Origin of the sequence: Methylosinus sp. RM1 (assembly GCF_011378635.1) — a bacterium.
Taxonomy (GTDB): Bacteria; Pseudomonadota; Alphaproteobacteria; order Rhizobiales; family Beijerinckiaceae; genus Methylosinus; species Methylosinus sporium.
In genome coordinates this window covers 1-55,179 of record NZ_WOVC01000005.1, presented here as the reverse complement: position 1 = coordinate 55,179, position 55,179 = coordinate 1, and the positions used below count along the sequence as shown (strand labels likewise).

General features: G+C 65.7%; 56 protein-coding genes, 1 tRNA gene and 1 riboswitch (1 of these 58 only partly in view). Of the genes, 31 read left to right on the top strand and 26 right to left on the bottom strand.

Translation table 11 applies throughout. The annotated features are described in order from the left end of the window. The 20 genes from FMZ75_RS04635 to FMZ75_RS04540 all read left to right on the top strand — a co-directional run. Positions 1–410, top strand: partial view of a phage major tail protein, TP901-1 family gene (locus FMZ75_RS04635; RefSeq protein ID WP_142863904.1) — the 3' portion only. The gene continues 1 nt to the left of window position 1, outside the view; 410 of the gene's 411 nt are visible here — the last part of the coding sequence; the start codon is cut by the window's left edge — 2 of its three bases fall inside, at positions 1–2; it ends in the stop codon at positions 408–410. 10 nt (positions 411–420) lie between these two features. Continuing rightward, positions 421–771 (top strand): gene transfer agent family protein, encoded by a 351-nt coding sequence (locus FMZ75_RS04630; RefSeq protein WP_142863903.1) that lies wholly within the window; start codon positions 421–423, stop codon positions 769–771. Continuing rightward, on the top strand, positions 768–971 hold the full coding sequence (locus tag FMZ75_RS04625) for a rcc01693 family protein (protein WP_142863902.1): 204 nt from the start codon (positions 768–770) through the stop codon (positions 969–971). The genes FMZ75_RS04630 and FMZ75_RS04625 overlap by 4 nt, the downstream gene beginning before the upstream one ends. Further along, positions 968–1,555: a phage tail tape measure protein gene (locus tag FMZ75_RS04620; RefSeq protein WP_370464667.1), complete on the top strand. Its 588-nt coding sequence runs from the start codon at positions 968–970 to the stop codon at positions 1,553–1,555. Before FMZ75_RS04625 ends, FMZ75_RS04620 begins: the two co-directional genes overlap by 4 nt. A 12-nt stretch (positions 1,556–1,567) precedes the next feature. Beyond that, positions 1,568–2,209, top strand: coding sequence for a DUF2460 domain-containing protein (locus tag FMZ75_RS04615; protein ID WP_166141503.1), 642 nt, complete (start codon positions 1,568–1,570; stop codon positions 2,207–2,209). 15 nt (positions 2,210–2,224) lie between these two features. After that, complete coding sequence (locus tag FMZ75_RS04610; RefSeq protein ID WP_166141502.1) at positions 2,225–3,130, top strand: DUF2163 domain-containing protein; 906 nt, start codon at positions 2,225–2,227, stop codon at positions 3,128–3,130. After that, positions 3,127–3,564 carry an NlpC/P60 family protein gene (locus FMZ75_RS04605; RefSeq protein WP_166141501.1) on the top strand — a complete coding sequence of 146 codons (438 nt, stop codon included), beginning with the start codon at positions 3,127–3,129 and terminating at the stop codon, positions 3,562–3,564. Before FMZ75_RS04610 ends, FMZ75_RS04605 begins: the two co-directional genes overlap by 4 nt. Positions 3,565–3,577: 13 nt before the next feature. Further along, a complete protein-coding gene (locus FMZ75_RS04600) occupies positions 3,578–7,444 on the top strand; it encodes a glycoside hydrolase/phage tail family protein (RefSeq protein ID WP_166141500.1) in 3,867 nt (1,288 codons plus the stop codon). Positions 7,445–7,449: 5 nt separating this feature from the next. Beyond that, positions 7,450–8,505 (top strand): DUF2793 domain-containing protein, encoded by a 1,056-nt coding sequence (locus FMZ75_RS04595; protein WP_166141499.1) that lies wholly within the window; start codon positions 7,450–7,452, stop codon positions 8,503–8,505. Positions 8,506–8,517: 12 nt separating this feature from the next. Further along, entirely contained in the window at positions 8,518–8,859 is a 342-nt protein-coding gene (locus FMZ75_RS04590) for a hypothetical protein (protein ID WP_166141498.1), read from the top strand. A gap of 5 nt (positions 8,860–8,864) precedes the next feature. Continuing rightward, a complete protein-coding gene (locus FMZ75_RS04585) occupies positions 8,865–9,389 on the top strand; it encodes a DUF4376 domain-containing protein (RefSeq protein WP_166141497.1) in 525 nt (174 codons plus the stop codon). Positions 9,390–9,547: 158 nt separating this feature from the next. Beyond that, positions 9,548–11,155: a hypothetical protein gene (locus tag FMZ75_RS04580; RefSeq protein ID WP_166141496.1), complete on the top strand. Its 1,608-nt coding sequence runs from the start codon at positions 9,548–9,550 to the stop codon at positions 11,153–11,155. An 8-nt stretch (positions 11,156–11,163) separates the two neighbouring features. Beyond that, positions 11,164–11,529, top strand: a complete 366-nt coding sequence (locus FMZ75_RS04575; protein WP_166141495.1) for a hypothetical protein — start codon at positions 11,164–11,166, stop codon at positions 11,527–11,529. Continuing rightward, positions 11,526–12,335 (top strand): hypothetical protein, encoded by an 810-nt coding sequence (locus FMZ75_RS04570; RefSeq protein WP_166141494.1) that lies wholly within the window; start codon positions 11,526–11,528, stop codon positions 12,333–12,335. Before FMZ75_RS04575 ends, FMZ75_RS04570 begins: the two co-directional genes overlap by 4 nt. A gap of 157 nt (positions 12,336–12,492) precedes the next feature. Beyond that, complete coding sequence (locus FMZ75_RS04565; RefSeq protein ID WP_166141493.1) at positions 12,493–13,296, top strand: TIGR02594 family protein; 804 nt, start codon at positions 12,493–12,495, stop codon at positions 13,294–13,296. An 80-nt stretch (positions 13,297–13,376) separates the two neighbouring features. Continuing rightward, entirely contained in the window at positions 13,377–13,568 is a 192-nt protein-coding gene (locus FMZ75_RS04560; RefSeq protein WP_166141492.1) for a hypothetical protein, read from the top strand. Positions 13,569–13,684: 116 nt separating this feature from the next. Next, positions 13,685–14,011: a PepSY domain-containing protein gene (locus FMZ75_RS04555; protein ID WP_108916317.1), complete on the top strand. Its 327-nt coding sequence runs from the start codon at positions 13,685–13,687 to the stop codon at positions 14,009–14,011. Positions 14,012–14,045: 34 nt separating this feature from the next. Next, positions 14,046–14,720 (top strand): response regulator transcription factor, encoded by a 675-nt coding sequence (locus tag FMZ75_RS04550; RefSeq protein ID WP_108916318.1) that lies wholly within the window; start codon positions 14,046–14,048, stop codon positions 14,718–14,720. A gap of 6 nt (positions 14,721–14,726) precedes the next feature. Further along, positions 14,727–16,109, top strand: a complete 1,383-nt coding sequence (locus tag FMZ75_RS04545) for a sensor histidine kinase (protein ID WP_166141491.1) — start codon at positions 14,727–14,729, stop codon at positions 16,107–16,109. A gap of 55 nt (positions 16,110–16,164) precedes the next feature. Beyond that, entirely contained in the window at positions 16,165–16,569 is a 405-nt protein-coding gene (locus FMZ75_RS04540; protein ID WP_108916320.1) for a hypothetical protein, read from the top strand. 43 nt (positions 16,570–16,612) lie between these two features. Here the strand turns inward: FMZ75_RS04540 and FMZ75_RS04535 are convergent. After that, positions 16,613–16,698, bottom strand: a tRNA-Leu gene (locus tag FMZ75_RS04535). 138 nt (positions 16,699–16,836) lie between these two features. On the opposite strand from FMZ75_RS04535, the gene FMZ75_RS04530 reads away from it, so the two are divergent. Then, on the top strand, positions 16,837–18,783 hold the full coding sequence (locus FMZ75_RS04530; RefSeq protein ID WP_166141490.1) for a hypothetical protein: 1,947 nt from the start codon (positions 16,837–16,839) through the stop codon (positions 18,781–18,783). Positions 18,784–18,789: 6 nt separating this feature from the next. On the opposite strand, the gene gpt is transcribed toward FMZ75_RS04530, so the two are convergent. Both gpt and FMZ75_RS04520 read right to left on the bottom strand, forming a co-directional pair. Continuing rightward, positions 18,790–19,275: a xanthine phosphoribosyltransferase gene (gene gpt, locus FMZ75_RS04525; protein ID WP_108916322.1), complete on the bottom strand. Its 486-nt coding sequence runs from the start codon at positions 19,273–19,275 to the stop codon at positions 18,790–18,792. Between the two features lie 31 nt (positions 19,276–19,306). Continuing rightward, entirely contained in the window at positions 19,307–20,059 is a 753-nt protein-coding gene (locus FMZ75_RS04520; RefSeq protein ID WP_166141489.1) for a molybdopterin-binding protein, read from the bottom strand. A 157-nt stretch (positions 20,060–20,216) separates the two neighbouring features. Between FMZ75_RS04520 and map the strand changes: the two genes are divergently transcribed. The 5 genes from map (at position 20,217) to FMZ75_RS04495 (ending at position 24,159) form a co-directional block, all read left to right on the top strand. After that, on the top strand, positions 20,217–21,068 hold the full coding sequence (gene map / locus FMZ75_RS04515; RefSeq protein WP_166141488.1) for a type I methionyl aminopeptidase: 852 nt from the start codon (positions 20,217–20,219) through the stop codon (positions 21,066–21,068). Next, positions 21,065–21,805, top strand: coding sequence for a DNA repair protein RadC (gene radC, locus FMZ75_RS04510; protein WP_166141487.1), 741 nt, complete (start codon positions 21,065–21,067; stop codon positions 21,803–21,805). Before map ends, radC begins: the two co-directional genes overlap by 4 nt. Positions 21,806–21,932: 127 nt before the next feature. Then, positions 21,933–22,211: a hypothetical protein gene (locus FMZ75_RS04505; protein ID WP_166141486.1), complete on the top strand. Its 279-nt coding sequence runs from the start codon at positions 21,933–21,935 to the stop codon at positions 22,209–22,211. After that, on the top strand, positions 22,204–22,623 hold the full coding sequence (locus FMZ75_RS04500) for a hypothetical protein (protein WP_166141485.1): 420 nt from the start codon (positions 22,204–22,206) through the stop codon (positions 22,621–22,623). Before FMZ75_RS04505 ends, FMZ75_RS04500 begins: the two co-directional genes overlap by 8 nt. Before the next feature lie 129 nt (positions 22,624–22,752). Next, positions 22,753–24,159 carry a DHA2 family efflux MFS transporter permease subunit gene (locus FMZ75_RS04495; protein WP_166141484.1) on the top strand — a complete coding sequence of 469 codons (1,407 nt, stop codon included), beginning with the start codon at positions 22,753–22,755 and terminating at the stop codon, positions 24,157–24,159. Here FMZ75_RS04495 and FMZ75_RS04490 read toward each other — a convergent pair. Both FMZ75_RS04490 and FMZ75_RS04485 read right to left on the bottom strand, forming a co-directional pair. Beyond that, complete coding sequence (locus FMZ75_RS04490; RefSeq protein WP_166141483.1) at positions 24,156–24,851, bottom strand: RlmE family RNA methyltransferase; 696 nt, start codon at positions 24,849–24,851, stop codon at positions 24,156–24,158. The two genes, FMZ75_RS04495 and FMZ75_RS04490, sit on opposite strands and share 4 nt — an antisense overlap. After that, complete coding sequence (locus FMZ75_RS04485; RefSeq protein WP_166141482.1) at positions 24,848–26,935, bottom strand: ABC transporter ATP-binding protein/permease; 2,088 nt, start codon at positions 26,933–26,935, stop codon at positions 24,848–24,850. The genes FMZ75_RS04490 and FMZ75_RS04485 overlap by 4 nt, the downstream gene beginning before the upstream one ends. Before the next feature lie 391 nt (positions 26,936–27,326). Here FMZ75_RS04485 and FMZ75_RS04480 point away from each other — a divergent pair, with 391 nt between their 5' ends. Both FMZ75_RS04480 and FMZ75_RS04475 read left to right on the top strand, forming a co-directional pair. Continuing rightward, positions 27,327–28,277: an acetyl-CoA carboxylase carboxyltransferase subunit alpha gene (locus tag FMZ75_RS04480; protein WP_108916327.1), complete on the top strand. Its 951-nt coding sequence runs from the start codon at positions 27,327–27,329 to the stop codon at positions 28,275–28,277. Positions 28,278–28,526: 249 nt separating this feature from the next. Continuing rightward, the gene (locus tag FMZ75_RS04475) at positions 28,527–30,080 is read left to right on the top strand and encodes a murein L,D-transpeptidase family protein (RefSeq protein ID WP_166141481.1); all 1,554 of its coding nucleotides are present in this window, start codon (positions 28,527–28,529) and stop codon (positions 30,078–30,080) included. Positions 30,081–30,367: 287 nt separating this feature from the next. Here FMZ75_RS04475 and FMZ75_RS04470 read toward each other — a convergent pair whose 3' ends face one another. The 12 genes from FMZ75_RS04470 to FMZ75_RS04415 are packed head-to-tail and all read right to left on the bottom strand — an operon-like array spanning position 30,368 to position 43,022. Further along, a complete protein-coding gene (locus tag FMZ75_RS04470) occupies positions 30,368–31,693 on the bottom strand; it encodes a cobyrinate a,c-diamide synthase (protein ID WP_166141591.1) in 1,326 nt (441 codons plus the stop codon). Next, positions 31,690–32,457, bottom strand: coding sequence for a precorrin-4 C(11)-methyltransferase (gene cobM, locus FMZ75_RS04465; RefSeq protein ID WP_142863878.1), 768 nt, complete (start codon positions 32,455–32,457; stop codon positions 31,690–31,692). Before cobM ends, FMZ75_RS04470 begins: the two co-directional genes overlap by 4 nt. Then, positions 32,454–33,008, bottom strand: a complete 555-nt coding sequence (locus FMZ75_RS04460) for a cobalamin biosynthesis protein (RefSeq protein WP_246728764.1) — start codon at positions 33,006–33,008, stop codon at positions 32,454–32,456. Before FMZ75_RS04460 ends, cobM begins: the two co-directional genes overlap by 4 nt. Next, complete coding sequence (gene cbiE, locus FMZ75_RS04455) at positions 33,005–34,213, bottom strand: precorrin-6y C5,15-methyltransferase (decarboxylating) subunit CbiE (protein WP_166141479.1); 1,209 nt, start codon at positions 34,211–34,213, stop codon at positions 33,005–33,007. The genes FMZ75_RS04460 and cbiE overlap by 4 nt, the downstream gene beginning before the upstream one ends. Further along, entirely contained in the window at positions 34,210–34,977 is a 768-nt protein-coding gene (gene cobJ, locus FMZ75_RS04450) for a precorrin-3B C(17)-methyltransferase (protein WP_166141478.1), read from the bottom strand. Before cobJ ends, cbiE begins: the two co-directional genes overlap by 4 nt. Beyond that, positions 34,974–35,747, bottom strand: coding sequence for a precorrin-2 C(20)-methyltransferase (locus FMZ75_RS04445; RefSeq protein ID WP_166141477.1), 774 nt, complete (start codon positions 35,745–35,747; stop codon positions 34,974–34,976). Before FMZ75_RS04445 ends, cobJ begins: the two co-directional genes overlap by 4 nt. After that, positions 35,744–36,376 carry a precorrin-8X methylmutase gene (locus tag FMZ75_RS04440; RefSeq protein ID WP_166141476.1) on the bottom strand — a complete coding sequence of 211 codons (633 nt, stop codon included), beginning with the start codon at positions 36,374–36,376 and terminating at the stop codon, positions 35,744–35,746. Before FMZ75_RS04440 ends, FMZ75_RS04445 begins: the two co-directional genes overlap by 4 nt. Then, entirely contained in the window at positions 36,361–37,662 is a 1,302-nt protein-coding gene (cobG, locus tag FMZ75_RS04435; protein WP_142864334.1) for a precorrin-3B synthase, read from the bottom strand. The genes FMZ75_RS04440 and cobG overlap by 16 nt, the downstream gene beginning before the upstream one ends. Further along, entirely contained in the window at positions 37,659–41,081 is a 3,423-nt protein-coding gene (gene cobN / locus FMZ75_RS04430; RefSeq protein ID WP_166141475.1) for a cobaltochelatase subunit CobN, read from the bottom strand. The genes cobG and cobN overlap by 4 nt, the downstream gene beginning before the upstream one ends. 9 nt (positions 41,082–41,090) lie before the next feature. Next, a complete protein-coding gene (cobW, locus tag FMZ75_RS04425; RefSeq protein WP_166141474.1) occupies positions 41,091–42,125 on the bottom strand; it encodes a cobalamin biosynthesis protein CobW in 1,035 nt (344 codons plus the stop codon). Beyond that, on the bottom strand, positions 42,122–42,829 hold the full coding sequence (locus FMZ75_RS04420) for a CbtA family protein (RefSeq protein ID WP_166141473.1): 708 nt from the start codon (positions 42,827–42,829) through the stop codon (positions 42,122–42,124). Before FMZ75_RS04420 ends, cobW begins: the two co-directional genes overlap by 4 nt. A 7-nt stretch (positions 42,830–42,836) precedes the next feature. After that, positions 42,837–43,022, bottom strand: coding sequence for a CbtB-domain containing protein (locus FMZ75_RS04415; RefSeq protein WP_166141472.1), 186 nt, complete (start codon positions 43,020–43,022; stop codon positions 42,837–42,839). 30 nt (positions 43,023–43,052) lie between these two features. Next, positions 43,053–43,246, bottom strand: a riboswitch (cobalamin riboswitch). A gap of 41 nt (positions 43,247–43,287) precedes the next feature. On the opposite strand from FMZ75_RS04415, the gene cobO reads away from it, so the two are divergent. Beyond that, positions 43,288–43,917, top strand: coding sequence for a cob(I)yrinic acid a,c-diamide adenosyltransferase (cobO, locus tag FMZ75_RS04410; protein ID WP_166141471.1), 630 nt, complete (start codon positions 43,288–43,290; stop codon positions 43,915–43,917). Positions 43,918–43,971: 54 nt separating this feature from the next. On the opposite strand, the gene FMZ75_RS21290 is transcribed toward cobO, so the two are convergent. Both FMZ75_RS21290 and FMZ75_RS04400 read right to left on the bottom strand, forming a co-directional pair. Further along, the gene (locus FMZ75_RS21290) at positions 43,972–44,292 is read right to left on the bottom strand and encodes a hypothetical protein (protein ID WP_207783283.1); all 321 of its coding nucleotides are present in this window, start codon (positions 44,290–44,292) and stop codon (positions 43,972–43,974) included. Positions 44,293–44,432: 140 nt separating this feature from the next. Continuing rightward, a complete protein-coding gene (locus FMZ75_RS04400) occupies positions 44,433–45,758 on the bottom strand; it encodes an Nramp family divalent metal transporter (RefSeq protein WP_166141470.1) in 1,326 nt (441 codons plus the stop codon). Between the two features lie 464 nt (positions 45,759–46,222). On the opposite strand from FMZ75_RS04400, the gene FMZ75_RS04395 reads away from it, so the two are divergent. Next, positions 46,223–47,104 carry a tetratricopeptide repeat protein gene (locus tag FMZ75_RS04395; protein WP_108916363.1) on the top strand — a complete coding sequence of 294 codons (882 nt, stop codon included), beginning with the start codon at positions 46,223–46,225 and terminating at the stop codon, positions 47,102–47,104. 225 nt (positions 47,105–47,329) lie between these two features. Beyond that, positions 47,330–47,512 carry a hypothetical protein gene (locus FMZ75_RS04390; RefSeq protein WP_108916344.1) on the top strand — a complete coding sequence of 61 codons (183 nt, stop codon included), beginning with the start codon at positions 47,330–47,332 and terminating at the stop codon, positions 47,510–47,512. A 223-nt stretch (positions 47,513–47,735) separates the two neighbouring features. Here FMZ75_RS04390 and serA read toward each other — a convergent pair whose 3' ends face one another. The 7 genes from serA to FMZ75_RS04355 form a co-directional block, all read right to left on the bottom strand. Next, a complete protein-coding gene (gene serA / locus FMZ75_RS04385; protein ID WP_166141469.1) occupies positions 47,736–49,322 on the bottom strand; it encodes a phosphoglycerate dehydrogenase in 1,587 nt (528 codons plus the stop codon). A 100-nt stretch (positions 49,323–49,422) separates the two neighbouring features. Beyond that, complete coding sequence (locus tag FMZ75_RS04380) at positions 49,423–50,595, bottom strand: phosphoserine transaminase (protein ID WP_166141468.1); 1,173 nt, start codon at positions 50,593–50,595, stop codon at positions 49,423–49,425. A 195-nt stretch (positions 50,596–50,790) separates the two neighbouring features. Then, positions 50,791–51,639: an outer membrane protein gene (locus FMZ75_RS04375; protein ID WP_166141467.1), complete on the bottom strand. Its 849-nt coding sequence runs from the start codon at positions 51,637–51,639 to the stop codon at positions 50,791–50,793. Positions 51,640–51,770: 131 nt separating this feature from the next. Continuing rightward, positions 51,771–52,319, bottom strand: coding sequence for a hypothetical protein (locus tag FMZ75_RS04370; protein WP_166141466.1), 549 nt, complete (start codon positions 52,317–52,319; stop codon positions 51,771–51,773). Positions 52,320–52,493: 174 nt separating this feature from the next. Further along, positions 52,494–53,906 carry a glycosyltransferase family 1 protein gene (locus FMZ75_RS04365; RefSeq protein ID WP_166141465.1) on the bottom strand — a complete coding sequence of 471 codons (1,413 nt, stop codon included), beginning with the start codon at positions 53,904–53,906 and terminating at the stop codon, positions 52,494–52,496. Next, positions 53,903–54,898 carry an NAD-dependent epimerase/dehydratase family protein gene (locus tag FMZ75_RS04360; RefSeq protein WP_166141464.1) on the bottom strand — a complete coding sequence of 332 codons (996 nt, stop codon included), beginning with the start codon at positions 54,896–54,898 and terminating at the stop codon, positions 53,903–53,905. Before FMZ75_RS04360 ends, FMZ75_RS04365 begins: the two co-directional genes overlap by 4 nt. Continuing rightward, a partial coding sequence (locus FMZ75_RS04355; RefSeq protein WP_207783282.1) for a GDP-mannose 4,6-dehydratase occupies positions 54,895–55,179 on the bottom strand: 285 nt, incomplete at its 5' end. The genes FMZ75_RS04360 and FMZ75_RS04355, both read right to left, overlap by 4 nt.

Sequence of the window (55,179 nt, the reverse complement as noted above, 5' to 3'; positions counted from 1 at the left end):
TGTCCGCACAAAGGGGCAAAGATCTGCTTTTGAAGGTCGATGACGGCAGTGGAGCCTTCATTTCCGTCGCCGGCCTGCGCACGCGGCGACTTTCGCTGAACGCCGAGGCCGTCGATGTCACCGATGCAGAATCGAGCGGACGCTGGCGTGAGTTGCTGGACGGCGCCGGCGTGAAACGCGCGAGCCTCGCCGGGACCGGAATTTTCAAGGATCAGGCTTCGGACGGTCTCATTCGGCAGCTCTTCTTCGACGGCGTGCTGCGTCAATGGAAACTCGTGGTCCCCGATTTCGGCGTCATGACGGGTTCGTTCCAAATCACGAGCCTCGACTATCGCGGCGAACACAATGCCGAAATGACCTTCGACATCGCGCTCGAATCCGCGAGCGCGATCTCTTTCACCCCAGCGTGAGGCTCTCTTCATGGCCAATCGGAAACGCGGCGACGTCGAGGCGACGCTGGACGGAGAGACCTATCGTCTCTGCCTCACGCTCGGAGCGCTCGCCGAGCTCGAGAGCGGGCTCGGCGTCGACGATCTCGTCGCGCTCGCGGAACGTTTCGAAGCGCGCCGCCTTTCGGCGCGTGATCTCATTCGCGTCATCGGATGCGGATTGCGCGGCGCAGGATACAAAATGAGCGACGACGAGGTCGCGCGCATGACCGTCGCCGCGGGGCTCGGCGATTATGTGAAAATCGTCGCAGATCTATTGGCCGCGACTTTCGGAGATGGCGGCGACGCAAACCCTCCGCCGCCGCGGGACAAGAGCGGATGAGGCCACAGGCCTTTCCTTGGGCGCGGGCCATGGCCTTCGGTCTCGGCGTGCTGCGCCTCGCGCCGCGCGACTTCTGGGCGATGACGCCGCGTGAATTGGCCTGTGCGGCCGAAGGCGTCTATGGCCGCGCTGTCGGCGCGCCGTCGCGCGACGCTTTGACGGCGCTGATGCGCGCGTTTCCCGATGGAGACGAAAAGTGACCGACTCGACCAGCAGCGAAAATGGCGCGCAACTCTCCTTCGATCCGTCCTTTCATGCGCTCGATCTAAAGACGACGAAAGCGCTGTTGCAAGACATAAATGTCGCCGCCGCTTCGGCGACGAAGACATTGTCCAGCGGGCTCGCCGGCGCGGCGGCGAATGGCAAGAGCTTCGACGCGACGCTCGCCTCCATCGCGCGTTCGCTCGCCGAGCTCGGCGTCGGCGCCGGAACGCAGGCGTTGACGCGAGGCCTGACGAGCGGACTGAGCGGATTGCTGTCTGGCGCCTTCGCGGGAGGCGGCGTTTCGGTGGCGCCATTCGCAGCGGGCGGCGTCGTCGCCAGTCCGACTTTCTTCGGCGCGAATGGGGCCGTCGGACTCATGGGCGAGCGCGGGGCCGAGGCGATCATGCCGTTGGCGCGCGGGCCGGATGGACGGCTCGGCGTATCGATGCAAGGCGCGCAACAATCCGTCGCCGTGACTGTCAATATCGCGGCGCAGGACGTCGACAGCTTTCGGCGTTCCGAAGGGCAGATCACCGCGGCTTTGGCGCGCGCGGTGGCGCGTGGCCGGCGCAATATTTGAGGATGAGGCGCCATGACGGATTTTCACGAGACGCGCTTTCCGCTGGACATATCGCTGAATGGACGTGGGGGGCCGGAACGCCGTACCGATGTGGTCACGCTCGGCTCCAATCGCGATTCGCGCAATGCGCGATGGGCGCACTCACGCCGACGTTACGAGGCGGGCTATGGGGTAAAATCGCTGGCGCAGCTCGCCGCGGTGATCGAATTCTTCGAGGAGCGGCGCGGTCGGCTGTTCGGCTTTCGCTGGCGAGATCGCGCCGATTTTTCCTCCGCGCGATCGGGCGGAGCGGTTTCGGCGAGCGATCAGACGCTCGGCGTCGGCGATGGCGCACGAACGCAATTTCAGCTGCTCAAGACCTATGGCGAGAGCTTCGCGCCTTATGCGCGCGTCATCGTCAAGCCGGTCGCAGACAGCGTTCGCGTCGCTGTCTCCGGCGTCGAAAAGACGCGCGGCGTCGATTTCGGCGTCGATACGACGAGCGGCGTCGTGACCTTCGCGCCTTCGGCGGCTCCGCCGACAGGAGCCGCGGTGACGGCGGGCTTTCTCTTCGATGTGCCCGCGCGATTCGATGCGGACTATCTCGAAATCGACGTCTCCTCCTTCGAGGCCGGCGCGATTCCGAAAATTCCGATCATCGAAATCGTTCCTTGAACGAAAGGAGCCTTCATGCGTTCGCCCTCGACCGCCATGCGGAAGCGTCTCGACGCTTCGGCTTCGACCTTCTGCAATTGCTGGCGCCTCGCGCGCAAGGATGGGACGATCGAGGGATTTACCGATCATGATCGCGATCTTTTATTCGGCGGCGTGACTTATCGCGCCGCGTCCGGCCTCACGGCGACGCAAATCGAGGCGAGCGTCGGTCTCGCGGTCGGGAGCGGCGAGGTGGTCGGCGCATTGCAATCGGACGGTCTTTGCGAGCGCGATCTGGCGGGCGGGCTCTATGACGGCGCAGGTGTGGAGATATGGCTCGTCGATTGGCGCGACGCCGACAATCGACTGCTTCTCGATGCGACCACGATCGGCGAGGTGACGCGCAGCGAATTCGCCTTCCGCGCCGAATTGCGGTCGCTCGCGCATCTCTTCGACGAGACGCGCGGCGAAAGCTTCCAGCGCGGCTGTTCCGCCGATCTCGGCGACGCGCGTTGCAAGGTCGATCTCGGCGCTGCGGCGTTTCACACGACGGGCGTCGTGCTGGCGCTCGCTCATCCGGCGCTCGCTCATGGCGCGATCATCGCGGGCCTGGCGAGCGAATTCGCCGATGAATTTTTCACCGGCGGCTCGCTGACTTTCACGAGCGGCGTCAATGCCGGCGCGCGCGTCACGGTAAAGTCGCATCGGCGCTCTGGCGAAAACGCCGGGATAGCCTTGTGGTCCCAGCTCGCGGGGCCCGTCGCTTCGGGCGATACTTTCGCGATCGTGGCGGGATGCGACAAGAGCGCGACGAGCTGCGAGCGGAAATTTTCCAATATCGTCAATTTTCGCGGCTTTCCGCATATGCCGGGCAATGATGTGGTGATGTCTTATCCGAGCTCGCTGGCGCCGTCGATGGACGGCGGGAGCTTTTTCGAGTGAGCGGGCTCGCGCGCGCGGCGATCGTGTCGGAGGCGCGGCGCTGGATCGCGACGCCCTATCGTCATCAGGCGTCGCTCATTCATATCGGTTGCGATTGCCTCGGGCTGGTGCGCGGCGTTTGGCGCGCGCTCGTCGGGCCGGAGCCGGAGGAGGCGCCGCCATATTCGCCCGATTGGGCGGAGGCGGAAGGCGAGGAGAGCTTGGCGCTCGCCGCCCACCGGCATTTTTCGCTTGTCGAACGAGAGGGATTTCGCGCGGGCGACCTTCTGCTGTTTCGCTTCAAAGCGCATTTGCCGGCGAAGCATCTCGGCATAGCGACGAGCGCCACGCATATGGTCCATGCGCATGGCGGCGCCTGTGTCGCCGAGGCGCCGATCGGAGCATGGCGCAAAAGATTGGTCGGCGCCTTCGCCTTTCCCGGCGTCACAGACTGAGCTCGAGGACGAGATGGCCACTTTGTTGTTGCAGGCGGCCGGCGCAGCGATCGCGCCGGTCGGCTCGATCGTCGGCAATGTCGTCGGCGCCGTCGGCGGCGCGCTCGTCGATGCGGCGCTACAGCCGCGCGGCGCGACGCGCTATGAGGTCGGTCCGCGTCTCAAAGCGATGGACGGCGTCGCCTCCACCGAGGGCGCCGCCATTCCACGCGTCTATGGTCGCGCGCGCATCGGCGGTCAGATGATCTGGGCGACGCGCTTCATCGAGCAGGCCAATGTCTCGTTGGACGGCGGCTCCGGCAATAGCGGCAAGGGCGGGGGCGGTTCGGCGCGGACGATCGGCGTCACATATTCCTATTACGCCAATTTCGCGATCGGGCTGTGCGAGGGGCCGATCGCTTTCGTGAGGCGCATTTTCGCGGATGGAAACGAGCTCGACATGACGAGCCTTCCCATTCGAATCTATTCGGGCGACGAGGAGCAGCTTCCCGATCCGTTGATCGTCGCCAAGGAAGGAGCGGAGAATGCGCCGGCCTATCGCGGCCTCGCTTATGTCGTGTTCGAGCAATTGGCGCTGTCGGCTTTCGGCAATCGCATTCCGCAATTCACATTCGAGGTGACGCGGCCGGTCGCCGGACTGGGCCGAGAGATTCGCGCGATCGATGTCATTCCGGGCGCGACGGAGGCGGGCTATCAGCCGTCGCTGCAGCTGAGCTTCTTTTCGCCCGGAGCGACCAGCGCGGAAAATCGGCATCAGCTGACGGCGGCGAGCGATTGGACCGCATCGATCGACGCGCTGCAGGCGCTCTGTCCCAATCTCGAGAGCGTGGCTCTGGTCGTGGCGTGGTTCGGCGATGATTTGCGCGCGGCTCTTTGCTCGATCGCGCCGCGCGTCGATGCGACATTCAAGACGATCGGCGAGTTCGACTATATGTTCGGGCCGTTCTGGCCTGCCGATTGGTCTGTCGCGGGATCGAGTCGCGCGGCGGCGCGCCTCGTTTCGCAGATCGACGGACGCGCGGCTTTCGGCGGCACGCCGAGCGACGCATCGGTGCGCGGCGCCATCGCCGATCTTCGCGCGCGAGGCTTGGCGGTCGTTTTTTATCCCTTCTTGATGATGGATGTGGCGCCGGGCAATGTCTTGCCGGATCCGCGAGCGGATGCGATCGGGCAACCCGCTTTTCCTTGGCGGGGGCGCATCACCTGCGATCCGGCGCCGGGACGCGTCGGCTCGGCGGATGGAACGAGCGAAGCGGCGACGCAGGTCGCGGCGTTTTTCGCGCAATATCGCGCGTTCATTCTACATTATGCGGAGCTTTGCGAAGAGGCGGGCGGCGTCGACGCATTTCTCGTCGGCTCGGAGCTGGTGGGGTTGACGCGCATCCGGTCGGCCGCCGGAGTCTATCCGGCGGTCGCCGCGCTGGCGTCGCTCGCCGCGGATGCGAAGGAGCTCCTTCGTAGCGGAACGAAAATCGGCTACGCCGCCGATTGGACGGAATATGGCGCGCATGTTCCCAAAACGGGCGAGCTGCGCTTTCCGCTCGATCGGCTCTGGGCGTCGTCAACAATCGATTTCGTCGGGATCGACGTTTATTGGCCGCTCTCCGATTGGCGCGATGGCGCAGATCATCTCGACGCGCAGATCGCGCGCAATATTTATGACGCCGATTATCTTTCGGCGCGGATTGCGTCTGGCGAGGGATTCGATTGGTTCTACGCGAGCGATGAAGATCGTCTGGCGCAGATTCGCACGCCGATCGTCGATGGGCTCGGCAAGCCATGGACGTTCCGAGTGAAGGATCTCGTCGGCTGGTGGTCCAATGCGCATCACGAGCGGGTCGATGGCGCAGAGCTCGGCGCGCCGACCGCCTGGACGCCGCAGAGCAAGCCGATCTGGATCATCGAGACGGGATGTCCGGCCGTGGATCGCGGCGCCAATGCGCCCAATGTGTTTCCCGACGCGCATTCGTCGGAGGGCGGCTTGCCGTTTTTCTCGCGCGGCGGGCGCGACGATCTCATGCAGGCGCGCTTTGTCGAGGCGATGATCGCGCATTTCGATCCGACGCGCGCGGGCGGCGACGCGCGCAATCCGCTGTCGAATCTTTATGGCGGGCGCATGGTGGAGCCGGCGCGCATTCATGTCTGGTGCTGGGATGCGCGGCCGTTTCCGGCCTTTCCCGGCTGTTCCGACATTTGGACCGATTCGGCGAATTGGGAGACCGGACATTGGCTCAACGGGCGCCTCGAGGGCGCGCCGCTCGATCGGCTCATCGCGACGCTCGCCGCGACGATCGCGACCGATGATCTCGTCGTGGAGCGGCCGGCGATCGACGGTTTCGTCGACGGCTATGTTCTCGACAGCGCCATGTCGCCGCGCGAGGCGATCGAGCCGCTCGCGTCATTGTTCGGCTTCGACGCGGTGGTCTCCGGCGGAGCGCTGCGCTTTGTTTCGCACGCGATGAAAAGCGTGCGGGAGATCGGCGACGACGATCTCGTTCCGAGCAAGGATGGGACGCTCATTGAATTGCGGCGCGCGCAGGAGAGCGAGTTGCCGCATGAGATCGCGCTGTCTTTCGCCGATTCGGAATTCGATTATCGCATGGGGCGCGTTTTGTCGCGGCGGCTCGACGGCTATTCGTCGCGACGCAGCGAAGCGCAGACGGCGGTGATGATCGGCCGGAGCAACGCTCAGAGATTGGCGGATATTTGGTTGCAGGATATTTGGGCGGGGCGGGAGACGGCGCGCTTTTCCGTGCGGCCCGGCCTCGTCGCCCTCGAGGCGGGAGATGTGACCTCGTTGGCGAGGATGCCGGGGCGCCTATGGCAGATCACGCGGATCACCGATGGCGCTGCGCGCGAAATCGACGCGCGCGCCGTCGATCCCAGCGTCTATGACGTCGGCGAGCGCTTTCTCGGCCGGCGTTCGCTCGCGGCGCCCGCCGTGATCGGGCCGCCGCGCATCATCGTTCTCGATCTCGCGATCGCGAAGGAAGGCGCGAAGGCCTTTTCCTATGTCGCGGCTTTTGCCGATCCTTGGCCGGGCGCGCTGGCCATTCGTCGGAAGATCGGCGCTTCTTTCGAGCCGGTGGGGCTCATCGAGAAGCGTGCGACGATCGGCGAAACGCTGGATACGCTCGCCCCCGGTCCGCTCGCGCGCTTCAATCGCGGCGCGAGCGTGACGGTGAAGCTCGCCTCTGGAGCGCTCGCCTCGGTGGACGACGCCGGCGCTTTCGCTCTGCGCTCGGCGATGGCGATCCGCGGAGATGATGGATGCTGGGAGATTTTCGCCTTCACGCGTGCGGAGCTCGTCGCGGCGAGCACCTATCGCTTGTCGCGACTTCTACGCGGGATCGGCGGCGAAGACGCGCTCGCGTCGCGCAGCGTGTCGGCGGGGGCGACAGTGGTACTGCTCGATGATGCGATCACGCCGCTCGCGGTCGATTTCGCGGAGATCGATTCTGCGCGCGTCTATCGGATCGGTCCGGCGGATCGCGATTACAGCGATCCGACCTATGTCGAGCTCGAAGTGACGGCGACGCGCAAATCCGCCTCTCCGTATTCGCCGAGCCATGCTCATGCGAGACGCGTGACGGAAGGCGTGGCGATTGCTTTCACCCGGCGCGGACGCATCGATGCGGACGCTTGGGAGCCGCTCGACATTCCGCTCGGAGAAGAGAGCGAGGCCTATGAGATCGTCGTCGCGCTTCCCGGCGGCGCGCAGCGTTCGCTGAGTGTGACGAGCCCTTCGGCGCTCTATGCGGCGAGCGATGAGCTCGCGGACTTCGGAGCGCCGCAGACGAGCCTCGTTGTGCAGATATTTCAAATCGGCGCGCGTGTCGGACGCGGCTTTCCGCTCGTCGCGACGCTGCCTATCGAGTGACCTCCATGACCGAAACGACTCATCTCGCTCTGCCCTACATCGATGCGGCGCAAGCGCAGAAGCATGTTACTCACAATGAGGCCTTGCAGCTTCTCGACTCGATGACGCAGCTTTCCGTCATCGATCGCCGCGCATCGCCCCCGGCTTCGCCCGAGGAGGGCGATCGACACCTCGTCGTCGCGACTGCGGCGGGTGGGTTTGCCGGGAAGGAACAGATGATCGCGGCGCGCCACGCCGGCGCCTGGGTCTTTCTCGCGCCGAAGGCCGGTTGGCGCGCTTATGTCGAAAGCGAGGAGGAGCTGCTTCTCTTCGATGGCTCGTCCTGGATCGACGCCGGGCTCGCGCTGCGCGAGCTCGCAAATCTGTCCCGGCTCGGAGTCGGCGCGACGGCGGATGCGGTGGATCGGCTCGCAGTCAAGACGAATGCGGCTCTCTTGGCGGCGTTGACCGTCGCCGAGGGCGGCGCTGGCGATATGCGCCTCAAGCTGGAAAAAGAGGCGGCGGGCGATACGGTTTCGCAGCTCTATCAATCCAATTGGTCCGGCCGCGCGGAGACCGGGCTCATCGGCGACGATAATTTTCATGTCAAGGTGTCGGCCGACGGGACCATTTGGCGCGAGGCGCTCATCGTCGACCGGACCAGTGGCCGCGTCGCCTTTCCGAGCGGAATGGGAGACGGCGCGCCGGTAGGTTTTCGCAATCGCCTGCGCAACGCCGCATTCGCGATCAACCAGCGCGGCGTCGCCGGAACAGTGACGCTGGCGGCCGGGCAATATGGCCATGACGGCGTGAAGGCCGGCGCCGCTGGCGCGACCTATACATTTTCGTCGAGCGGAATCGACACGAGCCTTTCCATTTCCGCCGGCTCCTTGATCCTGCCGATCGAAGCCGCGCTGATCGAAGGCGGGGCCTTTGCGCTGGCGCATGAAGGAACGTCGCAGGCGCGCGTCTGGCAGGGAAACGGCTTTGCGGGCTCGGGCGCTTATGCGGCGGCTTCGCGTGGCGCGCCGCTTTTCGCCTCGGGGCTGACCGCGAATGCGCAGACCAATGTGGAGTTTTAGGGAGGCTCGATCTTGCGGCCGCAATTTGAGCCGGGGGCTCATGCGAGCGATTTCGAACGGCGGCCTTCCGGCGTGGAATTAGCGCTGTGCCAGCGATATTTCACGACGCTTTCGGTCGGCTGGGCCGGGGTCGCGACGGCGATCTACCAGTTTGCGGGCGGTTATATCCCGTTTCCCGTGCATATGCGCGCGACTCCGACCGCGAGCGCGCCGACTGGCGGGGTGGGCTACAATGTCGTCGACGAATTTGTGGACCTCATATCGCAATCGGGGTTCCGATATCTGATTCGCGCGGCGGGCGAGGGTTCTTTCACCAGCGCCAATTCCATCGTCACTTTCAGCGCGGAGATATGAGCGCGATGAGCTATTCGATCGCGATCGACATCAGCGGAGCCGAGCGGCGGGACTTCGTGCGCAGAGACGCCGACGGCGCACGCATCCCCATCGACGCCGACACGGCCGACGGCCGCGTCTATCGGGAATGGCTCGCCATGGGCAATGCGCCGACGCCGCTGCCGGCGCCGACGCTGGCCGAGGCGAAGCGCGAGAAGCGCGCAGCGCTCGCCGAGCGGCGCTGGCGCGCAGAGACGGCGGGAGCGACCGTGCTCGGAATGCGCATGTCGACCGACGAGCGGACGCAGGGAAAGCTCACCGCCGCCGTGGTCGCGAGCGTGCTCGATAATAGTTACGCAGTGAATTGGAAGCTGGCGGATGGAACTTTCGTCACTTTCGATCATGCGACGCTGATCGCCGTCGCGCAGGGCGTGCGCGCGCATGTGCAGAGCTGCTTCGATCGCGAAGCGCGGCTCGTCGTCGCCATAGAGGCGGCGCAAGACATGGCCGCGCTCGCGGCGATCGACATAGATTCGGCCTGGCCCGTCTGACGAGAAGGCGCGCGTCCGGCTGTTATGCAGAAGACAGTTTCGGTCTTCTGATCATCGGGTTCGCGATGCTGCGAGCGGGTTCGTCTTGTTCAGAAGAACACGACGAACCCGATGGACGACTCCGTCGTTGCCATGAACATCTAGCATAGGATGGAACCATGTTCGTTAGATTTCTGTTAACCTTGGCGACAATCGCTTCTTTGACGACTGTCGCGCGCGGCGCTCCAGCCATTTACGTGACGCGGTCGCAGATACCGACGACGACGATCTCTAGTGAGGTTCAGTCATTCATCACTGCTGGTTATGCGAGTGTGTTCGATGGCGGCGAGGGTTGCGAATGGACGCGCGCGACGGTCTCCGCACCGGGCGCTGTTCAGTCGGCCGATGGCGCATATTGGGCGCTCTCGCGAACCAGCGCGATCGATATCAAATGCGTCGGCGGTCTCGCGTCATCATCTGACGTCTATCCAGCGCTCGTAGCGGCGTCGCAGATCGCTCGCGCACCAAATCCTGGCATTGACTCGTTCGGGCAAATACTGATTTCGAATAAATATCCATATCTTACGCTCGCGACGCCAGGACTTACGACTTACAATGGCGAAGGCATAAATGGCTGTGCGGCTGGAACCGCAGTCATCAATACTACATTTACGTCTGGAACAGCGATCACGACGACAGGCGGCGGCGTCAATTTGGACTGTTTGGCGCTGATTGGTGCGACCGGGAATCACGCGACCGGATTCCAACTCGGTGTCGGCGCGTCAGATCAGGCTGGCCAGCAGCGCGTCGTCAGGGATACAACTGTTCGCGGCTTCGAGCGTGGTATTTACAGTGCATCTGGGGCGGGATGGCAGTTTTCAAATGTCGTGGTCGATAACTTCACGACTGTCGGCGTCGAGATCGACAACCCAACATGCGATGCTGGCGATTGGTTCATAAATGGTCTCGTTGTTGGCGGCCCTGATGGCGCGACGTATCCGACGAGTAAGGGTGTTAAGTGGGATTGTTCCGGCGGCGGCAAAATCACAGGACTGAAGATTTTCTACGGTGCGTATGGCTGGTATTCGGCTCCGACAGCCGGGACGGTAGACATGCAGTTCGCGGCCAACTCCATAGAAGGGCAGTCGGTCGCCGGCATGTATTTCGTATCGAATGGTGGCTCGCTTGGCCATGTCACTATTGCGAGCAGTGAGTTCGGCGGCCTTCCAGAGGGGATCGTTCTCGTTTCCGGCGTCGCTGCCGTCACCTTCGTTGGAAACACATGCGCGAACATCGGCATAGCGTGCATTCGCATCGAAGACGGCGTTGGCCGTGTCGTTGTCGGGTCTAACGATTACGATCCCAACTCCGTCCCGATCATAGACAACCGCGTCAATGCGCTTTCGATGTGGGGCCATCTCGATAGAGATTATGATAGGCCAGTCGCGTTTTCGAGCGACAGCGTGTGGACTGATCTTGCTAGCTATACAATTCCAATGAATGGCTATTCAACTAAGTTGACATTGTTTTTCGAAGGCCAGCTGAGCGGTAGCGGATTTGTTACTCGTGACATGACTATGATCTTAAAAAACACTGGCTCTGGTGTAAGTGTGTATTTCGATCGTGATATCACAACAACTACAGGTGGGATATTTGATCTGAACATCAGAACGAGCGGAAACACGATGACGGTCGAAGTTCGCCGACAATCTGGCGTCGGAACAAACTTCTTTGGCACGATGACGCAGCACGTCGAAGGGCCGTTGCAATCCTATAGATTCCTGTGAGGACAGACATGAAAATCCTTATCATCGTCGCGGTCACAATGCTTTGCGGCGCGTCTCTCGCCGATCCAGTGTCGGTTTCTGACTCATGGGTCAAAGTCGGCTCAGGACGCGGAACTGTGCGAGTCCAGAGTGCCGGAACAATTGTCGTGCGGCAATCTTCAAGTGTTCCGACAACGGAAGAGCCCGATGCTTTCGTCGATGGTCAGACGCATAACTTCGTGCGCATGTGCGGTCAGATGGATGATATATGGGCTAAAATCGTCGATGACGATGTCTCAGACGTGGTCGTTAACTTCGAGCCGGATGTTCGATCGGACTGCGCCTGCCACAGTCGTTGGACGCTAATTGCCTGTGAGAAAGGGCGTGATAAATGAAAAAGCTCATCGTCACAGCGCTTTTCGTCGCCATGTCCACGATTGGCGTCTCCGCCATTGCTGGCGAGTCGTGTGTCAACGATAATTGCACGAGCAATCGTTCGTTTTCATGGGCGCCTCAACAAATATTCAATGCGCCGACGCTGCAAAAAGCGGAGACCGTCGCGTCTCTGGGGACGTGCGTCTCAGGCCAGATGGGCGCGATGGCGACGATCTCCGATGGCGATGTCGGCATAGGCATAGGACAGCCCGTCGTTCATACGGGCGGGGCTTCTACCTACTATGTCGTCACTTGCAATGGCTCGGCGTGGGTCTCTGTGAGCAGCTTGTATGCTCTGACGCAATCCGCCTCCGACAACTCGACGAAGATCGCGACGACGGCGTTCTTCGTCGCGCAGCTCGGCCAGCCGCATACATGGTCGGCGCTACAGACCTTCGGGAGCGAGATTCACTTTAATCATGCCGGCGGGGCGATCCTCGGCAATCTGTATTACGACGGTAACTTCCGATATTACGCCAACGGGTTCGGCGCTCAACTCGCTTTCAACAATAGCATGGGAGGCATCACGATCTATGCGGCGCCCAGCAACAGCGGCGGCGCCGGCGCGCTGGCTACGCCGGCGCCTATTTTCAACCTGTCTCAGACCGGCGCATTGCAGCTTCCAACCTACACTACGGCCGGCGTGCTGACCAATGACGCCTCGGGCAATGTGACGACCACGGTTGGCGTAACGGACTCGGGCGCTTCATGCACGATCACCGCCATCACAAAAGGCGTGATCACCGGTGCGTCTTGCGCCAAGTGACATCGACCGGCGCCGACGCCGCGCCGCAGATCGGCGCGACGTCGACCAATCTGTTCGCCTTCCTTGTGCTCGCCTGACATCCCGGCGCGTGTCTCGTGTCCCGAGCTGATCTGCGCTCGGCCGCTCTGACGGCTTCTTTACCGAAAGGCTCTCCCATATGACGACGATCTCCGCCCTCGCGGCTTCCGCGGGGTCTCTCGACATGGGCGCGATTCAGCGCGCGCTCAACGCCGGCGGCGCGCATCTCGCCGAGGATGGCGAGACCGGCCCGGCGACGCGCTCGGCGATCTATGCAGCCGTGCAGGCCCGCGTCGGCGGCGTCGCGGCGCCGTGGAGCGCCGAGCGCCTGCGCATCGCCTATGAGCAGATCATGCTGCGCGACGCTGGCCTCTATCGCGGCGCCATCGATGGCGTCGCCGGCCCGCAGACGCGCGCGGCGCTGGCGCAGTGGAGCGCGCCGGTCCCGGCGTCGCCCGCGTCTCTGCCGCCCTGGCTCGTCGTCGCGCGCTCCTATATCGGGACGCATGAAGGCGTGGGCGCGATGGATAACCCGAAGATCGTGGAGCTCTACGCGCTCTCCGGCCATCCGGAAGTCGAGCATGACGCCGTTCCGTGGTGCGCGGCTTTCGTCGGCGCCTGTCTGCGCAAATCGGGACTACCGTCGACGGGCACGCTCAGGGCGATCGACTACGCCGGGTACGGCGACCGGCTGGCGAGCCCTGTCGTCGGCGCGATCGCGACAAAGAAGCGGGACGGCGGTGGTCACGTGTTCTTCGTGGTCGATTTCGACGAGACCCAAATCTGGGGCCTCGGAGGAAATCAGTCGGATTCAGTCAATGTCGCGCGCTATTCGCGCTCGGTGATCCACTCGATGAGCTGGCCGCACGGCGTCCCGCTGCCGGCGCGGCCTCGAGACGGCGCGTTTCGAATAAGCGCCGTCTCGGCTGGAAGCGAAGCATGAAAGGAGCCGATCGCTCGCGGATGTGAATTTGTCGATCTCGTAACCCAAAAAGCTCTTCTGTCGACCGGAAAGGAAAAAGGATGAACATTCCCTCCATCTTCGTTCGGATCATCGACCGCGCTGTCGAACCGTCCACCTGGGCCGGGACCGGCGTCCTCGCGGCGATCGTGCATTCGATCGCGCCGGGCGCGCTCGGCGATGGCGTTCTGGCGGCGGGGGCGGCGATTTGCGGCCTGATCGCCATCGTCGCGCCCGAGCGCAAGCCGGCATGACGCGCTCGGCGGCGTCGGAGGCTCAGCCTTCGACGCCGCCCACCCGGCGGGAGCGAAGCGGCGTTCACTCGGCGTTCAGCAGGCGCATCGCATAGATTTTGCGGGGAAAAGCGAGAATGCGTCGGATCGTGTCGAAACTATTGGCCTTCATCGTCGCCGTTCTGCCGCCCGCTCTCGCGCCGGCCGCGGATCGGCCCGCATGGCAATGCCTGACCGTCGCCGAGACCCGACAGCTCATCGCGGATCGGCGGCTCGGCGATCCTTTCGCGCTGATGCAGGCGCAGAGCATTTCCGCCCATGCCGAGCCGATCAATGCGCGTCTGTGCCGCGAGCAGGAGGACCTCGTCTATGAGATCAGCCTGCTGCGCCGCGATGGGCGGGTGATGCGGATTTATCTCGACGCCGCGACCGGCCAGCCCCATGCTGGCCATAAAGAGCGCTGAAAAGACGATTCGTTCGGGCTGACGGAGGCGGGGCTTGCGGCTTCTGGTCGTAGAGGATGACAAGGATTTGAACCGGCAGCTCGTCTCCGCGCTGGAGCAGGCGGGCTATGCGGTCGATCGCGCTTTCGACGGCGAGGAGGGCCATTTTCTCGGCGACACCGAGCCCTATGACGCGGTGGTGCTCGACATCGGCCTGCCGAAGAAGGACGGCGTCACCGTGCTCGAGGAGTGGCGCGCGGGGGGGCGGATCATGCCCGTGCTGATCCTCACCGCGCGCGACCGCTGGAGCGACAAGGTGCAGGGTTTCGACGCCGGCGCCGACGATTATGTGGCCAAGCCCTTCCATATGGAGGAGCTGCTCGCGCGGCTGCGCGCGCTGCTGCGCCGCGCCGCCGGCCATGCGACGAGCGAGATCGTCTGCGGCCCGGTGCGGCTCGACACAAAGGCCGGGCGCGTCGTCGTCGACGGCGCGGCGGTCAAGCTCACCTCGCATGAATATCGGCTGCTCGCCTATCTGATGCATCATTCCGGCCGGGTCGTGTCGCGCAGCGAGATCGTGGAGCATCTCTACGATCAGGACTTCGACCGCGACTCCAATACGATCGAGGTGTTCGTTGGACGGCTGCGCAAGAAGCTCGGCGTCGATCTCATCCAGACGGTGCGCGGGCTCGGCTATATTGCGGCGCCGCCGGAACCGGCGAAGCGCTGAGACGCGATGCCGCGGCTCGGCTTTCCGGGGCGATCGATCGCGGCGCGGCTGTTCTTCGCCGCGGCGGCGCTCAGCTCCGTCGTGCTGATGATCGCCGGCCTCGCCCTCACCGAATATTATCGCCGCACGGCGGAAGACGTGTTCGAGCAGCGGCTCGGCGTCTATCTGCGCGCCATTGTCGCGGATGTCTCCGAATCGGGCGAGGATGGGCGCAGCGGACCGGGGCAGCTCGGCGATCCGCAATTCGAGCTGGCGCGCTCCGGCTGGTATTGGCAGATCACCCGTCTCGACAATGAGGCGCATGAGATAAAGGCCTCGCGCTCGCTCTTCGCCGCGCGCCTGCCCAGACTCTCCGATCTGCATGTTCCGGCGGAGACCGGCGGCGTGCGGCGCGGCGGCGCGCTCGGGCCGGACGGACGCTGGCTGCGCATTGTCGAGCGCGTCATCGATGTCGGCGACATCGGCGTCTATCTCGTGCAGGTCGCCGCGACGACGGAGGAGACGGAGCATCAGATCGCGCGTTTTCGCTGGTCGCTCATCGTCGCTTTCTCGCTGCTCGCCATCGCCTTGGCGCTCGCCACCGCGGTGCAGGTGAGCGTCGGCCTGCGGCCGCTCAAATTGCTACAGCGGGAATTGTCGCTCATTCGCCGTGGCGAGCGCGGACACATAGAGAGCGCCTATCCGACCGACGTCGCGCCGCTCGCCGAAGAGCTCAATCTGATGATCTCGGCCAATCGCGACATTGTGGAGCGCTCGCGCACCCAGGTCGGCAATCTCGCCCATGCGTTGAAAACGCCGCTCAGCGTGATCGTCAATGAGGCGGACGCCGCGCCCTCGCCGCTCGCCGCCAAGGTGAGCGAGCAGGCGACTTTGATGCGCGATCAGATTTCCTTCTATCTCGAGCGGGCGCGGGCGGCGGCGCGCGCCGGCGCGATCGGCGCGACGACCGAGGTCGCGCCGGTGGCGGCGGCGCTGCTGCGAACTTTCGGCAAAATCTACGGCGAGCGCGGCGTCGCCTTTTCCGGCGAGGCGGCGGCGGAGCTGCGCTTTCTCGGCGAGCGGCAGGATTTGGAGGAAATTGTCGGCAATCTGCTCGACAATGCCGGCAAATGGGCGGCGAGCGAGGTGCGGCTGTCCGTGGCTTTGGAGAATGCCGAAGCCGGGCGCAGCCGGCTCGTCTTCACCATTGACGATGATGGTCCGGGTCTCGCGGCAGAGTTTCGCGCGCAGGCGACCCGGCGCGGCCAGCGGCTCGACGAGACGAAGCCGGGAACGGGGCTCGGCCTTTCGATCGTCGCGCATCTCACCGCCGACTATGGCGGCTCGCTCGCCCTCGACGACAGTCCGCTCGGCGGCCTGCGCGCGCAGGCGCGCCTGCCGGGCCTTTGACAGGGCGAAAGCCTTCCGGCAAGAGGAAAAAAGATTGCGAGAGCGGAGAGGTCTCATGTCGAGAAAGCCAGGGTCGGCGTTCGTCGGAGCGGCGATGGCGTTTTGCGCAGCGCTCGCGGTTTCCGGCTGCAATTCGACCCAAAACTCCCTTCCGACCGCGGCGGTCGCTGCGGCGCCCGAGCCGCCGGCGCCGGGCGTAGTCGGCGTGACCATCGGCCGCGAGCTCGCCGCTGCGGATCGCGCGACGGCCGTCGCCGCGCAGCAGGAGGCGGTCGCCTCGGGCGCGCGAAAGAGCTGGCGCGGAACGCATGGCGCCTATGGCTTCATCGATCCGGGGCCGGAGGCGGCCCTCGGCGGTTGCCGCGATTATACGCATAAGATATTCATCGACGGCCGGCCGCAGCAGGCCAAGGGGCAGGCGTGCAAGAAGCCCGACGGCGGCTGGCGCGTGACGAGCTGAGCGTTCGCGGGCGGATCGACCGATCGAGGCGCGACGCGGTCGGTGGTGCGGACGGCGGGGATCGAACCCGCATGGGCATGGCCCGAGGGATTTTAAGTCCCTTGCGTCTACCGGTTCCGCCACGTCCGCGATTCGCGCAGTGATAGCGCAGCGCGCAGGCCTCGGCAAACAGCGACCTCAACCTCGGGTTAACCATGAAGGCGATAAGCCTCGACGGTTCGCGCTGGAGCCGCCGCGCGCTTCGGGCCTCGAGCGCCGGGGAGTCGATTGCTCACCTCGACCGATCACAATTTCCGCGACGACATCGATGGTGCGCGGTCGTCTCGAATCGCCTTCGGAATCATCGCGCCGTTCGCCGCCTGTGCGGCGATTTTCCTGCTGCTGCGGCCCTATTACGGGCTCGAGCACGACGCGGTCATCTATATGGGCCGCGGTCTCGCCGATCTCGATCCGCAGGGCGTCGGCCGCGACATCATGTTCCGCTTCGACGGCCAATCGAAATTCAGCGTTTTCTCGCGGCTGGTCGATTTTTTGATTCCCGTTCTGGGCCTCGCTGTCGCGGCGAAAACGCTCGCTCTCGCGGGTTGCGCGCTCTGGTTCGCGGCGCTAGCGGCGCTGGCCTCGCGATTGGCGCGAGGAAGCGCCCTCTTCGCGCTGCTGCTGCTAGCCGCCTGTTTCGACAGCTCCTATGGAGGATTCGGCGTCTTTCATTTCGCCGAGCCCTTCGCGACGCCGCGGCCTTTCGCCGAAGCTTTCGTGCTCGCCGCTTTCGCCGCGCTGCTCGCCGATCGGCGCCGGGCTGCGGCCGGCTGCTTGCTGGCGGCTGCGGCCTTTCATCCGATCATCGCCGCGCCCGGCGTCGTGGTCGCTCTGCTCTATGAAGGGGTGAGAGACCGGCGGATTTTCCTCGCCGCGCTCATCGCCGGGACGGCGGCCCTGGTCGCGGCCTTTGCCGGCGCGCCTCTGCTCGAAAGGCTGACTGCGCGCATCGATCCGCAATGGGCGGCGATCATCTCGGCGCGCAGCGATTATATTTTCCTCTCCGATTGGCCGCCCGGCACATGGATCGCGACTCTGCGCCAGGCGAGCACGCTGCTGCTCGCCGCGAGCCTCGCGCCGCCTCATGCGCGGCGGCTTTTCTTTTGCCTGATCGCGGCGGCCTGCCTCGGCCTTTCGGCGAGCTACGCGCTCGGCGATCTGATGATGCGCGAGCTCGGCGCGCAGGCGCAGAGTTGGCGCGCGCTCTGGCTCGCCGCCGCTTTCGCGCCGCTGGCGCTCGGACTCTGCGCTCCGACGCTGTGGCGGGACGGCGCGCAGGGGCGCATCGCGCTCGCGCTTCTCGTGACCAGCTGGATTTTGCGCGCGGCGCCGGAGAGCGCCTTGCTCGCGCTCGTCGGCGCCCTCGCTTGGTGGAGCCGAGAGCGTTGGAGCCATATTTCGCTGGCGCTGCTCGAGCGCGCGCTCTTTGCGCTCTGCGGTCTCTGCGCCATTGTCATATTCGGCGCGGCGCTCTGGTTCGCGTGGGAATATGCGCGCGCCGCGCCGAGCCGAGAGGGGATATTGTCGTCTGTGCTTCGCGCCGGCGAGCCGGCCTATGTCCCGCTTCTCTTCGTCTCGCTCTTTCTGCTCGTCGGGACGCGGCGGCCGCGCCCGCTCCTTCCGATTGCCGCCGCGGCGGTCGCCGCACCGCTCGCGGCCTTCTGCTGGATCTATGAACCTTTCCCGCTCCGATCGGCGGATATGCGTCCGCCGGAGCTGGAGGCGATCGTCGCGAGCCGGGCCGGCGAGGTTCTGTGGCTCAACGACAAGCTCGCGCCCTGGGTTTGGCTCGGCCGCGCCAATTGGGCGTCTGCGGTGCAGGGGTCTGGAGTCGTGTTCTCGCGCGAGAAGGCGCTGATCTGGTGGGAGCGGATGGGCGTTTTGCGCGATCTCGGCTGGGTCGCCGACAGCGCTCTGCGGCGGCGGACGGACGATGTGATCGATTTTCCGTCCTTCACCCGCGCGTCGCTGGAGAGATTATGCGGGCGATCGGACGCGCCGGCCTGGGTCGTCGGCGCGGTCGAATCGCCGCAGGCGCTCGCCGAAGGGCTGGAGGCGCGCTTCTGGCGTGGGCCGACGCGCTTCTCGCTGCATCTTTCCGAGGGGGCTGCGCATTGGACGCCGATCGCGCATTACGCCATTTTCGATTGCGCGGTCTATCGGCCCGCGGGATAGGCGGGATCAGGGCGCGCCTTTGGCGATCGGCGCCTGAAAGGTGAGGCCGGTGTCCCAGGGGAAATAGATCCAAGTGTCCTGCGACACTTCGGTGATGAAAGTGTCCACCAGCGGCCGGCCCTGCGGCTTGGCGTAGACGGTCGCGAAATGCGCCTTGGGCAGCAGAGCGCGCACGACTTTCGCCGTCGCCCCCGTATCGACCAGATCGTCGACGATCAGCACCTCCTCGCTCGGGAGCGTGAGGATCGTCTCCGAGAGCGGCTTCAGCACGCGAACATCGCCGCGCCGCGTCTCTTCCTCATAGCTCGCGACGCCGATCGTATCGATGACGCGAATGCCGAGCTCGCGCGCCACAATGCCGGCCGGCACCAGACCGCCGCGCGTCACCGCGACGATGGCCGAAAAGCCGCCGACCGCCGCGAGCCGCCAGGCGAGCGCGCGCGCATCGCGGTGGAACGCATCCCAGGACACGGGAAAGGCCTTGTCTTCCATCTGTGACTCCTCGCCGGGATTCTCCCGGCCGTCAGATCGGCGTTCCATTGGCGGAAAGATGCGTGATCAGCGCGCGGACCTTTTGCGCAGCGGCCTCGAGCTCGGCGCCGTCGCGGCTGCGCAGCACGATCTGATTGCGTACGCCGGCGCTGGAGAAGGAAGGGTACGAGCCGACCGTCACCCGTTCATGCTCCTTGGCGATGCGCTCGAGATTGGCGGCGTAGCGCCCTTCAGGAATATTATGGGCGTCGACGGTCGCGACCTGCACCTTCACGCCCTTGACGATGCGCCCGGCGGCGGCGTCCAACATGGCCTGCATGATGATCGGCACGCCAGCCATGACGATGACATTGCCGATCATGAAGCCCGGCGCCTTGGAAATGGCGTTCTCGATGAGATCCGCGCCTTGCGGAATACGGGCCATGCGACGGCGCGCTGGATTGAGGTCCTGGAGGGCGATGCGCTCCAGCAGCATGGCGATGGCGCGCTCGTCCTCGCCGATCGGCACGCCGAAGGCCTTGGCCACGGCGTCGGCGGTGATGTCGTCATGGGTGGGGCCGATCCCGCCCGTGGTGAAGACATAGCCATAGCGGAAGCGCAGCGCGTTCAGAGCCGCGACGATCTCCTCCTCTATGTCCGGCACGACGCGGACCTCGCGCAGGTCGATTCCCAATTCGCCGAGATATTTGGCGATATAATTGGTATTGAGGTCCTGCGTGCGGCCGGAGAGGATCTCGTCGCCGATCACGAGCACGGCGGCCGTCACTATGTCTTCGCGCTCCATCTGGCCGCTCCTCGGGGACAATCTGGCCGAAAGTCTATGCCAGCGCCGCCGCCCTGGCCAGCGGGCGGGCCGGCCGCGCGCCGCGCGCATCTTGCTTTGCGGCGCCAATTTCTTAATTTATAAGCTGAAGCCGGCGACCAACAACAGAGAGCGCAGCATGACATTCGTCGAGTCCCATCTCGCGGGCTCGGGCCGCAAAAGTGGCCAGATCAAGCTTCACGGTCCCGAGGATTTCGAGGGGATGCGTCGCGCCGGCCGGTTGACGGCCGAGGCGCTGGACATGCTCGTCCCCTATGTGAAGCCCGGCGTCACCACCAAGGCGCTGGACGATCTCGTCTTCGACTTCGCCATAGCCAATGGCGCCTATCCCGCGCCGCTCGATTATCGCGGCTATCGCAAATCCATCTGCACCTCGATCAATCACGTCGTCTGCCACGGCATTCCGGACGAGAAGCCGCTGCGCGACGGCGATATCGTCAATGTGGACGTGACCTTCATCGTCGACGGCTGGCATGGCGATTCGAGCCGGATGTTCGCTGTGGGCGAGGCGCCGCGCCGCGCCCAGCGTCTCATCGACGTGACCTATGAGAGCCTGATGCGCGGCATCGCCGTGGTGAAGCCCGGCGCGACCACGGGCGACATAGGCGCGGCCATCCAGCGCTTCGCCGAGGCCGAGCGCTGCTCGGTCGTGCGCGATTTCTGCGGCCATGGGCTCGGCCGCCTGTTCCACGACGAGCCGAATATTCTGCATTACGGCGTCGCCGGGCAGGGCGTGGAGCTTCGGCCCGGCATGTTCTTCACGATAGAGCCGATGATCAATCTCGGCCGGCCGCAGGTGAAGATACTCGGCGACGGCTGGACCGCCGTCACCCGCGACCGCTCGCTCTCGGCGCAGTTCGAGCATTCGCTCGGCGTGACCGAGACGGGGGTGGAAATCTTCACCGCTTCGCCCGCCGGGCTCGACAATCCCAATGGAGCCTCGCCGAACACGGCCGCCAGCGCCGAATGAGCGAGACGCGCGTCCCCAGGCGGCGACCGGCCGGCGAGAAACCCGCCGACGGTCTGCGCGAGGAGGCGCCGCATTTTCATGGCCATAGGCAGAGGCTGCGCGACCGTTTCCTGGAGGCGGGCGAGGCCGCGCTCGCCGATTACGAGCTGTTGGAGTTGGTGCTCTATCGCGCCATTCCGCGGCGCGACGTCAAGCCGCTGGCCAAGGCGCTGATCGCGCGTTTCGGCTCATTCTCCGAGGTGGCGGCGGCGCGGCCGGAGCGGCTGCGCGAGATCGACGGGCTCGGCGAGGCGGCGATCTGCGAGATCAAGCTGATGGAGGCCTCGGCCCGGCGCCTCGCACGCGGCGCGCTGCAGAAGCGGACCGTGCTCGGCTCCTTCATGGATGTGATCGACTATTGCCGCACGGCTATGGCCTATGCCGAGCGTGAGGAGTTCCGCATTCTCTTCCTCGACAAGCGCAATGCGCTGATCGCCGATGAGGTGCAGGGCGTCGGCACGGTGGATCATACGCCCGTCTATCCGCGCGAAGTGGTGCGGCGGGCGCTGGAATTGGGCTCTTCCGCGCTGATATTGGCGCATAATCACCCGTCCGGCGATCCGACGCCATCCACCGCCGACATACGCATGACGCTGGACATCATCGCCATAGCGCAGCCATTCGGCATAGCGGTGCACGATCATCTGATCGTCGGGCGGAATGGGCATTCGAGCTTGAAGGGGCTGAAGCTCATTTGAGAAAGCGTGCATACGACAAACACCGGATATTCATATTTGTTGGCCATTTAATTGCTTCTCGAAATTTGCTCGCCTGCAGGGATTGATCGCCGACTCTCGAATGGCTAGGTTTAATCGGAGGCGAAAAATGGCGGTTTTTGCGATCATAGCTCAAAAAAATGCGAACGCCGAGAATCTGCCATCGGCAATTGCAACGCAGTTTCCCGACGATCATTTGCAACTGGGAAATGGAGTTTGGCTGGTCGCGGCAAAGAGGACGGCCAAGGAAGTTTCGGACACGCTCGGCGTCACCGATGGTTCAAATGGAAATGCGGTAATCATCGAGGCGTCGACATATTATGGGCGAGCTGGAAATAATATATGGGCATGGATTAAAGATAAGTGGGAGGCCACAATAAATGGCTAGAAAGCCCACAAATGGCGATATCGGCGATAATGCGGCTACTCCGAAGGAGTATCCGCAGACCAACCCTCCTATAGAGCTATATCCAACGTCTGATATCAGGTTCGTTATCCTGGAGATTGGAAAACTTTCCACGAAAGTGGAGAGGCTTGTCGAAGATGTGAATAAGAGTTCCGAAAAGATAGGCGATTTATCCAAAAAAATGGCAATGTTCGAAACGGCGGCGAAAACGATCGCTGGCGCAATAGGCATTTTTGCGTTGGTTTTCTGGTGGGCGTTTGGTGATTATGTAAAATCGGTTGTGACAAGTTCGATTAGAACGGCATTTATTGAGCAGGGAGCCAAGGCGGCGCCAAACGCGACCGATGGTCTCGCCGGGGGAGGAAAAAAGGATACGGCGAGCCCGTCGAACTAATGGCGGTCGGGCGCTCTTGTCGAGATACGCGAAAGATTCAAGAGGCTTGCCTACAAGCGTGATCGATATTGTTGGTATATAGCCTTAGTGATCGCTCACCGAGGGGCCGTCAACCCGCCACGAGGTCCGTTGCCTTCCTTCGCCGTCACGCCGCTCATCATCGCCACTGCGCTCTTCATGGAGAATCTCGACGGCACAGTGCTGGCCACCGCGCTGCCCGCCATGGCCGCCGATCTGCATGAAGATCCCATAGCGCTGAAGCTGGCGCTCACCTCCTATCTTCTGTCGCTGGCCGTCTTCATTCCGCTCTCCGGCTGGGTCGCCGATCGCTATGGCGCGCGACGGGTGTTTCGCGCGGCGATACTCGTCTTCACCTTCGGCTCAATTCTCTGCGGCTTCTCCACCTCGCTGGCCGGCGTCGTTTCGTCGCGAATCGTGCAGGGGCTCGGCGGGGCGATGATGGTTCCGGTGGGGCGGCTCGTGCTGCTGCGCGTCGCGCCGCGTCACGATCTCGTGCGCGCGCTCGCCTATCTCACCATTCCGGCGCTCATCGGCCCTGTGGTGGGGCCGCCGCTCGGCGGCTTCATCGCCACTTATTTCCATTGGCGCTATATTTTTTGGATCAATGTGCCGATCGGCCTTCTCGGCGTCACGCTCGTCACCCGCTATATTCCAGATCTGCGCGAGGAGAGCGTTCCGCCGCTCGATGTGACCGGCTTTCTGCTGTCGGGCTTCGGACTGTCGAGCCTCGTCTTCGGGCTCGGCGCGCTGGGGCAGGGAATTGTTCCAGTTCCGGCGGCGGCGGGGCTCGTCGCCGCGGGCGTTATCGCGCTCTTCCTCTATGTGCGCCATGCGCGGCGGACGCCGCATCCGATCATCGATCTCGATCTCTTGCGCGTGCCGAGTTTTCACGCCTCCATTGTCGGAGGCTTTCTGTTCCGCATGGGGCTCGGGGCTTCGCCGTTTCTACTGCCGCTGATGTTGCAGACCGGCTTCGGCCTCACGGCGTTTCAATCGGGCTCGCTGACCTTCATCGCCGCAATCGGCGCCATAGCGATGAAGACGACGGCGCAGCCCATTCTGAACCGTTTCGGCTTTCGCCGCGTGCTCATCGTCAATGCGTTGATCTCGGCGGGCTTCTTCTGCTTCAATGCGCTGTTCACGCCGGCGACGCCGCATTGGCTCATCATGAGCCTGCTGCTCGCCGGCGGCTTCTTCCGCTCGTTGCAATTCACGGCGCTGAATGCGATCGGCTATGCCGACATAGAGGATGCGGCGATGAGCAGAGCGACGAGCTTTGCTTCTGCCGGCCAGCAATTATCGCTCTCGGCCGGCGTTTCGCTCGGCGCCGCGGCGCTGGAGACGGCGCGCGCGCTGCATGGCGGCGGCGAGTTGCGGCTCGCGGATTTCGATGCGGCGTTTCTCGTCGTCGCGGCGGTCTCGGCTGCTTCGATCGTCGTTTTTCGCGGGCTGGCGGCGAATGCGGGCGAAAGGCTGACAGGGAAAGAATCGATCGAGGCCGACGGGGCGGCCTAACCCCCGCGAAATCCGGTGGCGAGCACATAGAGCTCGGCGGAATCGGCGCGGCTCGCCGCCGGCTTCACATGGCGCACTTGCGCGAAATCGCGCTTCAGCGCCGCCAGCAATTGGCCCTCCGTGCCGCCCTGCAGCACTTTGGCGACGAAGAATCCGCCGGGCGCCAGCACATCTCGAGCGAAATCCACGGCCAGCTCGGCGAGCGCGACGATCTTCAAATGGTCGGTCTGCTTGTGGCCGGTGGCGTTGGCGGCCATGTCGGACATCACGCCATCGGCGCCGCCGCCGAGCATGGCCTTGATCCGCTCCGGCGCGGTCTCCTCATTGAAGTCCATCACCGTGAATTCGACGCCGGCGATGGGCTCCATATCGAGGAGGTCGATGCCGACGACCTTGCCTCTGCCCTCGGCCGACTTCACCCGCGTCGCGGCGATCTGCGACCAGCCGCCCGGCGCGGCGCCGAGATCGACGATGCGCTTTCCTGGCGCGAAGAGCTTGTAGCGCTCGTCCATCTCCAGCAGCTTATAGGCCGCGCGCGAGCGATATCCGTCGCGCTTGGCCTGCGCCACATAGGGATCGTTGAGTTGGCGCTCGAGCCAGAGCGTCGATGACAGCGAGCGCTTCCTCGCGGTCTTCACGCGCTCCTTCAGCGAGCGGCCGCCTTCTCGTCCCCCTGCGCCCGATTTCGTCATGCCAGCACCGCTTCGCGCGGCGCGAAGGTTCCGTCCGCCTCCTGCTCCATCGCGATATGGCGATGGTGGAAGGCGAGCAGGCTCGAGCGATGGCCGATGGAGACGATCGTCGTATTGGGCAGGCGCTCGCGCAGCATGGCGTAGATCTCTCCCTCGAGCTTCTCGTCCAGCGCAGATGTCGCCTCGTCGAGGAACAGCCAGTCGGGCTCGGCGAGCAGCGCCCTGGCGACGGCGACGCGCTGCTGCTCGCCGCCGGAGAGGCGCTGGCCCCAATTGCTCACCTCCTCGAGATGGGCGACGAAGTTCGGCAGGCGCGCGGCCTCCAACGCCTCGGCGATCGCATGGGGCGAATAGGTCTCCGGCTCCGCCGGATAGGCGACGGCGCGGGCGAGCGAGCCGATCGGCACATAGGGCCGCTGCGGGAGCAGCATCACGCGCGCATCGGCGGGAATGTCGATCCGTCCTTCGCAATAGGGCCAAATGCCCGCGACGGCGCGGAACAAAGTCGATTTGCCGGAGCCCGAGGGGCCGGTCAGCAGCACCGATTCGCCGGACGCGAATTCGAGATGCTTCGCCTCGACGAGGCGGCGGCCGTCCGGCAGGGTGAGCGTCACGTCCAGCGCTATGTCGCGCGTCTGCACGGGGTGGGTCGGCGTCGCCGCGCGAAGCTCGTCGGCGCGGTCGGCGGCCGCGTCGAAAGAGGCCAGTCGGTCGAGCACCGATCGGAAATCGGAGAGCGCGACATAGTAATCGATAAAAAACGCGAGCGCGCTTTCGACGCTTCCGAAGGCGTCGGCCGCCTGGCGCATCACGCCGAGCTTGATCGTGCCGGCGAAGAAGAAGGGCGCGGTCAGCGCATAGGGAATGATGATCGACAATTGGCCGTAAGTAGCCGTGAAGGAGACGAGCTTCTTGCGGCGGTCGATGATGGCGAAATAATTGGAGACGATCGCGCCGAAGCGTTGCGCGAGCGTCGCGCGCTCCGCGTTCTCGCCGCCGAGCAGCGCGATTTGCTCTCCATATTCGCGCAGGCGCGCCAAAGAGAAGCGGAAATCGGCCTCGCGGCGCTGCTTTTCGAAAAGCAGAGTGGTGAGCGGCCAGCCGATCAGATGCGTCGTCACCGTGCCGAACGTCGCATAGACCAGCGCTGCCCAGAACAGGAAGCCCGGGATGGCGATGTCGCCGAAGGTGAAGGCGCTGGAAATGTCCCAGAGCACGATCGAATAGGAGACGAGAGAGCTGAGCTTGGAGATCAGCAGGATCGAATAGGAGTAGATTCCATAGCCGGAATCGCCGCCGTCGATGAATCGGTTGACGTCTTCCGCGATGCGCTGGTCGGGGTTGTCGGTCGCCCCGCCGGCGAGCGCCATGGCGTAGTGGCGGCGTCCGCCCAGCCAGCGCGTGACGTAATGCAGCGTCAGCCATTTGCGCCATCGGATGATCAGCGTCGACTGCACCACATATTCGATGACGGCGGAGAGAATGGCGACGAAGGCCCAGGGCGTGAAGCCAAAGAGGAACAGGCGCCAGAACTCGGCCGCGTTCATCTCCTGGAGAGCCGTGTAATAGTCGCGGCGGATGAAGGAGAGGCGCACGCCGATGGCGACCTGAGCCTGATTGATGAGCACCAGCGCCACGATCATCGCCACGGCGATCCAGGTCTCGCGCGTCGCAAAAAGCGAGCGGCCGCGGAGAGCGACGTCGCCTCTCTCCCGCGAATCGAAATAGAGATCGGCGATGCGCGTCATCTCGCGCACGATGCGGATGTGCGAAATCGCGAAGACGACGATCGAGAAGACGGCGACGGTGAGCGACATGCTCTCCGGCAGCGTGTAATCGGCGAGGGAGGCGGGCCACAACCTTTCGACCTCGAGCAGACGCACGAGGCCGAAGACGATGGTCTCTACCGAGAAGATGGAGACGAATATCTTCAGAAAGCTCGAGATGGCGGCGCTGCGCCATGTGGTGAAGGCGCAGAGCCCGGCTGTCGCGGCGAGGAGAAAGAGGCTTGCGTCGCCGAGGTGAACGCCCGCTGCGAGCGATAGCGCCGCGAAGACGGCGACGGCCGCGCCGAGTCCTTGCATGTCTTGTCCTCTCAATGGTCGCGCCGCGTGGAGCGTCGCTTTGGGCGCAGTAATCTCGAGAATGCGCCAATGGCGTGGCCGCCGGCCGCTTTCGCTTTGCGAATAGCGCGCTTTCGGGCGCAAGAGCAAATCGGCTTCCGCCGCGACGTCCCTTCGCCGTGGAAGGATATTGCTCGAGCGGCGCCGTAGCTGGAAGCGTAGCGCTCCTTCCGGCTCGCGAAGAGAAAAGCCTACGTCGTTCCCCGGCCGACGGAAAAGATTCGCTGTTCTCCGCCGCCGCGCTCCGTGTGGCGGCGGAGAAACGACGCGTTCTTGACTTCCCGCGCCGTTACGGCCAGTTTCCGCGCCGCTTCGCTAGGCTCCCGAGCCGCAATCCCGTGTCGTTCGCCTCATGCGCTCCTATCTCGACTTCGAAAAGCCCGTCGCCGAATTGGAGACCAAGGTGGAGGAGCTGCGCGCGCTGTCCAAGGGCGACGGCGTGTCCATCGCCGACGAGCTCGCCAAGCTCGAGGCCAAGGCCCAAAAGGCGCTGGCCGATCTCTACGCCAGCCTCACGCCGACGCAGAAAATCCAGGTCGCGCGCCATGCGCAGCGACCGCATTTCTCCGACTATGTGCGGCTTTTGTTCAGCGAGTTCACTCCGCTCGCCGGCGACCGCCTGTTCGGCGAGGACGCGGCCATCGTCGGCGGCTTCGCGCGCTTTCGCGGCGAGCCGGTCTGTCTCATCGGCCAGGAGAAGGGCTCCGATACGGAGAGCCGGCTCGAGCATAATTTCGGCATGGCGCGGCCGGAGGGCTATCGCAAGGCCGCGCGTCTCATGGAACTCGCCGACCGATTCGGCCTGCCGGTCATATCGCTGGTGGACACATTCGGCGCCTTTCCGGGCATAGACGCCGAGCAGCGCGGCCAAGCGGAGGCCATCGCCCGCTCCATAGATGTCTCGCTGTCGCTCGGCGTGCCCAATGTGGCGGTAGTGGTGGGCGAGGGCGGCTCTGGCGGCGCCATCGCCATCGCCAGCTGCAACAAGGTGCTGATGCTGGAGCATTCCGTCTATACGGTCGCCTCGCCCGAGGCCTCGGCCTCCATTTTGTGGCGCGACTCCTCCAAGGCGCAGGACGCCGCCACCAGCATGAAGATCACCGCCCAGGACCTGCTGAAATTCGGCATTATCGACGTCATCGTCGCCGAGCCGCCGGGTGGCGCTCATCGCGACCCGGAGACGGCGGTCGCCGCCGTCGGCGAGGGCATAGACGATGCGCTGGCCGGCCTCGCCAATCTTTCCCGCCCGCAGATCGTCGAGGCGCGCGCCGAGCGCTTTCTCTCGGTCGGCCGCAAGGTCTGAGCAGACGAAATTCTCCTGCTCCAGCATTCGACGAACTCGACTTCGTGGTCGGCGCCGGTTTCGTCGTGTCGACCATTCGTTAACCTTGGGGGCGACGGACGCCCTCTGCCGGGCGGCGACAGTCACGCTCTGGCCTTATTCTTCCTCTTGCGTTAGAAAGACGTTGGTAATTCGGCGTCTATTGTGATGCTAGCGTGCCTGGGCGTGATTCGCGCCCTCGGGTCGCGGATCTCGAGAAACGGGGCGAGAATGAATCTCTTCCGAAACGTCGGGCGTTTCGCCCCCTGGGGGCTCGTCGGCGCGGCAGCGCTTTCGCTCGCCGCCTGCGAGGATCTCGGCTCCGGCTCGCAGCGCGCGCTGTCGCCCATTCCGCCCGAGACCTTGGCGCTGATGGAGCAGGCCGGCGTCACCAAGGAATCGCCGACCCTCATTCGCTCCTATAAAAAAGAGGCCGAGTTCCAAATCTGGAAGCAGCGGCCCGACGGGCGCTACGCCTATCTCAAGACCTTCCCCATGTGCCGCTGGTCCGGCCAGCTCGGGCCGAAGGTTCGCGAGGGCGACCGGCAGGCGCCGGAGGGGTTCTATTCCATCACCCCCGGGCAGATGAATCCGAACTCCGCCTATTATCTCTCCTTCAACGTCGGCTATCCCAACGCCTATGACCGCGCCTACGGCCATAGCGGCGGCTCGATAATGGTGCATGGCGCCTGCTCCTCGGCCGGCTGCTTCTCCATGACCGATCGGCAGATCGCCGAGATCTATGCGATCCTGCGCACCTCCTTCAACAATGGCCAGCGCTCGATCCAGATGCAGTCCTATCCGTTCAAGATGACGGCGGAGAATCTGGCCAAGCACAGGCTCGATCCCAATATCGGCTTTTGGAAGCAGCTGAAGGAAGGCTCCGACCATTTCGAAGTCGCCGGCAAGGAGCCGAGCGTCGGCGTCTGCAATCGACGCTATGTCTTCGACGCGACCTCGGCCAATGGCCAGCCGCTCGACGCCAGCGCCGCCTGCCCGCCGCTGCGCCGCAATGCGGAGATAGAGGCGCAGGTCGCGCAAAAGGCGGCCGCGGACGACGCCAAAGTCGCGGAACTGGCGGCGGCTGGCTTGCGGCCTGTGCGCGTCGTCTATCAGGATGGCGGCCAGCATCCCGATTTCCACGCCCGCATCGCCGAGGTGAGCCGGCCCGAGGCGCTGGTCGCGCCGATCGAGATCGCGCTCGACGAGAAGACCGGCAAGTCGCGTTCGCCGGTCATCGCCATGAGCGCGGCCATGAGCGCAGCCAAGGCCAAGAAGGAGACCGAGTTCAAGGTCGCGGCGCATGAGGCCACGATCGTGAAGCAAGCGGAAGCCGCCCCGCCGGCCGAGCCGGCCAAGGCCGGCGCTTTCGCCGTCGCGACGGATTCGATCGGCGGTCTGCTCGGCCTCACCAAGGAGCCGCCGGCCGCGCCCGCGGTCCAGAGCGAGCCTGTCGCCAAAACCGAGCCGATCAAGGCGAGCGCCAAGACGGAGGTTTCCAGCGTCAAAGCCGATGCTTCCAAGACAGAGGCGACGAAGGCCAGCAAAGCCGTTTCGGTCAAGCCGGCGGTGATCGCGACCGCGGTCGTCGCCAAGTCGAGCGGGGCGAAGCCCGCCGCGACTTCTTCTCAGGCGCCGGCGTCGCTGCCGTCGCATCGCGCCGCCGATCCGGCGAAAAAGCCGCAGGCCTCACTCGGGGCCGAGCGACGCGCCAAGGTCGCGGCGGCCATGGGCGGCGCGTCGGGACTGCGCGAGGCCTTGCCGCCGGTCCCCGCGCGGCCCTGATCGAAGAAAACCCACAGATTTTGTGATCTTACGATCCGCCTGACAGCGGATCGTCTCAATTTTGCCTGCATTCGTCGGAAAAAGGCGTCGCGAGCGTTGCTGTTCGCTGCGGCCGCGCGCCGGAAATCGCCACCTAAATATCGCTCTCGATGCGACATTGTGGCGGTCCTCCAAAAAGGCGCTTGACACTTGTGCGCCGCAGCAATACAACAGTGCGACGCAGCGAGAACTTCTCTCGCTCCGTAGCCCTCCTTGGGCGTTTCCTCCCTTGACTTGGGCCGCTGGCGTTACCGGCGGCCCTTTTTTTTCGTCATTGCGTGGAAGAAGCTTCCCGTGACCAGTCCCGCCCGCAGCCCCGCCGGCCGCTCCTCCTGCGAATAAGCGTCTGTAACCATCGCAAAGGGCTGGCCCTTCTCGCTCACGATGGTCGCGTAGTGGAACTCGTGTCCGGCGAGCGCATCGCCCGCCGCGCCCAATGCGCAATCGCCGAGGAGTCGCGCGCGCCTATAGCCCAAATGAAGTTTGCGCTGCGCAAAACTCGTCGTCAGATCGAGCAGGCCCGCCATCTCGTGAACCGCGCCGGCGGCGTCGATCAGTGTCCGCCCGAGCGTCATATAGCCGCCGCACTCGCCATGGATCGGGCGCGTTGCGGCGAAGCGACGGAGTCCGCCGAGAAAGCGCTGCGCCGCGGCGAGGCGGCCTGCATGAAGCTCGGGATAGCCGCCGGGCAGCCAGCAGGCGTCGCAATCCTCGGGCGGCGGCTCGTCGGCGAGCGGCGAGAAGAAGACGATATCGGCGCCCGCCTCGCGCCAGCCGCGGGCGAGATGCGGATAGAAGAAGGAGAAAGCTTCGTCCCGTGCCACCGCGATGCGTCCGCCTCGCGGCCGTGGAATGTCGAGAGGCGCGTGGCCGACATCGGGCGATCCGCCCGCCGCGGCGGCGATCAGCGCGTCGATGTCGACATGGGACTCGATATGTTCGGCCAGCCGATCGAGAAGAGTGTCGAGACCCCGCGTCTCGCCGGCCTGCACGAGGCCCAAATGGCGCTCCGGCAAAGCGATCCCCTGATCGCGCGGCAGCGCCCCGAACACTTTTATGCCGATCGCTTCGATCGCCTCCTGCGCGAGCTTGCGGTGACGCTCGGAGCCGACGCGATTGAGCAGCGCGCCGGCGAGCTTCACCCGCGCGTCGTAGAGCGCGACGCCATGCGCTATGGCGGCGGCGCTCTGCGCCTGTCCCGAAACATCCATCACCAGCAGCACGGGCCAGCCGAGATGGGCGGCGACATCGGCGGAAGCGCCGGTCTGCGCCGGCGCGCCGGGGGCGCCATCGAAAAGCCCCATCGCTCCTTCCGCGACGATGATATCGGCCTCCTCTCCAGCGCGTAATGCGAGCTGGCCCAAGAGTTCGGTCTCCATCGTCCAGGAATCGAGATTGAAGCTCTCGCGTCCGGTCGCGGCGGCGTGAAAGGCGGGATCGATGTAATCCGGCCCGCATTTGACGCCCGAGACACGCAGCCCCCGCTGCGCGAGCGCGCGCAAAAGGCCGAGCGTCACAGTGGTCTTGCCGGCGCCGGAACGGAGCGCGGCGACGAGAATTCCGGGGGCGGTCAGCGCCCGGCTCCCATCGGCCGGAAGCGGCGGTCATAGCCCGCGTCATAGAGCGCGCTTTCGCGGAAATCCTCGGACGCCAGCGCTGCGCCGACGAGAATGAGCGCGGTGCGCTCCATGGGCGCGGCGCCGGCCAGCGCTTCGATCGTGGAGAGCGTTCCGCGGATGATGCGCTCGTCGGCCCAGGAGGCGCGATAGACGAGCGCTATGGGGCAGTCTGCGCCATAGAAGGGCGTCAGCTCGGCGACAACGCGCGAAAGCGCATGGATCGAGAGATGAATGGCCATGGTCGCGCGCGTCGCCGCAAAGGCGGCGAGCGTCTCGGGCTCCGGCATGGCCGATGCGCGGCCCGAGGTGCGGGTCAGCACCACCGATTGCGCCACTTCCGGCAGCGTCAGCTCGCGTTTCAGCGCGGCGCTGGCGGCGGCGAAGGCCGGCACGCCGGGGGTGATAGTGTAGGGAACGCCGAGCGCCTCGAGTCGCCGCGTCTGCTCGCCGACCGCGCTCCAGATCGAGAGGTCGCCCGAATGCAGCCGCGCGACATCCTGCCCGGCCTCCGTGGCCTTTTGCATTTCCGCGATGATGGCGTCGAGGGAGAGCGGCGCAGTGTCGACGATGCGCGCGTCCGGCGGGCAATGGGCGAGGACTTCCGGCGCGACCAGCGAGCCCGCATAGAGGCAGACAGGACAGCGCGCGAGAATATCGCGGCCGCGCAGAGTGAGCAGATCGGCGGCGCCGGGGCCGGCGCCGATGAAGTGAATGGTCATGGCGCTTCCTCTAACGCATTTCGCGCGATCGCGCAGGTGACGCCGGCGCTGGCGAGGCGCGGCCCGAAGAGACGGCTTCCCGCCCCTGCGCCGACCAGCGCCGCAGCCTCCGCCACGCTGCCGACGCCGGTGAGCGCCTCCACGCGCAGCGATCGGGTGAGAAGCTCGTTCTTGCGCGCGAGGAGCGTATCGAGCGGAAGAAAGACGAGCGGCAAATTCAGCAATCGCGCCGCATCATGAAGTCCGATCTCGCCCCGCTTCGACTCGATGGTAAAAAGCGCAATCTCGCCACCCCACTCCTTCTCCCACTCGTGGGAGAAGGTGGCCTCGCGAAGCGAGGTCGGATGAGGGTCCGCGCCGCTCTTATCCTCGAGACGCCGGCGCGACGGCGAGCCCTCATCCGACCCTCGCTGACGCGAGGGCCACCTTCTCCCGCAGGCGGGAGAAGGACCGCGCACATAGGCTTCGCAAACTTTCTGAATCAACGCGACCGCCTCGCGCGCCTCCACGCCGCTGCGCGCGCCTATGCCAATGGCGTAGCGCGCGCTCAAGCCTTCACCGCGCGCCATTGCAGCGCTGGCAGCGCCGGCTCCAGCGCGTGATAGGAGCCGATCGGCCGCGCTTTCGAGATCGCAATGCTCACCAGCTCGCCGCCCATGCGCCCAAAAGCGTCGATCAGCAGCGCCTGCGTCTCGATCGTCACCGCATTGGCGACGATGCGTCCGCGCATGGGCAGCGCGTTCCACGCCGCCTCTATGATCTTTGCTTCGCCGCCGCCGCCGATGAAGACCACATCCGGCGTCGCTAATCCCGCGAGCGCTCCCGGCGCCGCGCCTTCGACGATCGCGAGATCGGGAACGCCGAGCGAAACCGCGTTGCGCGCGATGCGGGCGGCGCGCGTCGCATTGCGCTCGATCGCAATGGCGCGATTGGCGGGATCGGCGAGCATCCATTCGATCGCGATGGAGCCGGAGCCCGCGCCTATGTCCCACAAGCATTCGCCGCGGCGCGGCGCGAGCGCCGCCAATGTCACAGCGCGAATGTCGCGCTTGGTGATCTGCCCGTCATGCTCGAACCAATCATCCGGCAGGCCCGGCGTCAGCGGCAGAATGCGCGCATTCGGCCCTGCGACGACTTCGACCGCGATGGTGTTGAGCGGCGCGATGTCCCGAAAAGAAAAGTCCTGCGCGGGCGCGCTGCGAATGCGCTCCTTCGCTCCGCCCATATGTTCGAGCACATGGATACGCGATTCGCCCATGCCGAGCGTCATGAGATGCGCGGCGAGACGCGCGGGCGTCGTCTCGTCCCAGGACAGGATCAGCAGTTTCCGGGATGGTTGAAGATGCGGCGTCACGCACTCGAAAGCGCGGCCATGCAGCGACAGCAGCGCGCAATCCTGCTGGCTCCAGCAGAGACGCGCCGCGGCTAGGGCGAAAGCGGAAGGCGCCGGAAGGCAGAGAATTTCTTCCGCTGCGACATTGCGCGCGATCATATCACCGACGCCGAAGAAGAACGGATCGCCGCTCGCGAGAATCGCGGTCGGCGCGCCACGATGCGTGACAATCGTCTCCATCGCGGCGGAGAGCGGCGAAGGCCAGCGCAGCGTTTCGCCTTTTTGCGGGCCGATCAATGCGAGATGACGCGCGCCGCCGACAATCAGCGACGCGTTGGCGATGAGCGTGCGCGCGGCGGGCGACAGCGCATCGACCCCATCCTCGCCTATGCCGATCAAAGAGAGCCAGCGCGCCGCGCTCATGGCGCCTTCCGCGACGTGTAGACGAAAGGCCGCGCGCCGTCGCGTGGAACGAGCTTGGCGCCGCTCGCGCCGATGAGCACGAGGGTCGACATGTCGACGACGCTCGGATCGGCTTCGCCGAGCGTGGTGATGATGAATTGCTCTTCGGCGCGGCCGACGGATTTCGCGAAAACGACGATGCGATCCTGCGGCAATTCACGGCGCAGCAACGCGAATGCGTCGTGAATGCGCTGCGGCCGCGCGCGCGAGGCGGGATTGTAGAAGGCCATGACGAAATCGGCGCGCGCCGCCAGCTCGAGACGATTTGCGATCGTCTCCCAGGGCTTCAGATTATCGGAGAGCGAGATCACGCAGAAATCATGGCCGAGCGGCGCGCCGAGCCGGGCCGCCGCCGCCTGCATGGCGGAAATGCCGGGTAGGACTTCGATGTCGAGATCGCGCCAAGCGGGATCGCCATTGTCGATCGCCTCGAAGACGGCCGCCGCCATTGCGAAAATTCCAGGGTCGCCGCCCGACACCACAGCGACCTCATATCCGCTCGCGGCGAGGCGCAGCGCCTCTTGCGCGCGCGCGATCTCGACGCGATTGTCGCTGGCGAGGCGCGTTTGCCCGGGCGTCTCGGGAACGCGCGCGACATAAGGCGCATAGCCGACGATATAGCGCGCCGTCCGCAACGCCGCCTGCGCCTCCGATGTGAGAAAGCGGGCGTCGCCCGGGCCGAGACCGACGATGGAGAGACGCCCGCGCCGATTTGTCTGAGTCATGGCCGGCGTCCATCGCCGGGCACGAGGACGAGCGCGAAATAGGGCGCGTCGTCGTCGCGCTTGTCCGTCAGGCGCATGATTTTTTCATCCGCCATCGTGCCGCGCTCGACATAGATGGCGCGCTCGGCGAGCTTCGCATCTTGGAGAGCGAGGCGCAGCTTGCCGAGATTGCCGCCGAGCTTCATCACCACCGCCGCATCGGTGGCGGCGAGCCGCATGGCGAGCGCTTCGCGCGGCAGAGTGGCGGGAATGACGGTCAGAATGTCGTCGCCCCATGTCATCGGCTGGCGCGCCGAGGCGAAGCAGCCCGACATGCCGGAGACGCCCGCGCAGACCTCCACACGAAAGCGCGACGACAAGCGCGTCTGCAAATGCATGAAGGAGCCGTAGAGCATCGGATCGCCCTCGCAGAGCAGCGCGACATCGCGGCCGAGCGAAAGATGCAAAGCGAGGCGCTCGGCGCTCTCCTCATAGAAGGCGGCGAGCGCCGCCACATAGTCGGGGTGATCGAAAGGAATCTCTGTCGTCAGCGGATAGGCGAGCGCGATCTCCTCGCAATCCTTCGCGATGAAGCGCTCGGCGATGGCGCGCGCATGGCTCGGCTTTCCGCGCTTGGAAAAATAGGCGACGATTTTCGCTTCGCTCACCAGACGCGCGGCTTTCAGCGTCATCAGCTCGGGATCGCCAGGGCCGAGGCCGACGCCGCGCAGAACGCCGAGCGTGATGCGCGACTCTCGATCTACGTGCAGATTCGGATCGACGATATTCATTCTTTCTCGCTCGCCAGCGCATTGATCGCAGCGGCCGCCATGGCGCTGCCGCCCTTGCGTCCGCGCACTATGGCGGTCGGAACGCGCCCATCGGCGAGCGCCGCCTCTTTCGATTCCGCCGCGCCGACGAAGCCGACCGGCATTGCGATGACCGCAGCGGGCCGCGGCGCGCCTTCGTCGAACAGCTCGAGCAGTCGGAACAGCGACGTCGGCGCATTGCCGATCGCGACGACGGCGCCCGCGAGTCTTTCTCGCCACAGCTCCATCGCGGCGGCGCTGCGCGTCGTTTTCATCTCTTCGGCGAGCGCGCGCGTGCGCGGATCGGCGAGCGTGCAGATCACCTCATTATTCGCGGGCAGGCGCGCGCGGGTGACGCCGTGAGCGACCATATTGGCGTCGCAGAAAATGGGCGCGCCATTGCGCAGCGCAGCGCTCGCCGTTTCCGCGAAGCCGGGCGAAAAGACGATATCGTCGGCGATCTCCACCATTCCGCAAGCATGGATGATGCGCACTGCGACGCGCTCCTCCTCGCGCGAGAAACGCTCGAGCCGCGCTTCCGCGCGAATAATGGCGAAGGAGCGGTCGTAGATCGCGGCGCCGTCGCGTATGTAGGTCAATGCGCCGGACATTGTAGCTCCTTGCTCGTGGCAAGCGCGATGCGCGCTTTCATTGCGTCTTCTATCTCGTTCACGCCGAGGCCTCGCAACGTCGGCGCATCGCTCGCGCGTCCATCGTCGATGAGATCGAATCCTCGCGGCGTCGCCACCAGCGTAACCTTTGCCGTCGCGGGAGAGGCGCAGCCCTTGGCGCAGCCCGATATGTGCAGCCTCGCGCCCTTCGACGCAAGCCGCGCCGCGAGAGGGGCGAGAATTTCGGCGAGATCACGCGTCGGCGCATGCGCCTGCGGACATTCCGGCGCGCCGGGACAGGCGATGACGGAAAGGCGCGGATCATCCGCCGCAATGACGAGGCCGCGCCCGGCCGCGTCCTCGACGATATTTTGCGCGACATCGAGATCGGCGCAGGGCAGCAGCAGCGCGCGCCAGGGCGTGAGACGCAACTCGTTCAGGCCATGGACTTCGGCCAGCGCCGCCAGCGCGTGAAGATCATCCGCGCGCAATCGTCCAGAGGGCGCGCCTATGCCGGCGAAGGCCCTCACTCCTTTTTCCCCGCTATCACGAGACAGAAGCGCTCCGAAAATCTCTGCTGCAGAGGCTGCGCGACAGAGCGATTCATACGGCGTCGGCGTGAGAGCAGCCGCCTCGGCCAGCGCCTCGAGGCCGAAGGCGGCGACGACGTTGCGCATGCGACGCAATTCGAATTCACGGCCTTTCCGCAAGTCGAGAAAAGCACGCGCGAGCGCGAGCGCTACATCGCTCGCCGTTTCCGGCGTTGCGAGAAAAGCGCGCGCGCGCGCGCCATCGGCGATGACGGCGACAGTGTCGCCATGCGCCTCGAGGCGAATATCCATTGTCGAGGCGGAAAGGCCGAGCGCGCCGCCATCATCGACGAGAAAGCCGAACTTTCCTGGCAACGCCAGCAGAGCAGCGTCCTTCACGAGCGATTGCGCGAGACGCGCGACGAGGGCGCTCGCCTGCGCGCCGGCGAAAGGCGAGACGAGAAAATTGAGCAGGCTCTCCGTCGCCGCATCTTCGGCGAGCAGTCCGAGCGCGGCGAGGCGGCTCTGCGCCTGCTCGAGCTTCTCTTCGCTCACGCCGCGCAATTGCAATTGCGCGCGCTGCGAGAGATCGACGAGGCCATTGCCGCAATCCCGCGCGATCGATGCGATCTCGCGCGCGTGCTGCGCCGAAAGACGCGGATGCGTGGTTTTCGCGCGCAAGAGAAGGCCGTCGCCGCTCTGCATCGGCCGCAGCGCGCCGGGACACCAGCCTTGGATTTTCGGCGCGGCGGTCATAGCGAAAGCCCTTCCAGCGCTGCGGCGACGCTATTGCGCCGCGTGCGCCACAAGCCGCGCGCTATGGCGCGCTGGAACATGTCGCGAATGGCTGCCGCCGCGCGCGGATTGGCGGCGAGCAGAAAATCGCGAACATTCGGCGTGCCGAGCGTCGAATCGAAGACGAGATCCCATTGCGCGTCGCGCACATGCGGCGTCGTCGCGGCGAAGGCGAAGAGATTGTCGAGCGTCTCGGCAATTTCCGCCGCGCCGCGATGGCCATGGCGCATCTGCCCCGCGAGCCAGCGCGGATTGGCGGCGCGGCCGCGAATGACGCGCGCGATCTCTTGCTCGAGCGAGCGCAGCTTCAATGCTACGGGGCGCGTCGCGTCGATATGGGTGATCTGCGCGGAGCCGCCGAGCGCGGCGTTGGCCGCGGAAAAACCGCCTTCGAATTCCGCGAAGGCGGCGCCGGTGAGCACATCCGTCTCCGCCATATCCTGCACATGCAGCAGAGCATCGGCGAGGCCGACGCGCTCGCCGAAAGCCTCGCGCGCCGGCGCGCTCTCGCCATTGCGCGAGACCGCATGGCCGCCGGCCGCGAGAAAGGCCCGGCCCAATTCGTCGCGCGTGTCGCCGCGGGCGATGGCCTCCGACAGGCCGAGGCCATAGCTTCCCTGCGCGGCGCCGAAGACGCGCTCGAGCGCTCGGCCGGCGCGGCGGGCGGCGGCGAGCGGATTGGACTCGTCCTCTTCATCGAGCGCCGCCACAGCTGCGACAGCGTCATGGTAGAGCGCGATGAGGCCGGGGAACATATCGCGAAAGAGCCCCGATATATGCAGCGTGACGTCGACGCGCGGAAAATCGCGGCTCGCGAGCGGCAATATCTCGAAGCCGCATACGCGCGCGCTGGCGTTGTCCCAGAGCGGCGTGACGCCCATCAGCGCCAGCGCTTGCGCGAAATCCTCGCCGCCGGTGCGGATGGTCGCGCTGCCCCAGAGATCGAGCACGATATTGCGCGGCCATTCGCCATGCTCTTGCGCATGACGCATCATCACCTCGCGCGCCGCGCGGGCGCCGATATCATGCGCGGTGCGCGTCGGAACATGGCGCGGATCGATGCAGAAGAGATTGCGGCCTGTGGGCAGAACATCGGCGCGTCCGCGCGAGGGGGCGCCGGCCGGGCCGGGCTCGACGAAACGGCCTGCGAGCGCGCGCAGCAAGCCGCTCGCTTCGGCCGCGCCGCAAGGGCCATCGCCGAATATGTGCAGCCCGTCGCCGATGCGCATTTCCTTCACATCGCAGAGCCAGGCGTCGAGCCGCGCCAATGCCTCCGCGCGATCCGTGTCGCGCGTGACGCCGCAGTCCTGCGCGAGGCCGCTGCGTTCGGCGACGTCGAGAATCGTTTCCGCCACCAGCTCGGCGCGGCGCGGATCGAGAGTCGCGGCGCTCGCATATTCGTCGAGCAGGCTCTCTATCTCCTCCGCCTCGGCGGCGAGTCCCGCTTCGACTAGCGACGGCGTCATATGGCCGACCGTCACCGCGCCGGCGCGGCGCTTGGCTTGCGCCGCCTCGCCCGGATCATTGACGATGAAAGGATAGACGAGCGGCGTGGCGCCGAGCAGAAGCTGCGGCGCGCAAGACGGGCCGAGCATCGCCGATTTGCCGGGCAGCCATTCCAGCGTGCCATGCGTGCCGAGATGAATCAGCGCGTCTATGCGTCGAGTGTGGCGGAGCCACAGATAGAAAGCGATATAGGCATGGCGCGGCGCGAGCTCGGCGTCGTGATAGGTCTCGCGACGTTCGGCTCTGCTTCCGCGATCCGGCTGCAATGCGACGACGAGCTTGCCGGTCTCTATGCAGGAAAAGCGAAAGGCGCCGTTCACGAGCGCCGGATCTTCTTCTGGCGCGCCCCAGGCGGCGAGGACTTGCCGCGTGAAGTCGTCCGGCAGCGTGGCGAAGAGGCGATGATATTTGGCGAGCGGCAGCTCGGCGCAATGCCCGGCTTCCTCGAGCGCGCGCATGACGAGATCGGGAGCTGTCGTCTCTCCGCCGTCATGATCGAGAGATCCGATTTCGTAACCGGCGTCGCGCAGCAGATCGCAAATGGCGATCACGCTTTGCGGCGTGTCGAGGCCGATCGCATAGCCGCCGCGTCCCCGTCGGGCCGGATAATCGGAGAGCACCAGCGCGAGATTTTTCTCGCTATGCCCGAGGCGGCGCAGGCGCGCCCAATTTTGGGCGAGCGCCGCGACGTGATCTATGCGCGACGGCTCGGGCGAATGGCGGATTTCCGCGAATTCGCTCGCTGCGCGTTCGCGCGTTTGCGCCTTGAAGGAGACGGCGCCGGCGAAGATGCGGCCGTCCACCTCGGGCAGCACGACATTCATCGCGAGATCGGCGCCATTGGCGCCGCGCTTGGAGTTCTCCCAGGCTTCGCGCGTCGAAGTGGCGAGCGCGATTTGGAGAACAGGCGCGTCGGCGCGATCGAGCACCGAGCCGCCTTCCGTGCGCGCGGAGAAGGCGGTGGCGTTGAGAATCACATCGGGACGGAATTCTGCGATCGTCTGCGCGAGCAGCGTCTCGCAGGCGGCGTCCTTGAGGCTGGCGACGAAATAGGCTTCGACGCAGAAGCCGCGGTCATGCAGCGTATCGGCGAGCGCGACGATCGGTGCGAAATCGCCGGCGAGCCAGGCGGAGCGATAGAAGGTGACGAGCGCGCGCGGCGCCGACGCCGCCTGTGCGCCGCTCGATTGGCCGGAGGCTCCCTCATCCTGAGGAGCCCGCGCAGCGGGCGTCTCGATGGACGGGAGAGCCGTCCTCTTCGTGCTTCGAGACGGCGGCTGCGCCGCCTCCTCAGCATGAGGGGGAGGGTTGGCGCCGAGGGCGGTGCGGCAGGCTTGTTCGCAGCGGCCGGCGAGCGGCGCGGGCGCGCTCTCGCTCCAGGGCGTGGGCGTTCCTGCGAGAGTCGCGGCGTAGCCGAGGAAGGAACGTAGATTGTCCGGGCCGCCGTCGCGGAAGAAGGACCAGATGCGCGTGAGCGCGTCGGAAGAAAGCGTGGAGGCGCGCTCCAGTCTTTCATCGCTGTGCATGTCGCCCGGAACGATCGCCAGCGCGAAGCCGCGCATTTTCGCTGCGGTCGCGAGCTCGTCGACGCCATAGGCCCAATAATCCTTGCCGCCGAGCAGGCGGACGACCACGAGCCGCGCATGACGCGCGACCTTGTCGATATAGAGATCGACCGAATAGGGGTGCTTCAGCCTGGCGAGCGAGGCGCAGCGCAAGGAGGGAAGCGCGGCGTTCTGCTCATGCAGCTCGGCGAGGAGGGAAAGCTCGGCGTCGGAGAAGGAGAGGAAGACGATCTCGGCGGGAGTCTGCCCGAGGTCGACCGCCGCCTCATTATCGTCGAGGCCATGGAGATCGCGCGCGAGCAGATGCATGGCGCGTCCTCAGCTCGTCAGCATGGCCGTCACGCCCGCGCGATCGAGACCCTTTTCGCCGATGACGACGAGGCGGCTCGCGCGATTCTCATCGGCGCGCCAGGGGCGGTCGAACTGATGACGAAAGCGCGCGCCGACGCCCTGCACCAATAGGCGCATCGGCTTGCCGGCGATCTCGACGAAGCCTTTCATGCGCAAAACATCATGCGCCTCGGCGACGCGAGCCAAGCGCTCGATCAGCTCGGCCGGGTCGCGCGCGGCGGCGATCTCGACGATGAAGCTCTCGAAATCGTCGTGATCGTGGTCCTCTTCCGTATCATGATGAGAGGGGCGATTGGCGAGATCGTCCTCCGCCGCCGCGCCGAGACCGAGCAGAATGGCAGGATCGAGCCTGCCCTCGCTGGCGCGCAGCAGCTTTACCGCGCGGGGCGCAGTGGCGCGGATTTGCTCCGTGACTTGCGCTTCCTCTTCCGCGCTCAGCTGATCGGTCTTGTTGAGCACGATGAGATCGGCGCAGAGAAGCTGATCCTCGAAGACTTCCTCGAGCGGATTGTCGTGGTCGATCGCGAGGGTTTCGGCGCGCTCTTTCGCGATGGCGTCGAGATCGTCGGCGAAGCGGCCCGCCGCCACCGCCGGGCCGTCCACCACGGCGATGACGCCGTCGACGGTGAGATGCGGGCGGATCGTCGGCCATTCGAAGGCTTTGACCAGAGGCTTGGGCAGAGCGAGGCCGGAGGTCTCGATGATGATGTGCTCCGGCCGGTTCGGATGCGCGAGCAGCGCCTCGATCGCCGGCGCGAAATCATCGGCGACCGTGCAGCAGAGGCATCCATTGGCCAGCTCGACGATATTCTCCTCGGGGCAATTCTCCACGCCGCAGGCGCGAAGAACGTCGCCGTCCACGCCGACATCGCCGAACTCGTTGATGATGAGCGCGAGGCGGCGTCCGCGCGCCGTCTCGAGGATATGGCGAATCAGCGTCGTCTTGCCGGCGCCGAGAAAGCCGGTGACGATGGTCGCGGGGATTTTGGCGAAGCTGCTCACGCCGCCGCCTCCGCGCCCGCCTTTGTCGGGAGACGACGCCAGACGAAGCCGACCGCCGCGCCGACCAGAATCCAGGTGATCGCGTGAATGGCGAGAGAAGCGGCGGCGAAACGCGCGGCCAGCTCGGCCGGCGCGGTGCTCTCGGGCGCCGGCGGCTGCGGCGCGCCGATGAAATGCGGCGCGATAATGAGCGCGACGCCCAGTGCTTTGATGAGCGGACGCTCGACGCGCAGCACGGCGAAAAGGCCGGCGCCGGTCGCGGCCGCGGTGCCGATCCACCAGAATTGGCGCGCGGCGAGATCGCCGGCGGCGCTGCCCGGCAGTTCCGGCGCGAGGCCGAGACTGGTGGCGAGGCCGGTGGAGGCGAAGGCGCAGGCGCCCCAGAGTGCGGCGCGCTTGGGTTCGATCGTCTCGCCGGAGAGCAGCATCAGCGCGAGCAGCACGAAAGCGTAGCCGACCGCGGTGACGCTCGTCGCGACGCTGGTCGCGGCGGTGCGCTGGAGGCCCGGTGTGGGCTCCCAAGTGGGCTCGGCGGCGTGCTCGTGCTGATGCGCCTCGCCTCCCGCATGGGCCTGCTCGGCCGCGGTCTCATAGACCTCGGCGGCGAGGATCAGCGGAGTCGTGGTGACATTCTGCAGGGCCGCGACCGCGAGCCCCGCGAGAAGGCCGGCCAAAAGGCCGACCGCGAGGAGTCGCTGGATCACCGCTGCGTCAGTGGCAGGGGAAGCCGAGCGAATGGCGCGAATCATGCGCGGCGTTATGCGCGACGCTCGCATAGGAGAAGCCGGCGAGATAGACGAGCCCGGCGCCGAGCGTGAAGACGATGAGCGCGGCGCGCAGCATCTCGAGGCGGCTGGCGGAGAGAATCGCGGCGGCGGAAAGGGTCTTCGTGGTCATGTTCTGCTCCTCGCCGCCCCACCGGCGGCATTCGTGGTTTCGCTGGACGGCAGGTCTCCTGGCTCGCGGGTCGCTGCGCTCGCCGCCTTCCCGGGCTTTCACCCAGTGGCCTCACGGGCTCGCGCTCGCCGCTCACAGTTGCGGGGGCAGCCGCGGATCGGAGCGAGCCCCTACCGCATTCCCTCTTCGCCTCCTTGCGGAGGACCGTCGCGAACAGTCATATGACGGAGAGAAGGAGCCGTCAAACGGCGAGGAGGCGCTGATCATGTCGGAAGTCGCGGAAGAAGACGCCGCCCGCCGCCATCGCGAGAAGATGGAGAAGCGCAAGGCTGTGCAGGACGCCGAGGTCGCCGGCAAGAGCATCGCCGAGAAGGGCCTGCTGATGGTCCACACCGGCCCCGGCAAGGGTAAGTCGACCGCGGCCTTCGGCCTCGCGCTGCGGGCGATGGGGCATGGGCTGAAGGTGGGCGTCGTGCAATTCGGCAAGGGCGCCTGGGACACCGGCGAGCGGCGAATCCTCGAGAAGCTCGGCGCAGAGGAGGAGCTGCTCTGCTGGCGCACGCTCGGCGAGGGCTTCACCTGGGAGACGCAGGACCGCGTCCGCGACGAGGCTGCGGCCCGCCGCGCCTGGGACGCCGCGAAGGAGATGATGGCCGATGCGTCGATAAGACTGCTAGTGCTCGACGAATTGTCGATCGCGCTGCGCTATGAGCATCTGCCGCTGGCGGAGGTGGTCGAGGCGCTAACGGCCCGGCGCGGCGATCTGCATGTCGTCGTCACCGGCCGAAACGCCAAGCCCGAACTGATCGCCATCGCCGATCTCGTCACCGAGATGACGCTGGTGAAGCATCATTTCCAGGCCGGGGTGAAGGCGCAGAAGGGCGTCGAGTTCTGAGAGCGGCGTCCCGGCCGGCCGAGGCCTCGCCGGGAGCCGATCGACGAGCCGCGATCAGCAGACCCAGTGACGGCGGCCGTTCCACCAGCGCCAGCAGGCGTTGGGGGCGACGCGCGGCCCCGCGTAATAGCGTGGTCCCGCATAATAGGACCGTCCATAATAACCCCCGCCATAACCGCCGCCCCATCCGGCGTGGCGCCCGGCGTGATGGCCGTGATGGCCGTGATGATGATGGCGGCCGTGATGATGATGATGGTGGCGGTGGTGGTGGCCGTGATGGTGATGGCCGTGATGATGGTGGCCGCGGGCGGAGGCTGCGCCGGGCAGCATCAGCGCGCCGATCAGAGCCGCTGCATAAACCATATGTCGAATCATGCCGTTCTTTCCTTGCTTTGATCGAGGAGGCTCTCGGCGCCGCCTCGGCTGGGAAAGAACGTCGCGCGCAAAGGGATTGTTCCGGCGCGCGCATGGTAAACGCCGCCTTGCCGGACCGCATGGTCAAGGGAGGGTTAAGATCAGCCGAGGATCGCGTCGAGGATGAGCTTGCCGTTGAGCGCGATAATGGCCAGCGCGATGACGGCCGCGACGGCGGTGGTCGCCCGCGGCGCCGTGAGTTCGCCCATGAATTTGCGCGAGGCGGTGAACCAGACCAGGGGCACGACGGCGAAAGGCAGAGTGAAGCTCAGCACCACCTGGCTCAGCACCAGCAGCCGTCCGGTCGCCGCTTCCCCGGCGATCAGCGTGACGGCGACGGCCGGGACGATGGCGATGAGCCGCGTGATCAGGCGCCGCAGCGCCGGCCTCATGCGCAGCTCGAGGAAGCCCTCCATCACGATCTGCCCGGCGAGTGTCGCCGTCACCGTGGAGTTGAGGCCGCAGGCGATGAGCGCGATGGCGAAGAGCTTGGCGGCGATCGGCGCGCCGAGCAGCGGGGCGATCAGCGTATAGGCCTGGCCGAGCTCGGCGACCTCGGTATGGCCGGAGGCGTGGAACACCGCCGCCGCCAGCATCAGAATCGAGCCATTGATGACGAGCGCGAAGAGCAGCGCCAGCGAGCTGTCGAAAATGGCGAAGTCGATCGCTTCGCGCCGTTCGGCCGGGCCGGAGCCGACGTCGCGCGTCTGCACGATATAAGAGTGGAGGAAGAGATTGTGCGGCATCACAGTCGCGCCGAGAATGCCGAGGCCGATATAGAGCATTTCGGGATTTTCGATCAGCGCCCGGGTGGGGACGAGGCCGGCGGCGACCGCGCCGAGATCGGGCCGCGCCAGCAGCAGCTGGCCGCCGAAGGCGAGCGCGATGATCCCCAGCATGGCGACGACGAAAAGCTCGATCTTGCGAAAGCCTAGGCGCTCGAAGGCGAGCACGAGGAAAGTATCGAGCAGAGTGACGACGACGCCGAAAGCGAGCGGCAGGCCGAACAGCAATTGCAAGCCGATCGCCGTGCCGATGACCTCGGCGAGATCGGTCGCCAATATGCCCGCCTCGGCCAGGAGCCAGAGCCCCATCGAGGCCATGCGCGGAAAACGGCGGCGGCAGGCGCTGGCGAGATCGAGCCCTGTGGCGAGGCCGAGCCGCGCCGTCAGCGATTGCAGCACGATCGCCATCAAGCTGGACAGGACGGCGACGAAGAGCAGAGCCGTGCCGAATTTGGAGCCGCCGGCGAGGGCGGTCGCCCAATTGCCGGGGTCCATATAGCCGGTGGCGACGAGATAGCCCGGGCCGAGGAAGATGAAGAGGCGGCGAAAGCCGACGGTCTCGCGCGGGACGCGCACCGAACCGCGCATATCGCCGCGCGCCGAAACGAGCGTGGCGGAAAAATCGGGCGAGACGGCGTGCATCGGGCGACCTTCGGCTTCGCTCGCCTTCCTCCGAGGCGGACCTTCCTCGAACGATATAGGCCCCTCCCGCCGCGAGCGCCAGCGATCGGCGCCGGCGGCCGCGCAGGCGCAATGTGGACTGGGTCGTTTCTATGTCGCAATGCGTAGCCGGATGCGTCGTGGAGGCGTCCGGCATGTGGCGAAACGCGAAAACTTGTGACCTTGTTGCAACAGTCGTCGAGATAGTTTTCCGCAGAGCGCGCAAAGCGCCACATGCCCCTTTTCAGCCATAAACGCTGCGCTAATCTCGGCCGGTCACAAGGTCATCGAGGACATGGGGACGCCTCCCGCGCCGGCTCGTCGCGCGGGAGAACGCTCTTCTCGTTTTTGAACGACTGTCGTCGAATTTTCGACAGTGACGCATGGCGGTGGTAGTGCGCGGCGTTTTTTCGAACGCCAGCGGCGTTGAGAAAGTCAGATCCTCGATGATCGTGTTTCTCCAGGCGATTGCGTCGACGGTAGGGCCGCGCGGGCGTCTCGGGACGCTCTATCTCGCGCTCGGCTGCGCGACGGTCGGGGCTGTTTCCGCGGAGCGGGCCCTCGCCTTCGACGGGAAGGAGCCGCGCTCCCTCGCCGCCGCCACACAGCCGCTCACCATCTTCAAGGATCCGCGAGCGGCTCTGCGCGCCGGTCTCGAGAGCTATCATGCCGGCAACGCCAAAAAGTCGGTGGAGGCGCTGCGCTACGCCGCCGATGGCGGGGAATCGCTCGCTCAGTGGAAGCTCGGCCGCATGTATGCGGAGGGGGACGGCGTCACCCGCGACGACGCCAAGGCCTATGCCTATTTCTCCAAGCTCGTCGATCATTTCGCCGATGACGAGCCGAGCCCGCGCGAGCGGTTGATGGCGGCCGGCGCCTTTGTGGCCGTCGGCGTCTATTATCTCGAGGGCATCGCCGCCGCGAAGATCGAGCCGGACGCCGGCCGCGCCTTCGATCTCTTCCGTTACGCCGCGACCTATTTCGGAAACGCCGACGCTCAATATAACCTCGCGCGCATGTATCTCGACGGCAATGGCGTCTCCAAGGATGCGCGCCAGGCCGCCAATTGGCTCGATCTCGCCGCGCGCAAGGGCCATGCGCCGTCGCAGGCGCTGCTCGGCCATCTTATGTTCAACGGCGAGGCCGGCGGTCCGCCGCAGCGCGCCCGCGGGCTGATGTATCTCACGCTGGCGCGCGAGGCCGCCGGCGATCGCCCGACCGATCAATGGATCGTCGAGCTGCATTCGCGCGCGCTGGCGCGGGCGAGCGAGGGGGACCGCAAAGCGGCCGTGGCCATGCTCGAATATTATCTGACGCGCCGGGACTGAGCGCCCTTTCTCACGCAATGAGACATATGAGGCGATCCTGGAGCCGTCGGGCCTCGGGGTCGCCTTTTTGCGTCCGCGCTTCCGTTGCGCATTGAAACTGACTAATTTTGTCGCGCGCCTACATGCCGCATTGAAACTGGAAACGAGATGTTGTAGGCTTGCGCCGATGCGCCGCATCAAGTGCAAAAAAAACAAAATAAGCACCAACATTCGGAGGATCGTCACATGTCTATCGGCACTCACAGCAGCGCGGATATCGGCAAAACCGTGCTTTGGATCGTCGGCATCACGGCGTTCGTCATTATCGCTCTGACGAAGGTTCCGGACTGGATTTCGCCGGCCGGCACCAATGGCACCGGCAACGGCTCCGATCCGGGCGTCGGCCGCACCGTGAAGATGATTCAGTAATAGAGACGATCCTTCGCCTTTCGGCTGTGGCTTCACTCCCTTCTCGTGAAGCTCGCGGCTCGGCGTCGATCGTGGACTTTTGAAAAGTCGTCACTCGATCCGCCTCCTCCGCCTCGATGTCGCGACATCGAGGCGGAGTGAGGCGGACGAGGAGGCGCCGGGGAGAGGACTCCCCGTCTGCGGCCGGGACGCTCCGCCTGTGAAAAAGCGCCGCTCTTTCCTTTTAAAATTGCAGAGTCGTGGCGAAGCGCACGCCGGCGAGCGCGGCGATCTCTCGCATCGTCTCGCGCGGCGCCGGCTCGTCGACCGCGACGAGGGCCACGGCCGAGCCGCCCGGCCGATCGCGTCCCAGAGCGCAAGTGGCGATATTCACGCCCGCCGCGCCGAGTAATCCTGCGAAACGTCCGATGAAGCCGGGCCGGTCGGCGGTGGAGACGAAAATCATCCGTTCGGCGAATTCCGCTTCCACGCGCACGCCCTCCACCGCGACGATGCGCGGCCTTTCATCGTGGAACACAGAGCCGGCGATCCTTCTCTCCCCCGCGCGCGTTATTACCGAGACGGCGACGAGAGAATCATAATCGCTCTCGCCGGAGCGCGTCGCTTCATCGATCGCGATCCCGCGCTCCTTGGCGATGGCGAGCGCCGAGACGAGATTGACCTCGGCCAGCGCCGGACGCAGCATGCCGGCGATGGCGGCCGCCGTCATCGCCGCGATATTGCGCTGCGCCGCCGCGCCTTCGTAGACGACGGAGATGCGCTCGATCGGCGCTTCGGTCGCCTGGCCGAGGAAGGAGCCGAGCTTTTCGGAAAGATCGACGAAGGGCGCGAGCCGCGGCGCTTCCTCGGCGCCGATCGAGGGAAAGTTGACGGCGTTGACAATCGCGCCGCGTGTCAAAAAATCCGACATCTGCTCGGCGATCTGCACGGCGACCTTCTCCTGCGCTTCTATCGTCGAAGCGCCGAGATGCGGCGTGCAGACGACATTGGGGCGCGAGAACAGCGGATTTTCGCGCGCCGGCTCGGTCTCGAACACATCGAGCGCGGCGCCGGCCACATGGCCTTCATCCAGCGCCGCGACGAGCGCCGCCTCGTCGAGAAGGCCGCCGCGCGCGCAATTGACGATGCGCACGCCGCGCCTCGTTCGTTTCAGCGATTGCGCGTTCAGCAGATTGCGCGTTTTGGCCGTGAGCGGCGTATGCAGAGTGATGAAATCGGCGCGCGCCAGCAGCTGTTCGAGATCGACCGGCTCGACGCCGAGCCTTTTGGCGCGCTCCTCGGTGAGGAAGGGATCATAGGCGATGACGCGCATCGAAAAGCCGAGCGCGCGAGTCGCGACATTGGCGCCGACATTGCCGCAGCCGATGATTCCGAGCGTCTTGCCGGCGAGCTCGACGCCCATGAATTTGCTCTTCTCCCATTTGCCGGCGCGTGTGGAGGCGTCGGCGGCGGGAATTTGCCGCGCCAGCGAAAGCATCAGCGCCGTCGTATGCTCGGCGGTGGTGATCGAATTGCCGAAGGGCGTGTTCATCACGATGACGCCGCGCGCCGTCGCTGCAGCCACATCGACATTGTCGACGCCGACGCCCGCGCGGCCGACGACCTTCAGCCGCTCGGCACGCGTGAGCAGCGTCTTGTCGACTTGCGTGGTCGAGCGAATGGCGAGGCCGTCATAGGCGCCGATGGCGGCGGCGAGCGCGCTCGGCTCCTTGCCGAGCTCCGGCCGATAATCGGACTCTATCTCGCGCGAGCGGAACAGCTCCAGCGCGGCGGGCGAAAGCGCGTCGGAAACGAGCACGCGTATTGGCATGAAGGCCTCCCTCGGGCCGAGCCCGAGATTTCGCCCCCTGCGGCGCCGCGCTGGCGCGGCGGCCGTCCCTTTCCCTAAATCGTGACGAGCGGCCCGCGACTCAAGCCGCTTTGGCCGCCTGCGCCGCCGCCTCGGCATAGGCCCAGTCGATCCATTGCGTCAGCGCCGCGACGTCGCTGGCCTCCACCGTGGCGCCGCACCAGATGCGCAGGCCGGGCGGAGCGTCGCGATAGGCGCCGAAGTCGAAGCCCGCGCCTTCCTTCTCGACCAGGCCGACGATGCGCGCGGCGAGCGCGGATTGCTCGGCCCGCGGCAAGCCGGCGACGGCGGGATCGGCGAAGACGAGGCAGACGCCGGTGTTGGAGCGCGTCGCCGGATCCTGGGCGAGATGGGTGAACCAGGGCGTTTTCTCGACCCAGTCATGCACCACTTTGGCGTTGGCGTTGGCGCGCGCGAAGAGCGCGTCGAGCCCGCCGATCGATTTGGCCCATTTCAGCGTGTCGAGATAATCCTCGACGCAGAGCATGGAGGGCGTGTTGATCGTGTCGCCCTCGAAAATGCTCTCGACGAGCTTGCCGTTTTTGGTGAGGCGGAAAATCTTCGGCAGCGGCCAGGCGGGCGTGTAGCTCTCGAGCCGCTCGACGGCGCGCGGCGAGAGAATCAGCATTCCATGCGCCGCCTCGCCGCCCATTACCTTCTGCCAGGAGTAGGTGACGACATCGAGCTTGTCGAAATCGAGCGGCTGCGCGAAAGCGGCCGAGGTGGCGTCGCAGATGGTCAGCCCCTTGCGGTCGGCGGGGATGAAATCCGCGTTCGGCACGCGCACGCCGGCGGTGGTGCCGTTCCAGGCGAAGACGAAATCATTGTCGAAGTCTATCTTCGACAGGTCGGGCAATTCGCCGAAGGGGGCGACGAAGCTGCGGGCGGCGCCCGGCTTCAACTGCTCGATGATGTCGGTGACCCAATCGGCGCTGAAGCTCTCCCAGGCGGCGACATCGACGCCGCGCGCGCCGATCAGCGACCACAGCGCCATCTCGACGGCGCCGGTGTCGGAGGCGGGGACGATGGCGATGCGATGGCTCGCCGGCACGCGCAGAACGTCGCGCGTCAGATCGATAGCTTCCTTCAGCTTCGCCTTGCCGGCCGGGGAGCGATGCGAGCGGCCGAGGGCCGCGCCCGCGAGCGCGTCCAGCGTCCAGCCGGGACGCTTGGAGCAGGGACCTGAAGAAAAACGTGGATCGGCCGGCTTCACGCCGGGCTTTTGAACGGGCATTTTTGTGCTGCCTCCCCGGGGCATGGATTTTCGGAGCCTGCGCTACGCGCAACACGTCTTCGCGTCAAGTCGGGCGCGAGCTGGGGCGGGGCGGTCGCGTTCCGGGGCGCGGCGGCGGGGGCGCTTCTCGCGAGGGGACAGGGCCGCCGACTCGCGGGCCGGCTGCGGTTCCAGGCGCGGCGGCGAAGGCGAAACTCAGTCGATCAGATAGCGGAAACCGAGCCGCACCTGCTGAATGTCGAGCTTGCGCGAATGGCTGACGCCCAGCGCGTCCTTGCCCGAGATCGTGCCCAGATTGAGATAGCGATAGCCGATGTCGACCGACCAATGGTCGGTGATGTCGTAGGCGAAGCCGCCCATGAAGGCATAGGCGAATTTCAGATAGGTGTTGGAGTAGCTGCGGTCCCAATTGGCCATATAGGTGCCGAGCGTGAAAGGGTCGGTCCAGGTCGTTCCGGCATAGGGAACGAGATTGCCCATGTACCATTGCACCTGGGCCTTCTGGAACAGCACGTCGACGCCAGCGCCGGCGCCGATATAGGGCGTGAGTCCGCCCCATGTGCCGAGATCGACATAGACATTGCCGAGGAAGACCGAGGCGGTTCCGCGGCTCTGCGAATAAGGGAAGCAGTCGGTGTAGACGCCGACGGAGTTGGTGTAGGGTCCGCCGGCCGGCGTGCCCACCGCGCCGGTCTGGCAGGGCGTCGAGACATAGGACGCCCCGGACCGGCTGTAGAGCGGCTGATAATCGGCGGTGAGATCGGTGCGCAGCCAGCTATTGTAGCGATAGCCGAAGCCGATTCCGGCCGACCAGTTGTTGACGAAATTATTCGCCGTCACGGCGCCGTCGATGTTCAGCACGGGCGAGCGAACCGCGGCGATGTCGCCGCGAAGATACCAGCCGGTCCCGAGCTCGACGGGCTCGTATTCCTGCTCGGGCGGCGCAAAGAAAGGCATGTCCGCCGCGACGGCCGGGCCGAAGGTCGAAAGGCTCAGGACCGCATAAAAAAGCCTCGCCCCGGCGCAGGAACCGGAAAATCTCATTGGTTCATCCTCGCTTCGCGCCGGGCGGCCTCGAGCGGGCCGCGACGCGGGTGATGACCAATGCGTAAGTGATTATGCTTAATGCTTGCTTAATGGGCCCCGCCGCGGCTCGGCGGCGGGGCGCAGGGCCGTCAGAGCAGGTTGAAGACGCGGACCAGCAGCGGCGACAGAATCAGCAGCGTGAATCCGATGTAGATCGCCCCTAGCGCGAAGGCAGGGATGAAGCGCATTCCGGCGTGACGGTAGATCCACAGGAACACGGTGAACTTCCACAGCACCAGCGGAAACAGCACGAAGCCGACGAGCTTCATGGCGGGCATCGGCGGCGGAAATATCTGCGCGACCATCAATGACAGAACCATCGAGACGAAGCCGATGACCGCGCCCGTGGAGGCGAGGGAGATCAGCGTCTGCTGCAAGCGCTCGCGGGTTCCCGTCAGGACCAGCGCTCCGAAGGTCAGCGCGGCCAGCAGAGCGGCGCTCGCCACGCCGTAGGAGATGGAGGGAAGAATGTCGGCGCTCACCAATTGGCCGCCCGCCTCGGTGAGAAAATAGGCGGCGAGGCTGATCCACAGCGCCTGCCGGCTATCGGGCATAGAGGCCGGGCCGGCCTCGAGCTTGATGAGGTCGAGGAGCGCCTTGGGCGTCGGCGGCAGGCTTATGGACGACGAGAACGACATATGACGGCCTATGGGGTTCGAGCCTTTTGTCGCGGAAGTCGCGACTTGCGCTTCCGCTGCGAACAAAAGCGGCGAAGCCTGCGGTTCGAGTGAGCCGCAGGCGCCGCCGCCGCAATTCGTTCTCTATCATGCTTTCGGGCGTGGCGGAACAATGGCCCAAATCCGCTTCGCCGCTCACGGCAGCTCGGCGTTCCAATCCTCGGTCGCGATGACCTGCGCGACGCGATCCGCGGCCTCGGCCCAGGAGACGCGGCTGACGGCGGACGGATCGGCCTCGGCGCGCCCGTCCAGAAACGCGCCGATGCGCTCGGCGAGAGCTGCCGAGTCGTTGACGCGGAAATAGAGGGCGCCGGCGCCTCCGACCTCGCGGAACACGGGAATGTCGCTGCAGATCACCGGGCGGCCGCGGCGTGCGGCCTCGGCGATCGGCAGGCCGAAGCCCTCCGCATAGGAGGGGACGAGCGCCGCCGCGCTGCTGTCGTAGAGAAAGGCGAGCTCGGCGTCGCCGATATCGTCGAACCAGAAGAGCCGCCGCCCGAATTCGCCATGGCCGCGGATTTCGGCGCTGAGCGCCTCCTCGAACCAGCCCCGCCGCCCGACGAAAACGAGCCGAATGTCGCGGCCCTCGCGCCAGAGCGCCTCGAAAGCCGCCAGCGCGACGCGATGCCCCTTGCGTGGCTCCACAGTGCCGACGCAAAGAAACATGGCGCCTCCCGCGGCGGCGGCGGCGATCGGCGGCCGCGGCGCGGCCGGCGCGCCTTCAGCGATGTCTGAGCCGCAATGGAACCAGCCGATCGAAAGATTTGGGCGATGCGGCAGGCCCGTTTCTTTCACGAAATCCGCGAGCTCTTCGGCGACCGTGCGCGAAATGGCGAGAAAGGCGTCGCTCTCGACGAGGGCGCGGCGCAGCCAGGCCGCATAGCGCGGCGGCGTCACCTCATGGCAGGCGTGCGGATAGAGGACCGGGATGAGATCGAAAATGCAGGTGACGATCGCGCCGCCGCCGTCACGAATAGTCGCGAAGACCGGCTGAAACTCCTCGAAGGCGTTCCAGCTGTCCGAGAGCATGAAGAAGCGATCGCCGGGTTCTATCTCTATTTCCCGATCCGCCCCCGCGGTCCCTCCGACGAGCGCGGCGACGAAGGCCTCGCAAGTGAAAAGCCGCCCGCCCTCGCAGCGCACGGCGATCACCGGAATGGGAAGCTCGCTGTCGCGATAGAGCGCCTGCGTGATTTTCTTGACGACGCGCTGAATGCCGGTGCCGGCGTCGCGCCGCGCGGTGGCCGTCACATCGACGAGCAGGCGTTTCGGCTTGCGCGTCTCTCGCGTCGCGGGCGGCTCGACGAGGCCGGCCTCGATCGCCGGAGCGGCGCGCTCGCGCGAGACGCGGCGCAGCAGCGGCGTGACGGCGTCGACCAACGCCGCCTCCAAGCGGCGAAGCGGGCGGAAGATCAGCCATGCGGCCGAATAGACGTTTTTTTCGCGCTCATGGACGAGATGGAGAAGCTCGGCCCTCTGAAAGTCGAGCTGATATTCGAGCAGGCGATTGCGCTCCTCGAGACGTCGCTCGCGCTCGCTTTTCGTCATTTCGCCGCTTCTGCGGCCGCGCGCCAATAGTCGAGCAGATCGACGAGCGTCTCGTCGGTCGTGCGGGTCGGGCTCCAGCCGGTCGCCGCGCGCAGCTTGGCGGCGACGCAATGGGCGACCGGAATGTCGGCCGGCCGCAGTCTTTCGGGATCGACCACGATCTCGAAATCGCGCCGCGCGAGCCTGCGCATCGCCTCGACCAGAGAGGCGAGCGGGCGCGTCGTCCCCGAGGCGATGTCGAATATGTCGCGTGCGGGAAGATCGGGCGCGATGGCGATGAGCCGCAGATAGGCGTCGACGACGTCGCGCACGTCGAGGAAATCGCGCTGCACCGAGAGATCGCCGACGCAAAGGCGCGGCTCGGCGCGTCCGCTCTCGATCTCGACGATCTGCGCCGCGAAGGAGGAGACGGCGAAGCGCTTGTCCTGCCCGGGGCCGATATGGCTGAACGGCCGCGCCACGACGAGCCGCGCCGTCTGCGGCAGAACATCCGCGAGCATGGTCTCCGCCGCCAGCTTGGAGCGGGCGTAGGCGTTGAGCGGACGCGGGATCATCGCCTCATGCGCCGCGTCTTCTCCGAGGCTCTCGCCATAGACGTCGGCTGTGGAGGCGAAAATCACGACGGCCTCGGCCGCATGTCGCGCGAGCGCCGAGCCGAGATTGAGGGAGCCGACGAAATTGACGCGCCAGGTCTCCTCCGCCGCGACGAAGGATTTCGCCGCCGAGGCTTGGGCCGCGAGATGGACGACGAGATCGGGCCGGGCCTCGCGCATCGTCGCTTCGACATCCGCGGGATCGAGCAGATCGAAAGCGATCGGGCTCCAGCCGGCGGCGGGCGCGGGCTCGCCCGGCCGCGCGAGCGACATGCGATGTGCGGCGGGATAGGCGCGCGCCAGCCCCTCGAGCATATAGCGGCCGACGAAGCCGGAGCCGCCGGTCACCAATATGCGTTCGAATCGGGCTGCGGAGGGGAAGGCCGCTGCGGCGCTCATCGCGTTCCCGGTTCCCGCGTCAGTCGCTCGAGATCGGCGTCGACCATTTCGCGGATGAGCTGATCGAGCGATGTCTCGGGCGCCCAGCCCAGCGCCGCGCGCGCCTTGCTCGAGTCGCCGAGCAGAATGTCGACCTCCGCCGGGCGGTAGAATTTCGGGTCGATCACGATATGCGCCTCCATGTCGAGGCCGGCATGGGCGAAAGCGATGCGGCACATGTCGCGCACAGTGGTGGTGACGCCCGTCGCCACCACATAATCGTCCGGCGTCTCCTGCTGCAG

What these genes read in the sequence shown, in the direction of transcription:
- FMZ75_RS04375 (WP_166141467.1), bottom strand. Translation starts at nt 51,639, where the DNA reads ATGAGATTTTCCGGTTCCTGCGCCGGGGCGAGGCTTTTTTATGCGGTC.
- FMZ75_RS04615 (WP_166141503.1), top strand. Translation starts at nt 1,568, where the DNA reads ATGACGGATTTTCACGAGACGCGCTTTCCGCTGGACATATCGCTGAAT.
- serA (WP_166141469.1), bottom strand. Translation starts at nt 49,322, where the DNA reads ATGCCAATACGCGTGCTCGTTTCCGACGCGCTTTCGCCCGCCGCGCTG.
- FMZ75_RS04600 (WP_166141500.1), top strand. Translation starts at nt 3,578, where the DNA reads ATGGCCACTTTGTTGTTGCAGGCGGCCGGCGCAGCGATCGCGCCGGTC.
- map (WP_166141488.1), top strand. Translation starts at nt 20,217, where the DNA reads ATGACATTCGTCGAGTCCCATCTCGCGGGCTCGGGCCGCAAAAGTGGC.
- cobO (WP_166141471.1), top strand. Translation starts at nt 43,288, where the DNA reads ATGTCGGAAGTCGCGGAAGAAGACGCCGCCCGCCGCCATCGCGAGAAG.
- FMZ75_RS04565 (WP_166141493.1), top strand. Translation starts at nt 12,493, where the DNA reads ATGACGACGATCTCCGCCCTCGCGGCTTCCGCGGGGTCTCTCGACATG.
- FMZ75_RS04500 (WP_166141485.1), top strand. Translation starts at nt 22,204, where the DNA reads ATGGCTAGAAAGCCCACAAATGGCGATATCGGCGATAATGCGGCTACT.
- FMZ75_RS21290 (WP_207783283.1), bottom strand. Translation starts at nt 44,292, where the DNA reads ATGATTCGACATATGGTTTATGCAGCGGCTCTGATCGGCGCGCTGATG.
- FMZ75_RS04445 (WP_166141477.1), bottom strand. Translation starts at nt 35,747, where the DNA reads ATGAATATCGTCGATCCGAATCTGCACGTAGATCGAGAGTCGCGCATC.
- FMZ75_RS04540 (WP_108916320.1), top strand. Translation starts at nt 16,165, where the DNA reads ATGTCGAGAAAGCCAGGGTCGGCGTTCGTCGGAGCGGCGATGGCGTTT.
- FMZ75_RS04360 (WP_166141464.1), bottom strand. Translation starts at nt 54,898, where the DNA reads ATGAGCGCCGCAGCGGCCTTCCCCTCCGCAGCCCGATTCGAACGCATA.
- FMZ75_RS04630 (WP_142863903.1), top strand. Translation starts at nt 421, where the DNA reads ATGGCCAATCGGAAACGCGGCGACGTCGAGGCGACGCTGGACGGAGAG.
- FMZ75_RS04575 (WP_166141495.1), top strand. Translation starts at nt 11,164, where the DNA reads ATGAAAATCCTTATCATCGTCGCGGTCACAATGCTTTGCGGCGCGTCT.
- FMZ75_RS04555 (WP_108916317.1), top strand. Translation starts at nt 13,685, where the DNA reads ATGCGTCGGATCGTGTCGAAACTATTGGCCTTCATCGTCGCCGTTCTG.
- FMZ75_RS04580 (WP_166141496.1), top strand. Translation starts at nt 9,548, where the DNA reads ATGTTCGTTAGATTTCTGTTAACCTTGGCGACAATCGCTTCTTTGACG.
- FMZ75_RS04365 (WP_166141465.1), bottom strand. Translation starts at nt 53,906, where the DNA reads ATGACGAAAAGCGAGCGCGAGCGACGTCTCGAGGAGCGCAATCGCCTG.
- FMZ75_RS04595 (WP_166141499.1), top strand. Translation starts at nt 7,450, where the DNA reads ATGACCGAAACGACTCATCTCGCTCTGCCCTACATCGATGCGGCGCAA.
- FMZ75_RS04490 (WP_166141483.1), bottom strand. Translation starts at nt 24,851, where the DNA reads ATGACGAAATCGGGCGCAGGGGGACGAGAAGGCGGCCGCTCGCTGAAG.
- FMZ75_RS04475 (WP_166141481.1), top strand. Translation starts at nt 28,527, where the DNA reads ATGAATCTCTTCCGAAACGTCGGGCGTTTCGCCCCCTGGGGGCTCGTC.
- FMZ75_RS04520 (WP_166141489.1), bottom strand. Translation starts at nt 20,059, where the DNA reads ATGGAGCGCGAAGACATAGTGACGGCCGCCGTGCTCGTGATCGGCGAC.
- FMZ75_RS04560 (WP_166141492.1), top strand. Translation starts at nt 13,377, where the DNA reads ATGAACATTCCCTCCATCTTCGTTCGGATCATCGACCGCGCTGTCGAA.
- FMZ75_RS04440 (WP_166141476.1), bottom strand. Translation starts at nt 36,376, where the DNA reads ATGTCCGGCGCATTGACCTACATACGCGACGGCGCCGCGATCTACGAC.
- FMZ75_RS04625 (WP_142863902.1), top strand. Translation starts at nt 768, where the DNA reads ATGAGGCCACAGGCCTTTCCTTGGGCGCGGGCCATGGCCTTCGGTCTC.
- FMZ75_RS04400 (WP_166141470.1), bottom strand. Translation starts at nt 45,758, where the DNA reads ATGCACGCCGTCTCGCCCGATTTTTCCGCCACGCTCGTTTCGGCGCGC.
- FMZ75_RS04545 (WP_166141491.1), top strand. Translation starts at nt 14,727, where the DNA reads ATGCCGCGGCTCGGCTTTCCGGGGCGATCGATCGCGGCGCGGCTGTTC.
- FMZ75_RS04610 (WP_166141502.1), top strand. Translation starts at nt 2,225, where the DNA reads ATGCGTTCGCCCTCGACCGCCATGCGGAAGCGTCTCGACGCTTCGGCT.
- FMZ75_RS04585 (WP_166141497.1), top strand. Translation starts at nt 8,865, where the DNA reads ATGAGCTATTCGATCGCGATCGACATCAGCGGAGCCGAGCGGCGGGAC.
- FMZ75_RS04505 (WP_166141486.1), top strand. Translation starts at nt 21,933, where the DNA reads ATGGCGGTTTTTGCGATCATAGCTCAAAAAAATGCGAACGCCGAGAAT.
- FMZ75_RS04370 (WP_166141466.1), bottom strand. Translation starts at nt 52,319, where the DNA reads ATGTCGTTCTCGTCGTCCATAAGCCTGCCGCCGACGCCCAAGGCGCTC.
- FMZ75_RS04395 (WP_108916363.1), top strand. Translation starts at nt 46,223, where the DNA reads ATGATCGTGTTTCTCCAGGCGATTGCGTCGACGGTAGGGCCGCGCGGG.
- FMZ75_RS04415 (WP_166141472.1), bottom strand. Translation starts at nt 43,022, where the DNA reads ATGACCACGAAGACCCTTTCCGCCGCCGCGATTCTCTCCGCCAGCCGC.
- gpt (WP_108916322.1), bottom strand. Translation starts at nt 19,275, where the DNA reads ATGGAAGACAAGGCCTTTCCCGTGTCCTGGGATGCGTTCCACCGCGAT.
- cobG (WP_142864334.1), bottom strand. Translation starts at nt 37,662, where the DNA reads ATGACCGCCGCGCCGAAAATCCAAGGCTGGTGTCCCGGCGCGCTGCGG.
- FMZ75_RS04480 (WP_108916327.1), top strand. Translation starts at nt 27,327, where the DNA reads ATGCGCTCCTATCTCGACTTCGAAAAGCCCGTCGCCGAATTGGAGACC.
- FMZ75_RS04380 (WP_166141468.1), bottom strand. Translation starts at nt 50,595, where the DNA reads ATGCCCGTTCAAAAGCCCGGCGTGAAGCCGGCCGATCCACGTTTTTCT.
- cobN (WP_166141475.1), bottom strand. Translation starts at nt 41,081, where the DNA reads ATGCATCTGCTCGCGCGCGATCTCCATGGCCTCGACGATAATGAGGCG.
- cobJ (WP_166141478.1), bottom strand. Translation starts at nt 34,977, where the DNA reads ATGACTCAGACAAATCGGCGCGGGCGTCTCTCCATCGTCGGTCTCGGC.
- cobM (WP_142863878.1), bottom strand. Translation starts at nt 32,457, where the DNA reads ATGACCATTCACTTCATCGGCGCCGGCCCCGGCGCCGCCGATCTGCTC.
- FMZ75_RS04390 (WP_108916344.1), top strand. Translation starts at nt 47,330, where the DNA reads ATGTCTATCGGCACTCACAGCAGCGCGGATATCGGCAAAACCGTGCTT.
- FMZ75_RS04570 (WP_166141494.1), top strand. Translation starts at nt 11,526, where the DNA reads ATGAAAAAGCTCATCGTCACAGCGCTTTTCGTCGCCATGTCCACGATT.
- FMZ75_RS04485 (WP_166141482.1), bottom strand. Translation starts at nt 26,935, where the DNA reads ATGCAAGGACTCGGCGCGGCCGTCGCCGTCTTCGCGGCGCTATCGCTC.
- cbiE (WP_166141479.1), bottom strand. Translation starts at nt 34,213, where the DNA reads ATGAGCGCGGCGCGCTGGCTCTCTTTGATCGGCATAGGCGAGGATGGG.
- radC (WP_166141487.1), top strand. Translation starts at nt 21,065, where the DNA reads ATGAGCGAGACGCGCGTCCCCAGGCGGCGACCGGCCGGCGAGAAACCC.